This window comes from Rhizobium sp. BK661 (genome assembly GCF_024808825.1).
Classification (GTDB): Bacteria; Pseudomonadota; Alphaproteobacteria; order Rhizobiales; family Rhizobiaceae; genus Rhizobium.
In genome coordinates this window covers 56,729-113,121 of sequence record NZ_JANTYT010000014.1, presented here as the reverse complement: position 1 = coordinate 113,121, position 56,393 = coordinate 56,729, and the positions used below count along the sequence as shown (strand labels likewise).

At 58.6% G+C, this 56,393-nt stretch carries 51 protein-coding genes and 8 pseudogenes (1 of these 59 cut by a window edge); 23 read left to right on the top strand and 36 right to left on the bottom strand.

Going from position 1 to position 56,393, the window contains the following annotated elements; genetic code table 11:
• Nucleotides 1-166: 166 nt before the first annotated feature.
• The 9 genes from FHX16_RS23395 to FHX16_RS23365 all read right to left on the bottom strand — a co-directional run bounded on the left by FHX16_RS23395 (nt 167) and on the right by FHX16_RS23365 (nt 4,809).
• Nucleotides 167-460: a hypothetical protein gene (locus FHX16_RS23395; protein WP_183757609.1), complete on the bottom strand. Its 294-nt coding sequence runs from the start codon at nt 458-460 to the stop codon at nt 167-169.
• Between the two features lie 368 nt (nt 461-828).
• Nucleotides 829-1,419 carry a BA14K family protein gene (locus FHX16_RS23390; protein ID WP_183757610.1) on the bottom strand — a complete coding sequence of 197 codons (591 nt, stop codon included), beginning with the start codon at nt 1,417-1,419 and terminating at the stop codon, nt 829-831.
• A gap of 66 nt (nt 1,420-1,485) precedes the next feature.
• A complete protein-coding gene (locus FHX16_RS23385; protein WP_183757612.1) occupies nt 1,486-1,884 on the bottom strand; it encodes a DUF1236 domain-containing protein in 399 nt (132 codons plus the stop codon).
• A gap of 445 nt (nt 1,885-2,329) precedes the next feature.
• Complete coding sequence (locus FHX16_RS23380) at nt 2,330-2,623, bottom strand: PfkB family carbohydrate kinase (RefSeq protein WP_183757614.1); 294 nt, start codon at nt 2,621-2,623, stop codon at nt 2,330-2,332.
• Nucleotides 2,620-3,312, bottom strand: coding sequence for a hypothetical protein (locus FHX16_RS31480; protein ID WP_310503145.1), 693 nt, complete (start codon nt 3,310-3,312; stop codon nt 2,620-2,622). Before FHX16_RS31480 ends, FHX16_RS23380 begins: the two co-directional genes overlap by 4 nt.
• Nucleotides 3,252-3,848, bottom strand: a complete 597-nt coding sequence (locus FHX16_RS31475; RefSeq protein WP_310503144.1) for a hypothetical protein — start codon at nt 3,846-3,848, stop codon at nt 3,252-3,254. The genes FHX16_RS31480 and FHX16_RS31475 overlap by 61 nt, the downstream gene beginning before the upstream one ends.
• Before the next feature lie 9 nt (nt 3,849-3,857).
• On the bottom strand, nt 3,858-3,965 hold the full coding sequence (locus tag FHX16_RS31470; RefSeq protein WP_310503143.1) for an amidohydrolase family protein: 108 nt from the start codon (nt 3,963-3,965) through the stop codon (nt 3,858-3,860).
• An 83-nt stretch (nt 3,966-4,048) separates the two neighbouring features.
• A complete protein-coding gene (locus FHX16_RS23370; protein ID WP_259130631.1) occupies nt 4,049-4,573 on the bottom strand; it encodes a flavin reductase in 525 nt (174 codons plus the stop codon).
• Between the two features lie 5 nt (nt 4,574-4,578).
• Entirely contained in the window at nt 4,579-4,809 is a 231-nt protein-coding gene (locus FHX16_RS23365) for a hypothetical protein (RefSeq protein ID WP_183757619.1), read from the bottom strand.
• A gap of 525 nt (nt 4,810-5,334) precedes the next feature.
• Here FHX16_RS23365 and FHX16_RS23360 point away from each other — a divergent pair.
• The 3 genes from FHX16_RS23360 to FHX16_RS23350 all read left to right on the top strand — a co-directional run bounded on the left by FHX16_RS23360 (nt 5,335) and on the right by FHX16_RS23350 (nt 9,260).
• Nucleotides 5,335-6,942: a DNA/RNA non-specific endonuclease gene (locus tag FHX16_RS23360; RefSeq protein WP_405049315.1), complete on the top strand. Its 1,608-nt coding sequence runs from the start codon at nt 5,335-5,337 to the stop codon at nt 6,940-6,942.
• A 532-nt stretch (nt 6,943-7,474) separates the two neighbouring features.
• Entirely contained in the window at nt 7,475-8,320 is an 846-nt protein-coding gene (locus FHX16_RS23355) for a class I SAM-dependent methyltransferase (protein ID WP_259130628.1), read from the top strand.
• A 616-nt stretch (nt 8,321-8,936) separates the two neighbouring features.
• Nucleotides 8,937-9,260, top strand: a complete 324-nt coding sequence (locus FHX16_RS23350; protein ID WP_259130626.1) for a DUF1476 domain-containing protein — start codon at nt 8,937-8,939, stop codon at nt 9,258-9,260.
• Nucleotides 9,261-9,352: 92 nt separating this feature from the next.
• Here the strand turns inward: FHX16_RS23350 and FHX16_RS23345 are convergent, their stop codons facing one another.
• Nucleotides 9,353-9,835 (bottom strand): BA14K family protein, encoded by a 483-nt coding sequence (locus FHX16_RS23345; RefSeq protein ID WP_259130647.1) that lies wholly within the window; start codon nt 9,833-9,835, stop codon nt 9,353-9,355.
• 303 nt (nt 9,836-10,138) lie between these two features.
• Here FHX16_RS23345 and FHX16_RS23340 point away from each other — a divergent pair, with 303 nt between their 5' ends.
• Nucleotides 10,139-10,783 carry a DUF47 domain-containing protein gene (locus FHX16_RS23340; protein WP_028758002.1) on the top strand — a complete coding sequence of 215 codons (645 nt, stop codon included), beginning with the start codon at nt 10,139-10,141 and terminating at the stop codon, nt 10,781-10,783.
• Entirely contained in the window at nt 10,783-11,787 is a 1,005-nt protein-coding gene (locus tag FHX16_RS23335; RefSeq protein WP_183757622.1) for an inorganic phosphate transporter, read from the top strand. The genes FHX16_RS23340 and FHX16_RS23335 overlap by 1 nt, the downstream gene beginning before the upstream one ends.
• Before the next feature lie 67 nt (nt 11,788-11,854).
• Here the strand turns inward: FHX16_RS23335 and FHX16_RS23330 are convergent, their stop codons facing one another.
• Together FHX16_RS23330 and FHX16_RS23325 are read right to left on the bottom strand one after the other, a co-directional pair.
• Nucleotides 11,855-13,504: a glycoside hydrolase family 3 protein gene (locus FHX16_RS23330; RefSeq protein WP_259130623.1), complete on the bottom strand. Its 1,650-nt coding sequence runs from the start codon at nt 13,502-13,504 to the stop codon at nt 11,855-11,857.
• A gap of 269 nt (nt 13,505-13,773) precedes the next feature.
• Nucleotides 13,774-14,664, bottom strand: a pseudogene (locus tag FHX16_RS23325) (dihydrodipicolinate synthase family protein).
• A 502-nt stretch (nt 14,665-15,166) separates the two neighbouring features.
• Here FHX16_RS23325 and FHX16_RS23320 point away from each other — a divergent pair.
• From FHX16_RS23320 to FHX16_RS23310, 3 genes and pseudogenes are all read left to right on the top strand, one after another.
• Nucleotides 15,167-15,730, top strand: coding sequence for a sugar O-acetyltransferase (locus tag FHX16_RS23320; protein ID WP_183757626.1), 564 nt, complete (start codon nt 15,167-15,169; stop codon nt 15,728-15,730).
• A 263-nt stretch (nt 15,731-15,993) separates the two neighbouring features.
• A pseudogene (locus FHX16_RS23315) lies at nt 15,994-16,272 on the top strand (IS110 family transposase); the annotation flags it as partial.
• Between the two features lie 157 nt (nt 16,273-16,429).
• Nucleotides 16,430-17,230 carry a hypothetical protein gene (locus tag FHX16_RS23310; RefSeq protein WP_246712661.1) on the top strand — a complete coding sequence of 267 codons (801 nt, stop codon included), beginning with the start codon at nt 16,430-16,432 and terminating at the stop codon, nt 17,228-17,230.
• A gap of 199 nt (nt 17,231-17,429) precedes the next feature.
• On the opposite strand, the pseudogene FHX16_RS31640 reads toward FHX16_RS23310, so the two are convergent.
• Nucleotides 17,430-17,554 (bottom strand): annotated as a pseudogene (locus FHX16_RS31640) (LysR family transcriptional regulator); the annotation flags it as partial.
• A 17-nt stretch (nt 17,555-17,571) separates the two neighbouring features.
• Here FHX16_RS31640 and FHX16_RS23305 point away from each other — a divergent pair.
• A pseudogene (locus tag FHX16_RS23305) lies at nt 17,572-18,634 on the top strand (Mu transposase domain-containing protein); the annotation flags it as partial.
• 968 nt (nt 18,635-19,602) lie between these two features.
• Here FHX16_RS23305 and FHX16_RS23295 read toward each other — a convergent pair.
• Nucleotides 19,603-19,731, bottom strand: a pseudogene (locus tag FHX16_RS23295) (transposase); the annotation flags it as partial.
• A 957-nt stretch (nt 19,732-20,688) separates the two neighbouring features.
• The gene (locus FHX16_RS23290; RefSeq protein WP_183759166.1) at nt 20,689-21,588 is read right to left on the bottom strand and encodes a fructose bisphosphate aldolase; all 900 of its coding nucleotides are present in this window, start codon (nt 21,586-21,588) and stop codon (nt 20,689-20,691) included.
• A 392-nt stretch (nt 21,589-21,980) separates the two neighbouring features.
• Here FHX16_RS23290 and FHX16_RS23285 point away from each other — a divergent pair, with 392 nt between their 5' ends.
• Nucleotides 21,981-22,706 (top strand): ROK family protein, encoded by a 726-nt coding sequence (locus FHX16_RS23285; RefSeq protein ID WP_259130618.1) that lies wholly within the window; start codon nt 21,981-21,983, stop codon nt 22,704-22,706.
• A 451-nt stretch (nt 22,707-23,157) separates the two neighbouring features.
• Nucleotides 23,158-23,353: pseudogene (locus FHX16_RS23280) on the top strand (cold-shock protein); the annotation flags it as partial.
• Nucleotides 23,354-23,683: 330 nt separating this feature from the next.
• Here the strand turns inward: FHX16_RS23280 and FHX16_RS23275 are convergent.
• Nucleotides 23,684-24,889, bottom strand: coding sequence for an ROK family transcriptional regulator (locus tag FHX16_RS23275; RefSeq protein WP_259130616.1), 1,206 nt, complete (start codon nt 24,887-24,889; stop codon nt 23,684-23,686).
• A gap of 214 nt (nt 24,890-25,103) precedes the next feature.
• Between FHX16_RS23275 and FHX16_RS23270 the strand changes: the two genes are divergently transcribed.
• From FHX16_RS23270 to FHX16_RS23245, 6 genes are all read left to right on the top strand, one after another.
• Nucleotides 25,104-26,342 (top strand): extracellular solute-binding protein, encoded by a 1,239-nt coding sequence (locus FHX16_RS23270; protein ID WP_183864102.1) that lies wholly within the window; start codon nt 25,104-25,106, stop codon nt 26,340-26,342.
• 72 nt (nt 26,343-26,414) lie between these two features.
• Nucleotides 26,415-27,299 carry a carbohydrate ABC transporter permease gene (locus FHX16_RS23265; protein ID WP_259130614.1) on the top strand — a complete coding sequence of 295 codons (885 nt, stop codon included), beginning with the start codon at nt 26,415-26,417 and terminating at the stop codon, nt 27,297-27,299.
• Nucleotides 27,299-28,144: a carbohydrate ABC transporter permease gene (locus FHX16_RS23260; protein ID WP_183759171.1), complete on the top strand. Its 846-nt coding sequence runs from the start codon at nt 27,299-27,301 to the stop codon at nt 28,142-28,144. Before FHX16_RS23265 ends, FHX16_RS23260 begins: the two co-directional genes overlap by 1 nt.
• The gene (locus FHX16_RS23255; RefSeq protein ID WP_183759172.1) at nt 28,141-29,163 is read left to right on the top strand and encodes an SIS domain-containing protein; all 1,023 of its coding nucleotides are present in this window, start codon (nt 28,141-28,143) and stop codon (nt 29,161-29,163) included. The genes FHX16_RS23260 and FHX16_RS23255 overlap by 4 nt, the downstream gene beginning before the upstream one ends.
• Nucleotides 29,163-30,092 carry a PfkB family carbohydrate kinase gene (locus FHX16_RS23250; protein ID WP_259130611.1) on the top strand — a complete coding sequence of 310 codons (930 nt, stop codon included), beginning with the start codon at nt 29,163-29,165 and terminating at the stop codon, nt 30,090-30,092. Before FHX16_RS23255 ends, FHX16_RS23250 begins: the two co-directional genes overlap by 1 nt.
• Nucleotides 30,089-31,159, top strand: a complete 1,071-nt coding sequence (locus tag FHX16_RS23245) for an ABC transporter ATP-binding protein (RefSeq protein ID WP_183759174.1) — start codon at nt 30,089-30,091, stop codon at nt 31,157-31,159. The genes FHX16_RS23250 and FHX16_RS23245 overlap by 4 nt, the downstream gene beginning before the upstream one ends.
• On the opposite strand, the gene solA is transcribed toward FHX16_RS23245, so the two are convergent.
• The 6 genes from solA to FHX16_RS23215 all read right to left on the bottom strand — a co-directional run bounded on the left by solA (nt 31,151) and on the right by FHX16_RS23215 (nt 37,016).
• Nucleotides 31,151-32,329 (bottom strand): N-methyl-L-tryptophan oxidase, encoded by a 1,179-nt coding sequence (solA, locus tag FHX16_RS23240; protein WP_183759175.1) that lies wholly within the window; start codon nt 32,327-32,329, stop codon nt 31,151-31,153. The two genes, FHX16_RS23245 and solA, sit on opposite strands and share 9 nt — an antisense overlap.
• Nucleotides 32,330-32,338: 9 nt before the next feature.
• On the bottom strand, nt 32,339-33,832 hold the full coding sequence (hutH, locus tag FHX16_RS23235) for a histidine ammonia-lyase (RefSeq protein ID WP_183759176.1): 1,494 nt from the start codon (nt 33,830-33,832) through the stop codon (nt 32,339-32,341).
• The gene (locus FHX16_RS23230) at nt 33,829-34,605 is read right to left on the bottom strand and encodes an ABC transporter ATP-binding protein (protein WP_183759177.1); all 777 of its coding nucleotides are present in this window, start codon (nt 34,603-34,605) and stop codon (nt 33,829-33,831) included. Before FHX16_RS23230 ends, hutH begins: the two co-directional genes overlap by 4 nt.
• A gap of 29 nt (nt 34,606-34,634) precedes the next feature.
• Nucleotides 34,635-35,339 carry an ABC transporter permease gene (locus FHX16_RS23225; protein ID WP_183759178.1) on the bottom strand — a complete coding sequence of 235 codons (705 nt, stop codon included), beginning with the start codon at nt 35,337-35,339 and terminating at the stop codon, nt 34,635-34,637.
• 9 nt (nt 35,340-35,348) lie between these two features.
• On the bottom strand, nt 35,349-36,074 hold the full coding sequence (locus FHX16_RS23220; RefSeq protein WP_259130606.1) for an ABC transporter permease: 726 nt from the start codon (nt 36,072-36,074) through the stop codon (nt 35,349-35,351).
• Between the two features lie 99 nt (nt 36,075-36,173).
• The gene (locus FHX16_RS23215) at nt 36,174-37,016 is read right to left on the bottom strand and encodes a transporter substrate-binding domain-containing protein (RefSeq protein WP_183759180.1); all 843 of its coding nucleotides are present in this window, start codon (nt 37,014-37,016) and stop codon (nt 36,174-36,176) included.
• Between the two features lie 191 nt (nt 37,017-37,207).
• Here FHX16_RS23215 and hutC point away from each other — a divergent pair, with 191 nt between their 5' ends.
• On the top strand, nt 37,208-37,960 hold the full coding sequence (gene hutC / locus FHX16_RS23210; RefSeq protein WP_183759181.1) for a histidine utilization repressor: 753 nt from the start codon (nt 37,208-37,210) through the stop codon (nt 37,958-37,960).
• 531 nt (nt 37,961-38,491) lie between these two features.
• Here the strand turns inward: hutC and FHX16_RS23205 are convergent.
• The 8 genes and pseudogenes from FHX16_RS23205 to FHX16_RS23170 all read right to left on the bottom strand — a co-directional run.
• Nucleotides 38,492-38,611: pseudogene (locus FHX16_RS23205) on the bottom strand (glucose dehydrogenase); the annotation flags it as partial.
• 53 nt (nt 38,612-38,664) lie between these two features.
• Nucleotides 38,665-39,468: a phosphate/phosphite/phosphonate ABC transporter substrate-binding protein gene (locus tag FHX16_RS23200; RefSeq protein ID WP_183864108.1), complete on the bottom strand. Its 804-nt coding sequence runs from the start codon at nt 39,466-39,468 to the stop codon at nt 38,665-38,667.
• Nucleotides 39,469-39,785: 317 nt separating this feature from the next.
• Nucleotides 39,786-40,019, bottom strand: a complete 234-nt coding sequence (locus FHX16_RS23195) for a DUF6429 family protein (RefSeq protein ID WP_183759182.1) — start codon at nt 40,017-40,019, stop codon at nt 39,786-39,788.
• A gap of 141 nt (nt 40,020-40,160) precedes the next feature.
• On the bottom strand, nt 40,161-41,087 hold the full coding sequence (nadC, locus tag FHX16_RS23190; protein ID WP_405049314.1) for a carboxylating nicotinate-nucleotide diphosphorylase: 927 nt from the start codon (nt 41,085-41,087) through the stop codon (nt 40,161-40,163).
• 1 nt (nt 41,088) lies between these two features.
• Nucleotides 41,089-42,627 carry an L-aspartate oxidase gene (locus tag FHX16_RS23185; protein ID WP_259130603.1) on the bottom strand — a complete coding sequence of 513 codons (1,539 nt, stop codon included), beginning with the start codon at nt 42,625-42,627 and terminating at the stop codon, nt 41,089-41,091.
• On the bottom strand, nt 42,624-43,595 hold the full coding sequence (gene nadA, locus FHX16_RS23180) for a quinolinate synthase NadA (protein ID WP_183759184.1): 972 nt from the start codon (nt 43,593-43,595) through the stop codon (nt 42,624-42,626). The genes FHX16_RS23185 and nadA overlap by 4 nt, the downstream gene beginning before the upstream one ends.
• Nucleotides 43,596-43,665: 70 nt before the next feature.
• Entirely contained in the window at nt 43,666-44,568 is a 903-nt protein-coding gene (locus FHX16_RS23175) for an NrtR DNA-binding winged helix domain-containing protein (RefSeq protein ID WP_259130599.1), read from the bottom strand.
• A gap of 227 nt (nt 44,569-44,795) precedes the next feature.
• On the bottom strand, nt 44,796-45,119 hold the full coding sequence (locus tag FHX16_RS23170) for a hypothetical protein (RefSeq protein ID WP_183759186.1): 324 nt from the start codon (nt 45,117-45,119) through the stop codon (nt 44,796-44,798).
• A 315-nt stretch (nt 45,120-45,434) separates the two neighbouring features.
• Here FHX16_RS23170 and FHX16_RS23165 point away from each other — a divergent pair, with 315 nt between their 5' ends.
• Nucleotides 45,435-45,704: an RcnB family protein gene (locus FHX16_RS23165; RefSeq protein WP_183759187.1), complete on the top strand. Its 270-nt coding sequence runs from the start codon at nt 45,435-45,437 to the stop codon at nt 45,702-45,704.
• A 1,318-nt stretch (nt 45,705-47,022) separates the two neighbouring features.
• Here the strand turns inward: FHX16_RS23165 and FHX16_RS23160 are convergent.
• Together FHX16_RS23160 and FHX16_RS23155 are read right to left on the bottom strand one after the other, a co-directional pair.
• Nucleotides 47,023-47,172 (bottom strand): hypothetical protein, encoded by a 150-nt coding sequence (locus FHX16_RS23160; protein ID WP_183864097.1) that lies wholly within the window; start codon nt 47,170-47,172, stop codon nt 47,023-47,025.
• A gap of 131 nt (nt 47,173-47,303) precedes the next feature.
• Nucleotides 47,304-47,543, bottom strand: a pseudogene (locus FHX16_RS23155) (carboxymuconolactone decarboxylase family protein); the annotation flags it as partial.
• Nucleotides 47,544-48,401: 858 nt separating this feature from the next.
• On the opposite strand from FHX16_RS23155, the gene FHX16_RS23150 reads away from it, so the two are divergent.
• Genes FHX16_RS23150 through FHX16_RS23135 form a run of 4 tightly spaced genes read left to right on the top strand, consistent with a single transcriptional unit; the run spans nt 48,402 to nt 52,255 of the window.
• Nucleotides 48,402-49,775, top strand: coding sequence for an NAD(P)/FAD-dependent oxidoreductase (locus tag FHX16_RS23150; protein WP_183864095.1), 1,374 nt, complete (start codon nt 48,402-48,404; stop codon nt 49,773-49,775).
• Nucleotides 49,772-50,605, top strand: a complete 834-nt coding sequence (locus tag FHX16_RS23145; protein WP_183864094.1) for a DUF1365 domain-containing protein — start codon at nt 49,772-49,774, stop codon at nt 50,603-50,605. The genes FHX16_RS23150 and FHX16_RS23145 overlap by 4 nt, the downstream gene beginning before the upstream one ends.
• Nucleotides 50,592-51,854, top strand: a complete 1,263-nt coding sequence (locus tag FHX16_RS23140; RefSeq protein WP_183759191.1) for a cyclopropane-fatty-acyl-phospholipid synthase family protein — start codon at nt 50,592-50,594, stop codon at nt 51,852-51,854. Before FHX16_RS23145 ends, FHX16_RS23140 begins: the two co-directional genes overlap by 14 nt.
• Nucleotides 51,851-52,255: a DUF2177 family protein gene (locus FHX16_RS23135; protein ID WP_183759192.1), complete on the top strand. Its 405-nt coding sequence runs from the start codon at nt 51,851-51,853 to the stop codon at nt 52,253-52,255. The genes FHX16_RS23140 and FHX16_RS23135 overlap by 4 nt, the downstream gene beginning before the upstream one ends.
• An 869-nt stretch (nt 52,256-53,124) precedes the next feature.
• Here FHX16_RS23135 and FHX16_RS23130 read toward each other — a convergent pair.
• The 4 genes from FHX16_RS23130 to FHX16_RS23115 all read right to left on the bottom strand — a co-directional run.
• Complete coding sequence (locus FHX16_RS23130; RefSeq protein WP_259130596.1) at nt 53,125-53,994, bottom strand: sugar phosphate isomerase/epimerase family protein; 870 nt, start codon at nt 53,992-53,994, stop codon at nt 53,125-53,127.
• Nucleotides 53,995-54,152: 158 nt separating this feature from the next.
• A complete protein-coding gene (locus FHX16_RS23125) occupies nt 54,153-54,800 on the bottom strand; it encodes a nucleoside/nucleotide kinase family protein (RefSeq protein ID WP_183864092.1) in 648 nt (215 codons plus the stop codon).
• Between the two features lie 38 nt (nt 54,801-54,838).
• On the bottom strand, nt 54,839-55,699 hold the full coding sequence (locus FHX16_RS23120) for a sugar phosphate isomerase/epimerase (protein ID WP_183864091.1): 861 nt from the start codon (nt 55,697-55,699) through the stop codon (nt 54,839-54,841).
• Nucleotides 55,700-55,702: 3 nt separating this feature from the next.
• Nucleotides 55,703-56,393, bottom strand: the 3' portion of a protein-coding gene (locus FHX16_RS23115; RefSeq protein WP_183759091.1) for an ABC transporter permease. 305 nt of this gene lie beyond the right edge of the window; 691 of the gene's 996 nt are visible here — the last part of the coding sequence; its start codon lies beyond the right edge, outside the window; its stop codon occupies nt 55,703-55,705.

Here is a 56,393-nt window from a genome sequence, read left to right as displayed (position 1 = left end):
AAGCCATTGGCCGGGGAGTGACACCCGTCAAGGCGGAGCGTCAAAGGCAAGCTGACGGTCGCGGGGACAGCCATTCGGCAGGATTGGTGGGAGAAGCCAACGGCAATCATCGGCAGCCCGTTCGCAACCGCATCCAGCGTCGTCCCGATCTCCCAACCTCGGCTTACTAGTGAAGCGTCGGCGACATCGAACGCCGGGACATGACCTGTCGCATCACGCTGATGAGCCTTGCGGCAGATCGGATGATCTCAAGAGCGACATCGTGGTCGCCATGCGCAATATCGTTGACCATTGCTTTGACAGACGCAGCGACGTCTTCGAGGATGGCACTCAGATCGCTTTCCTCGCCCGGGAGCTGTTGCCCGAATGCTGATAGCGTCTCGGCAAAGCCGAGCAGAATCGAGCTGGTCTGCTCTGCGGTAAGGGTTGGGGATTGGCTGAGGGACAGATGCTTTGACATATCGGTTCACTTGCGTGTGTTCATAGATGTCGCGACCGGATTGTATTTCAAGTTGCGCTGCACTTCGTTCAGCATTCCCTCGCCCTAATTATGGGCTGAACCTTGCGGTCCCGTACAGCGTTATCAGCAACCACAGCTTCGGCGTCTTCACTCACTCCTGGCGACTTCAAACGCCTCGCCCGCCAAACGCTTCGCAGTATCATCAGCAACACGCCGGCCGTCATCGTCGACATCAACCCGAGATAACCAACGAATATCCACCACAGCATGTCGTTATCCTTCCTCTGTGCCTGACCCGACGTTTAGCCCTTGGGCCTCGGGCCAACCCTGGTAAACACCCCCTTTCCCGCCATAACCGTCGTTGGTGTCTATCTGGTCGAGGCCATTTCCTGGTGATCAGGCGGAACGCAGGTCCGGCGCCGGCCGCTGTATGGCTGGTAACTATTGTCAGATGCCCGGTAAGACTGATAACGGGCCGCGCACCACGCCTCGGCAGCGTATACTGCCACACCAGATCCCGCCTGAGCGGTTTCGCTCTTGGTGGCCTCCAATGCTGCGTATGGCGACATGCATGTCTTCGTCTGCCCGCTGTAGGCCCGATAGCTGTTGGAGGCAGGGTCGTATGATCGATAGCGTGATCCACACCAACTGACGTGTTCGGCGGACAACGTCGGCTTCACTGACTCGAGTTCCTTAGTCGTGGCTTCCGGCTTGTTGACGGCGATCCTGACCTTTGCCGCGTCGGTGACGTAGCTTGAATATGATGCCGGGATGCGCTCGTACCCTTGCTTGGCCACGTCGACCCGGACCGGACTGCTCGTCCAGAGATCAGGCGAGGGCGAAGTATCGAACTCATGAGCCTGCGAACCTGCCATGATTGCCGAGGCCACCGAGCTCGCGGCGATACAGGCGCCGATAGAACTTGCGATACCAAACGCCAGCGATGCGACGGTCTTCATCCTGCGACTTCCTGCTTGATTATCCGACGTGTCTGGACGCGGCGGTGGCCGCGTCCATGGAACGGATCAGTTGATGACTTGGATAACCTTGCGGGAAGACGGCTCGACGATGACGCGCTCGTCGTTCACGACCGCATACGCGTATTTCGGATTTTCCGGAACCGGCGTCACGACGACGGTTTTTGGAAGGGGCTGACCGACCACCACCTTTTCCTTGACAACGATGCGCGTCGTCGGCGCCGGAGCTTCACGGACATAGGTGACGACCTTCTGCGGCGGCGGATCGATCGCTGCGCCAACGACGGCACCGGCGACACCGCCGACGGCTGCACCGACAGGACCACCGACGATCGCACCTGTCACGGCACCACCTGCAGCTCCATTCACCGTGGACGACTGGGCGAAAGCGACGCCAGACATGAGGGCCGCCGAGACGGCTGCGCTGACGATAACCTTATGAAACATCTTTTAGCTCCTTCTCCTTGATGCGGCCCTGACGACCGCGGCGAGAGAACGGATGATCCAGGAACCTGTTCCGCTGCTAGGACCTTGGTCCGAGGGCGCCCGGACTTAAGTCCGTGCGTCGGAACAGCCGGGGCGCATTACCGTTTGTCAGAAGGCCCCGGCCACTGCCGGCCACATAAGGCACGACCGGACTGAAGTGATCGCGCTCCTCAGAGAGGATTAATGTGATCGATAGCGGACCTAGGAGGAATTGCACATGAACAACCTGATCTGGCTTGTAGGCGCCATCGTGATTATCCTTGCGGTTCTAAGCTTCTTCGGCTTCCGATAAGGCAGACGATAGAACTGGCGTAGGACCGACTTTTCTTGATCAGTCTCGCCCTTCGACGTGTTCGGAGCGGCTTTGCGAGACCTACCGCTGCCACGCGAAATCCCAATCGAACCATCAGCCGGCTGAAGGCGGACGTGGACCGAACATTCCAATTCGTCCCACCTCAAGGACCTCCCGCCTTGCGGGGATGGATGATTGCGCTCCAGCCTTCAGGCACGCCATGCTCGCCGCGGTTACCGCGCCGTTGACGGCCGCCTGAAGCGGATCGCCGAGATCCAAAGCTGCGGCGAGGTATCCGCAAAAGGTGTCGCCCGCACCGACGGTATCAACCGGCTGGATTGTCGGCGCACCAAGCTCGAAATAGTCCGAAGGCGAAGCAACCGAAACGCCCTCCGAGCCCTTTGTCACGACGAACGTCTGTTGGTGTCTGAGGCTCCATTCTGCGGCGTCGAAGCGCCGCCGGCCAGCCGAGACCATTCATGCTGATTGGCGATGACAATATCCGCTAGCCGCGAAAGATCCTCAGAGCTGCGATGAAAGGGAGATACATTCAAAATCGTCGTAACGCCACTCGAGCGAGCCATCTCAAGTGCTCCCCGCGTCGTGGCGTTGGAGATTTCCTGCTGGAGAACCAGATAGCCCCCCTCGCCCGGCAAACGGCCGCCGATGATCCAACCGCGATCATGCCCCTGGGCGGGTACATGCCGAAAAGCTTGACATGGTTTGTCGACGTCAACGCAACGAAGCGCTGAAGGGAGATCCGCCCCTTGCTGACGCCCTCCGAAAACAGGATCGGCATGCGCGCCGCTACCCCGGGAATGCCGTTCGGACCCAGCAAAGGATGTGCGTGCCCGTGAGCCGGATTTTCCAAGCGTATTCTCATGCGGAACGGGCAGTGATCCGAAGAAAAGGTCTGGAACGTGTCGTTGGCGATGCCACGCCAGATCGCCTCTTGCGAGGCGGTCGCGCGGCGGAGGCGAACAGACATATTTCGCGCCGGAATGGTCCATGTTGAGACCAGCCAGATGTTCCGCCGTCAGGACAATGTATTGCGGACAGGTCTCCGCATAGACCTTGATGCCCTCATCCTCGCCCATTCGATCTGCTCCATCGCTTCCTCGCCAGAAACATGGACGGTCATCACGGGAACTCCGATCAGTTCGGCATGGGCGATCGCGCGATGTGTCGCTTCCCTTTCCACCAGTTGCGGCCTGGATTCGGTGTGATAATAAGGCGCTGTCTTGCCGGCCTGCTCAAGCTTGTCGGTCAGGAACTTGATCTGGTCGTATCCTGCGTGGATCATGACCATTGCCCCGTACTCGCGCGCGATGCTCAGGACCTCGAGGATCTCGCGACCCCTAAGCACAAGATCGTCATAGGTCATGAAGATCTTCACGGAGGTATAGCCACCGGCTATCAGCGCCGGCAGTTCCTGGCCAAGAACGGTCGGTGTCGCATCGGTGATGATCAGGTGGAATCCGTAGTCGACGAGCGAATTTCCATCAGCCTTGCCGTGATAGTCGGCGACGGCTTCGCGCAACGACTGACCGCGGCGCTGAAGGACATAGGTTACGATGCACGTATTGCCTCCGGCCGCAGCACTTCGACTGCTGGTTTCGAATCCGTCGGCCATGACAATTCCCTAGCCCTGATATTGGTCGAGATGGACATGGCTGTCGATTCCACCCGGCAGGACCAGTCGTCCTTTCGCGTCTATCTCCGACGCACCTTTCGACAGGTTTTGGGCCACCGGCAATCCCAATGTCGCAGGAAAAGTCTGCTGCAGTCGCAATCCGGCCGCCGCGAATGACGAGATCAAACCCGGAAACCATGTCAGCCCCTCCCCACTGGATGATACGTTCGATCGAAATAGATCAGGCTGCTGACCGTCGGATGTTCCTGGATCGCCAGAACCTCGCAGATCATGAGACTGTGCGTGTTCACCTCCAGGACCGTGACGATCCCGCAATCGAAAGCGACGCAGGCATCTGCCAGGACCGGCGAACCGGTCGCCAGCGTCGACCATTCTGCACGTCTGAACCGCTCATTCATCGCGATCTTGTCGGCACCTGAAAATACCTGCGACAGGGCCTGCTGCTTCGCCGACAAGACATTGACGCAAAAAACGCTATTTTTCTTCAGAGGCGCATTCTGCAGGCTGCTTCTGTTCATGCAGACGAGCAACGAGGGGGGCGTATCGCTCACGCTGCACACGGCCGTTGCCGTGAAACCAAGTCGGCCAGAAGCACCGTTGGATGTAATGATGTTCACGCCGCTGCCGAGACGCGACATGCCATCGCGAAAAGCACCCGTCGAAACAATCGGCTCTTCGCTTGGCACGGTTTCAATCTCCACCATGGCGCTCAGTTTCCGGGTTGCCTGATGTCATAGCGCGCAGCGAACGCTTGCGCGACATTGATGTCAGTGAGTGCGGGGACGATGCTCTCAGGATGGGGAAACCCATAGTAGTAGGCGTCGGCAGCCCTCTCGTCCGCCCTCGCCGCGTCCAGCACCATTTGAGTGGCCGGTGATGGCGGTTCGAGGAAAATGCGGGTCAGGTCGCATCCCCCGCGTCCGTACTTGACGCAGGCCACTTCCTAGTACCCTCGGCGTTATAACTGTCTTTGCTGCCGGGACGACGGGATCGTATTCTTAATATCAAGCTGGGCCACGTTTTTGGAAATCCGCGCTCGTATTGCTTGGAACGTTCGTCACTTACGCTCGGCGCTTGGCCTCACGCAGGAGAACCTTGCCGCGACGCTGACGTCGATAGGACAGTTGTGAGTGATCTTGGGCGAGGAAAGCATAATGCCTCTATTGACCTGCTGGATCGTCTTGCGTCGGCACTCGCGTAGATGTCACCGCCCTTCTTGCCGCACCGGACCCGTCTCATCCAAGGCCAGCGCCTTTGAGACCCGGTCGAAAGGCAGCTAAATGATGCGTAGAAGATGAGCCAAAAGAGCGGACTAGTTCGAAGGGATGCGGATTTCACCACAACTGTCGGCTTGCCACGAACACCATACAGTTTAAAGTAGTGCGAGATGATGGCCCGATCCGGGCACCATTGCTGCAGGCATGAGTTGCATTTCGAAATGTTCCCCAAGCATATCGAGGAAGCAATGTCTGACCTAACAGATCTCGCAGGTGTCCGTCGCGACCTGGTCACAACGACCGACCGGAAACTCGCGAAAGCAATGGCAGAAATGAAAGGCGCTCCACGCCACGTCGCGGCTAGCCGGGATACTGTGCAACCTGCCGAGTCGCTGGAGAGGCTTGCCATCCGACAGGATCTCCTGGAGCCGCGACAGTCAGATCCCACCGGCTTCGAGCGTGTCATTGGAGAGAGCGATCTGACATCAATCAACTACCTGGAACGCGGAAGGCGGGCTGCTGCAGCCGTATGCCGGTTCCGCATGCCCTCTCCGGGTGGCGAGTGGTATGGGACGGGCTTCCTTATCGGGCCGCGTCTTCTCATGACGAATGCGCACGTTCTCGGCAACAGAAACGAGGCTGGCCAGGCTGAAGCTGAGTTTGCATACGAGCACGACATCGACGGTGTCCTTGGATCGCCCATCCAGTTCAACCTGATGCCGCAGGAGATATTCTTCTCCGATCCGCAGGCCGACGTCACGTTCGTCTCGGTTGCTCCAGTATCGGACAAAGGAATTCCGCTTGAGCGCTTTGGATGGCTGAGCCTCCTGCCCTTGTCAGGAAAGGCGGTCGATGGCGAATGGGTCACGATCATCCAGCATCCAGGGGGCGGCCCGAAGCAGATCAGCATTCGTGCAAACCAGATCGTCAACCTCGATCTGAAGGATCTTCACCTCGAATCGTTCATTCACTACCTGACCGACACCGAACCAGGTTCATCGGGCTCGCCGGTGTTGAATGATCAATGGCAGGTCGTTGCCCTTCATCACAAAGCCGTCGCTGCACCCTATGATCCGGCCAAGCCCAATGAGCCTGTCAAGTGGCTGGGAAACGAAGGTGTCAGGGTGAGCGCGATCTTCAAGCTCCTCGAGGAGCACCGGCTGGAAAACGATGACGCCTTGCGCACTCTTGATCGCCTAGAAGGGGCCCTCGGGTTTACACCCATGGTGCCGGAGATAGCGATCGCTGCGAACAGTGTTCTTGAAGCCGACGGGAAGCCCTACAAGCCAACACGCTGGTCGAAGCAAAACACGGTCTACGGCTACGATCCCAATTTTCTTTCCGAAGCGTTGCCACTCGATGAGATTATTGAGCCGATGAAAGACCAGGCCGCCCCTCTTCTTGGCGGCAACGGCCATGAACTCGCCTACAACAAGTTTTCGGTGGTCATGCACAAGGATCGCAAGTTTGCGATAATCACCGCCGTCAACATCAATGGATCTAAGCTCAGATATCCCTGCGATCGTCCCGGGAGCTTTCGACGCGACGCTCGAATTGCTGCGGAGTATCAACCAGACGGCGAGTTTTACGAAAAAGCCAAGGGAACCGACAAGATCCAGTTCAGCCGCGGACATCTCGTAAGGCGTTTCGATGCAGCGTGGGGCGCAAGCGATGAAGAGGCACGGGAAGGAGACGAGGATTCGTTTCACTACACCAACGCCGCTCCGCAGTTCCAAACCTACAACAACGTCGATTGGGGCAATCTCGAAGACTACGTTCTCAACCAGACGCAGTTGACCGAGCGCAAGGTGACTGTCTTACAGGGTCCGATCTATCGCCCCGACGACCCTCCTTAGTGAAAGGATCGAAAGGGTGGCCCTTGGAAGATACCTCTCTCGTTTTGGAAGATTGCGGTCGTTCAGAAAACGCCGAGCACGGTTTCCGCGGCGGCCTTCATTGTCGGCCAAACGCAGTACGTGGCCGCGCTATACGAAGCCAAAGTCTTCAAGGCACTGGCTCCGTATCGCTTCGAGGAGCTCCGGACCCGCAAGATTCAGACGACGATTGCGACAGTTGAGCAGGAGACTGGTTTGAACTTCGATCGTATCCGGCAGTTTGATTCCCACAACAGCCTGGAGTCAACGCGCCGAACTCGCTGGATAACCTCGGTGAACGACATTCTCATCTAGCGCTACTGCCGGGAACTCGGGTGCGTTGTTGGCATGCTGCGCTTGCGGCAGGCAATGTGCTGGGTATCACCGGAGTATAGGATCAACGTTCTCCCGCAAGATGCGCCGCACTGTGGCATGCCTGTTGGATTGCATCGTGAGCCAGACGGCTCATAGTGAGCAGTATGGAAGATGGAAAGTCTATCACGGAGTGACAGCCATGCCTGGAACCGTCGATGAGATCCGCCAACAGCAACGAGACACATGGGATCGTTTTTCCACCGGCTGGAAGAAGTGGGACGAGTTGGTTCTTGGCTGGCTTGCCCCGTTCGCCGACGCGATGCTCAGGGTCTCCCACCTCAGGGAAGACGCGCATGTCCTTGACGTTGCCGCCGGAACTGGCGAGCCCGGGCTCACCGCGGCAACAATGGTGCCGCATGGAAATGTAACCGTGACCGATCTCTCGGAGCGCATGCTGGCAGTAGCATCCGAGAACGCCTCTCGCCGTGGCCTGACAAATTTCAACACCAGAGTTTGCGATGCCGGCGCCTTGCCGTTTCAAGATGCGTCCTTCGACAGCGTACTCTGTCGCTTCGGCTTCATGTTCTTTCCCGAAATCTCGGTCGCCGCTCGAGAATTTGCACGTGTGGCAAAGCCGGGAGCACGGATATGCGCGGCCGTCTGGAGCGGCCCTGACAAAAACCCCTGGGCAACGACGATCATGTCGACGATCTCGCGTCACATCGAGATGCCCGCCCCGCCCCCCGGCTCGCCCGGACTTTTTCGTTGCGCGCCCGAAGGATTGATGCGTACCGCCTTCGAAGACGCTGGCCTGACAGATCTGCACGAGGAGGAAGTTTCATCTACCATGAGCCACGCGTCTCCCGAGAAATATTGGGACTTCATGACCGACATCGCGGCACCTGTCGTGGCGGGGCTCGCTAGGGCCGATACCGCGACGCAAGCCCAAATCCGCGGCGAGGTTCTGGCCCTGGCGCGAGGCTTCATTCAAGATGGCCAGGTGCAACTTCGTTCAACCGCCACAGTCATCGTTGGGACACGCTAGGTTAAGCTCGATCGAACCTACGAAGGCGATAAATTTGGCCGTTTCGCACCGGAGTTGACTTGATTTGACTGTCTCTTTTTAAAGCCTGCTCACTTCCTCGACGGCGTCCCAGAGGGCGATCGGTTTTTGCAGCACGCCGATCCTCTGCAGTCGACACGCGATCTCGATTTTCGGACCACCTCCACCCAAATGTAGATCCCGCACGACAGCCTACGACGTCTCGTCAGCAGGGAGGCGAAGTGCGTCCTCCTCTGTTGGGCAGGGCCCAAGAACGCTGGCTCCCGCTCCCCGCGAGGCAGATTCGCCAATGCGTCACCATGTTCGGGCCTTGCGGCCCACGAATTTACCCCCGCGCAGCCAGTCCCTTGCCAACCCTTGGCAGTGAAACTACAGGCAAGAACTTGATTTGGGTGCTATGCTTCCGCCATTGCGGAGAAGAGCGCGGCAACTGATTAGCAATTAGACGTTCATGCCAACAGCACGTCGTTCTTAGACAAGGCAATGGCCTGGTCTCCCTTGCTCAATTGGGCTGGCGCGAGCGGAGACCACGAACGTCTAGCACTTCGACACAGTATCTTTCGATTTCGGTGGAATTAAACGCAACGGAGGAGCTTCAATGTCTAATCTGCGCATCGACACCATGAGAATGGCCAGACGAAACAAGCTGGTCGGCATGTGGGCTGCCAATAAGCTGAACCTGGTAGAGAGCGATACGAAGACCTACTCGGACGACCTTGCAAAGGCGGCCTTCGACGTCAATCAAAATGATATTCTTGCCAAGATTCGTAGCGATTTCGACGCAGCGGGCATAGTCCAGTCCGATGAAGAAATTCTGGCGATGATGAACCAATGTTGGCTCAATGCCGGAAACCAATCCGCACAGTCGTCCGACACCAGTGATGGCGCACTGGTGCAAATCGCACGAAACCTTATGAGGTGACGAGCTTCGTTCGAAGAAACAATGACAGTTTCGGTCCGCCCCACCCCTCACAGCAGAGGTGTTCGGCTGCGAAAAGTCCTACAGGGAACCCCTCAATAAGGTCCTACACATTGACGACGGGGTCCATAGTAGGGCTGGAAGGTGTTGTCGAACGCCCTGTAAGTGCGATAGCGCGCGTAACACCAACTGACATGGCTGCCCCCTTGATAGGCGACCGAAGGCTCATACTGGCGGTACGGCCGGTAATAGCCGTAAGGACGGGAATAATAGCCGTAGGAAGAGCCGTAGAACGTGTCATCGTACGGGCCGTAGTACGGCTGTGCCAAAGCGCCGCCAATGATCGTACCGACAGCCAGGCCGCCCAGGGCCCAGCCCCATTCAGATCCGTGGTGATGGTGGTATCCACGGTAATGGCCGCCATACCAGTGGCCGCCTCCTCCATGCCGCCATTGTACGGGTTCTGTCCGCTGCTGCATCTCGACCACGGGCGGGTTGATGGCCGGAAACGCCTGGGCTGGCGTAATTCCGGAAACATTTGTGACCAGGCCCAACGCTACGACGGCTAGCTTTTTCATGACGGCCTCATCCCCAGCGAAGAGGAGGGGCATATTTCCCTCCTGCCGAACCAAAGGTGAACGCAATTTGTCGAAAATCGTTCCCTGCGACGGCGTCGACACCGGAACATGCTTTTCATCCGCCCGCACAGAAATGCCGGACCCAGTGCGCGCCCAGTGAAGAGGACCCGCTGTCCTGTGGCCGGCGTTTGCGTGCTGCTACGAATAAGTTGACCTTGCCATCGGTTTCCCATTGCCCTGAGCACCCCTCCGCATTTATTACCGATTTATGACAGTTACACCCACCCCTGGAAGTGGCCCCTGATGATGAACATTTTTCGCAAGCTGATGCCGCGGGAGGACAGATTCTTCGACATGTACTCGAAGCATTCGAAAGTCGTCCTCGATGCAGCGGAAGCTTTAAACGACCTTCTCAATGGCAAGGACCTTGATAAAAATTGCCAAAGGATTGTGGGGCTGGAGAACGAGGCCGACGACATTACACGCGAGGTACTCCTTGCGGTCAGGCGCAGCTTCATTACACCCTTCGACCGTGGCGACATAAAGGACCTTATCCAGTCGATGGACGATGCCATCGACATGATGCACAAGACTGTCAAAACCATACGATTGTTCGAGCAATCGAGCTTCGATCCGCTGATGCAGCAGATGGGTGGGGAGATCGTCAAGGCAGCAAGGCTCATTGCGGAAGCCGTTACCCTTCTCGATAAGCTTGGCCCAAATGCCCAGCGACTCTCGACAATTGCGGAAGAGGTCACGCGCGTCGAAGGGAGGTCCGATGAACTCCATGACGAGGGCCTGAAAGACCTGTTCAGACGTCACGGGGCTAGGGGCGACGCCATGGCCTACATGATCGGCAGTGAAATCTACGGCGAACTCGAAAAGGTCGTCGACCGGTTCGAAGATGTCGCCAATGAGATCAGCGGCATTGTCATCGAGAACGTCTGATGGATGTTTCGATAGCTTTGCCACTGCTCGTTGGCTTGATCATCATTGCGCTGATCTTCGATTTCCTCAACGGATTGCACGATGCGGCCAATTCCATTGCGACAATCGTGTCTACGCGTGTCCTCCGTCCGCAATACGCGGTCGTCTGGGCAGCATTCTTCAATTTTATTGCCTTTGCGTTCTTCGGCCTGCATGTGGCTCAGACAGTCGGAACGGGGATCATTGATCCAGCCATCGTCTCTCCACAGGTGATCTTCGCCGCCTTGATGGGGGCGATCATCTGGAACGTCGTCACCTGGATTTTCGGCATTCCTTCCAGTTCGTCGCATGCACTCGTTGGCGGTCTCGTCGGCGCAGGCTGGGCGAAGGTGGGTTTCGCTTCGATCGTCTGGAGCGGCTTCCTGAAAACAGTCGGAGCGATTTTCTTCTCTCCGGCCATCGGCTTTTTCCTTGCATTGCTGCTGGTGCTTCTCGTGTCCTGGCTGTTCGTGCGGCAGACGCCTTTCGCTGTCGATCGCACGTTCCGCGTGATGCAGTTCGTGTCCGCCTCTCTTTATTCACTCGGGCACGGCGGCAATGATGCGCAGAAGACCATGGGTATCATCGCCGTATTGTTGTTCAGCCAGGGTCATCTCGGTTCGGAATTCTACGTGCCGTTCTGGGTGGTCATCTCTTGCCAGACCGCGATGGCACTCGGCACCCTCTTCGGTGGCTGGCGCATCGTCCACACCATGGGGTCGAAAATCACGCGCCTCAACCCAATGCAGGGGTTCTGCGCCGAAACTGGTGGAGCATTGACCCTCTTCGGTGCCACTTGGCTCGGCATTCCGGTATCGACGACCCATACCATTACCGGCGCAATTGTCGGGGTCGGTGCAGCCCGCCGCCTTTCAGCGGTGCGGTGGGGCCTTGCCAGCAATATCCTGATTGCGTGGATCATCACGATGCCTGCCGCTGCAGCAATTTCCGCGCTCTTCTACTGGCTGGCAAGCCTTTTCGGTTAGGACCACGCCCACGTGCTTGAAGCTTAGCCAGAGGCGGCCGGCCGCTGGCACGCTTCAAGACAACGCTTCAAAACCCAGCATCTCCCAATCCGCAGAAGGGATCGACCGGGCTGTTGCGGTTCCACGGCACATTGCCGAGCAATGCGTCCACCACTGCCCGCTGCATGGTTTCGGTCGTCGAATAGGCGTTGATGTAGGTCGGCACCCGCGGCGCATCATAGAGAAGATATGGATAGCCAAAGGAGATCATCACCGTCGGGACGTCATGCCAGCCACGCCACATGGCATTGCCGAAATTGCCGGTAAGCTTGAGCCAGTCGAGAAAAATGCGCCCGCGTGTCAGAAGTGTTTCATCGCCGAGGAGGTACAGCAGGAGGTCGAAATCCTTCGTATCGACCGCCATTTGCGGCGTATGTATCGTCACCTCGAAACCATGGTCTTTCAAAAAATCCGGCAGCACAAATTGCTGTGGCCCGGGCCAGAACGGAACGACGATGTCGCCGCTGAAGACGAGGACACGTCGGTGCTTTTTCGGGTCGAGCGGAAGGGTGCTGTCGACATCCTTGACGAGCGTGGGGATCCGCCGCGACACGGCATCTGCATAGGCCTTGTTCCTTTCCGTCTCTACTGTTGTCAGCTGCTGCGGTCGGTGCAGGCCAAGCGCCGCCTTCAGACCCAGCTGGCGTATCAGCGCCTCATCGACCCTCTCTTCCCTCAGACGGCCATCGGAAAGCGCTGCCTTGAGGTAGGAGAGATCCGCATCACAATTGTCGGAAAAGAGAATGACGTCGCAGCCGGAGGAGATAAGCTCCGGCAGATGCTCTGAACGCTTCGACCATGAGCCGAGTCCCGCCATCGGGGTGGCATCGGAGACGATCAGACCATTGAAGCCAAGACGTTTGCGCAACAGTTCGACGTTCAGCAGACGGCTGATCGATGCCGGACGGAAGGCCTCGATCCCGGCCTCCGGTGTGATCAACCTCACGAAACTTGGAAGTGCGATATGGCCCGCCATCACCGACAACGCACCGGCTTCGATCGCCCGCCGGTAGAGCCGGCCAAAAGTGTTCTCCCACTCTTCCATCCCAAGCGGGTTGATCGTGGTCAGCAGATGCTGATCGCGATCGTCGAACCCCTCCCCAGGCCAGTGCTTGACGGCCGAGGCAATGCCATTTTTCTGGAAGACCTCCATCTGCGTGATTGCATGCCGCTCGATCACAGCGACATCAGAACCAAAGCCGCGCGTCGCAACGATGGGGCTGCGGAAAACTGCATTGATGTCGAGGACCGGTGTGAACGACCAGTTGATCCCGGCCGCACGCGCCTCTTGGGCCATGATACGGCTCACCTCGGCGGTCGCCTCCACATCGTCGAGTGCCGCAAGCCCGAGCGGGTTCGGCATCTCTGCCGCCCCTGAAAGCGCGAGCCGACTGCCTTCGAGATCGGCGGAAACAAGGAGCGGCGTCGGCAGGTCGATGTTCAAGGAAGCGATCAGGGCGCGCTCGCTCGCCGCGTCCGCACCGCCGAACCGCGTGATACTACCCGGTCGGAAGGCTTTCAGACGCTCAACCTCGTTGGGATCGCTCCCGAAGAGAACAAGATTGAAAAGTTGAGGCAACCTGTCCTCGCCAGACAAGGAGGCGAAACGCGCCTTGACCCATGCGATGCCGTCACCATCGAGGTTGAATGGAGGATTAGCAAGATGATCGAATATCATAGCCCTTACCTCCGGCCGATCTGCCACGACCGTAGAGTAGTTCACCGAAGCCGCCACGTGAAGCTCGCTATCCACTCGGACCCTAACCGTCTTCCGATGGACCTCTCTCGACCGGACGTTATGCCAGACGAGTCGACGGCCCGATGCTCGCCAGTAGGTGAGTGCCCCCTGAGATGAAGCCACCGCCAAACCCGTTGGAGGGGATGCTTCCCCGAACCCCATCATTTGCATCGTTGCGCGGTGACACTTCTTCGCGGATCGCCGATCTCTTAGAGTGCCGCTCTCTTGTCGGGCCGACCAAGCGTGCGAGCAGATAATCGATCTCAGCCTTTGCCATGGCCGAGAGGATCTGGGGAGCTTGCGTTGCGCATCCGTAGCGGTCATGCCCCGGCGCTTGAGCACATGTTTGCGCACTGCCAACCCAATGCCGAGTTGCTGCTCATACCGGATCAATGGCAAATGTGCATCGAACAGGTCGTGCGCCTCCTCCCGCTTTCCGGCGGCAAACAGCCCCACGAGCTCGGTGAGCATGTCGGGAAAACCGTAGCCGGACATTGCTCCGTCGGCGCCGCGCTCTGGTTCGAAATCAAGAAACATGCCGCCGTTACGGCAGCGAATGGAGAAGTGTCGCAATTCTCCCGACTTCTGCAAGGCGCGGAGCGTCGAGATCTTTTTCGAGGCCCGGCCAGTCCTCATGCTTCAACCTCAGGCGTGAGTGGTGAATGGAGACGATTTTCGCGATCGCCCCGGGCGTCATGACCATCGTCAACGTCAATGGATAGTCATGTAGCACCCATGGGACATCCTCGCCGACGGCCTCGACTGCCCCGGCAAAGTAGTTGACGATCTGGTCGTCTGTTAGCAATGCCGGCGGCGGTGCAATCATGCTCCAGCGGCGCCCATGTCCATCGAGTCGCGGGTAAGAGAGCACATGCTGACAAACCCTGGCGACGAGACGCCGACGATGACGGGAATTTTGGAGCGGGAGACAACCCGCTTTACGATCGCGCGGCTTTCTTCAGGCTCCATTTTGGACGCCTCGCCCATGATTCCGAGGATCGTGATGCCGGTGCAGCCGCTATTCTGATAGAAATAAATGAGTTTGTCTATCGAGTTGAAGTCGATCGAACGGTCCTCAAAAAAAGGGGTGTCGTTGCAATCGCATATACGCCGCTGGTTTCGGTACCGAATTGTCATTTCTTGCTGTCCTTTCACGCTTGATCGCGCTCCTCGGTTTCCGCACTCATCGGATAGAGGCCTACAATGGCACGCCACAAATTTATTCTCGCCAGCATCCATACTTTCATTCGCTCCTGGTCCGTAGCGCTGAGAGCACTCATCAAAGCAGAGTTGCGGGGATCCAAACCGCTCCATCTTCATCCACCACGACCAAGTCGTCCATGGGGTACCCTTTGAGCGTTTGCGAATGTGTTTGAGGTGCCTCGAATTCAGATGAAACCGCCCTGCCGCAAATCGCGTTTAAGGCTCAGGCGCGCATCACACGCGCCATCCTTGTGGTGAAGGGCCGGTTCATCTCGCGCAGGAAGAAGCGAGCCTATGCTTCCGTTGCGCAAGCGGGCCCGAACGGCACGATTTCGACAGTTGCGATGTCGCTTGCATTTTGCCCATCATCGATCCTGTGACAAATTGAGGGAGCGTCCCGTGAGCAACAGCGAACGACAGAAGATGGCTGCTGGAGAGTGGTATTGCTGCCTCGATCCGGAACTCGATGCGTTGCGCGTGTTCGCGCGCAAGGCGGTGCATCAGCACAACACACTTGACCCCGAAAGTCGGGGCAATATTGCACCAGCGCTGAAAGCGCTATTCGAGAAAGCGCCCGAAGATGCCTTCATTGAGGCACCATTCCACTGTGCCTACGGCATGAATATTTCACTAGGCCATCGTGTCTATCTCAATGCCGGCTGTACCATCCTCGACACTGCTAGCGTTCGAATTGGTGATGGCTCCATGCTTGGGCCTGGTGTCCACATCTATTGCGCCGACCATCACCGGGATCCAGTCCTCAGGCGCAGTGGTTTGGAAATCGGCCGGTCCGTAGCAATCGGCGCTGACGTTTGGATCGGCGGCGGCGCAATCATCCTCGGGGGCGTGACCATCGGCGATGGCGCGATCATCGGCGCCGGCTCTCTCGTCACTCGTAACGTGGCGCAAGGCGCAACGGTCGTAGGAAACCCTGCGCGAGAGATGTGCCGGGACGAGCCGTGAGATTCCTTGATCGCTTAGACAAGAACTTGGTGCCTGACTTGGAACGGGTCGCTCCTTCATCAATCAAGCCGGCTCATATGATTACCGGACCAATGAATTTGACATCGCGGTCCACCAGAGACACCCTGAAGGAACAGCGATTCGACTTGCACAGTTTCCTCTCGCGATTCAACGTACCGCGCGTTTCTCCTTATTACGTCGAGAGCTATCAGGAGGAGGTAGCATGAAAGAGGCGGCGCCCGTTGAGAGAACGGATCACTGAGATGCAGATGATTATCGAGGGACAGTCACACTTCCAGCCTTTCGGCTTACTTTATTGGGGTTTCACAGATCTCAACAAGGGAGTTGGAAGCATGACTGCCTTTTATGACCACCGGCGGCGATTATCACAGATCCTACGGCCATCTCCGGCGCAGGACAGAAGCGGCAAAACGCTGCGCTCCGGTCGGGTGAAGAACGATCGACAGTCTCATGCGGTTGTCGAGGCAACACACAGCTGGATGGTCATGTACAACTGGCTCGACGACATTTGTGATGATGTGCACGCCACATTGATTTGGAACCGGGTCCGCGAACTCCCATACGGGCCAGCGACGGATGAACGGTCGCGCGAAAGGCCAGACCGATGTCAGCACCCGACTTCGCGCCTAATGCCGCCGAAAACCATTCTTGCACCACCGGGGCGTCCACAGATGGAGAATGGTTCAGAGCCGAAGGGCAGCAAAGCAATCTGTCCAGCGAAAGCAAGAGATTGGGTCGATCGGCGCCAATGCCCGTCAGAACGAAACGGAACTCAAGGAAAAGCCGGCAGATGGCGGTGTTTTTCCCCTTGTGTTCTTTCATTGGAGAAAGACCATGATACCCTCGAGTCTCTTCTATGATCTTGTTGACTCACAGATCGCGTTTAAAATCGTACAAAGGAATTTCAACAGTCCCAACTATATCTTCAGCGTGCCGCGTGCCAGCGACGGCCAACTCCGCTTGTCGATACTCGGAAGTCAGCCCTTGATCGGGTCGGCAGATGCCATTCTTGCTCGATTGAACGCGCTGCTATGCGAGCATCCCGCACCTCAGGTCCAGCATTCCTTTAAACAGTCCATCGCCACTGGCACCGTAGTGCAGTACTCCCTCTTTCCCGAGGCGGAAAAGGGCAAGCAGCACGGATGGCCGGAACAGATTTCTGTCGAGTGCCGTATTGTTCCTTCCGACCAGCCAAGTGCCGATAGAGAAACGGTACTTGTGAATGTCAATGTGGAGACAAGACACAGCCTGCACCTCATGGAGCGGCTGGGGCGGGATAACTTCCAGGAAATCGGCCGTCTGTCCCCTCTCGCCCTCCCCAAGGATGTTCATGAGAAATTGGCTGCCAACGGATACTATGAGCAGAGCTTCATATCCTTGTATGGCGAAGAGGCTTTCGACGAGGCCAAGACAAGAGTGAAAGGCGCATGCGACCGCTGGGGTTCCGACACCGGTGACTTCCGGCAAGCACCGCACTGACAGACGGCGCATTGCGCAAACGGACGAATGATCGACCGGTTCCAACTGGCGTCTTTGCCATTTACGAAACCAGCCACCATTTTCGTCGACTGCCGGAATTCGTGTACGGTCGTCGCGATCCTGGGCCGGTTGTCGCGCTGTATGGGCTTGCGACCATGGTCGCTTCAGGTACGCAGTCCGGTGATCATTTAGATTGCGATCACCGCTTCGCCCGCGCCATCGACCGTGCGATATCGACGATGTCGTCGCGCGTGGCGGTCGGGTCCTCCGGCTCCAGGCGACGCCAATTCCGATCCTGAAGTCGATCCCCTTCAAGGCCTTCAAGCCCACCTACCGCACCCCGCCATGTTGATGGCGTGGCGATGGAAGGCGACTATGCTGGCCACACGATCCCGATCATCGATCCGTCGACTGGCGAGATCCGCGCGGCTGTGCTTAGCGCCTTGCAACTGACCTTCGCCTATGCCAGCGTCAATCAGAAGCTGCCGGATTGGATTGAGGCCAACCAGCGAGCCGTCAGCTTCTTCGGTGGCGTACCAAGACCTCGATCGACGACAACCTCAAGTCAGCGGTGGCCAGGGCTCTTTTGTTCGAGCCGACATTGAATGCGACATTTGCCGCTTTCGCCGAGCACTACGACACAACCGTTGTTCCGGCAGGCCGGCGAGATTAGTCCGTTGAAGGGACAGTTTTGATTTTGGAGAGGTGGGTCTTGGCCAGGCTTCGCAACGAGCGCTTCTTTCGCCGTGTCGATCTTACTATCCGTATCAGCGCCTTGATCGAAGATCTCAATACCCTAGCGATGCGGCTATATGGATAGTCTCGACGCGCGCTGTTCGATGAGGTCGAGCGCACCCAGCTGGAGAGGTGCCTTCAACGCCGTTCGAACACGCGGAATGGAAGACGGCGAAGGTCCATATCGAGGTCGACAAGACCTTCTATTCCGTGCCGCATGCGCTGATCGGAAGACGGGTCGATGTCATGCTGACGTATCGAGTGCTCGAGATCTTCTTCGATCACAAACGTGTCGCAAGTCACATCCGGAGCTCGCAGCGCGCAGGCCGCGTCACCGTCAATGAACACATGCCCAAGGCGCACCAACATTATGCAAACACAACACCCCACTCGTTGCCCAGTGAAGCAGCAAAGGTCGGACCAATACGGCGACGTTTATCGAGCGTCTACTCAGCGATCGCCCCACCCGGAACCGGGGTATCGATCTGCTCAAGGCGTCCTCTCCCTGGCGCGTCGTCAGCAATCGGATCGACGTGAGCTGGCTTGCGAACGGGCGCTGGTAATTAACGCCCTGAGCTATCCGGTCTCGATCAGGCCCCGGCCATGAGCGAGGCCGTGAAGCCGGCGCCGCAGCACGGCAATATCCGCGGCAAAACCTACTATCAATAAAGAGGACATCAGATGCTGACACATCCGACACTGGAGCAAATGAATGCGCTCGGTCTGACCGGCATAACAACGGCCTGTCGGGAGCTCCTCGATCAAGCTCGTGGAAACGACCTGAGCTTCGACGAACGACTGCGGCGTCCTGTCGCGCTACGGCGAGCGCACATGTTTAAGCCTCTTCTAATTTGTACGCTAGATGACGGGAACCAATCGGCAAGCTAGATTGTTTTTGGCGCAGAAGAGGGCCTACGCACACCCCTCTTTCCTTTCCTCGTCACCACCTGCCCCGCTCGCATAAGCGGGGCTTTTTTCCAACCGAGTGTGTGGCGTGTCGGACCAATTGAGAAAATGACCCCTGGAGGTGCGGACGGTAGGAACTGACCCTGCAGCTTGTAGTCGCAAGTCGCACAGCCAGCGCGCGCCAATAAGCATCGAGTCAGCATTAGAATATCAAACATCAGGTCTCAACCTGTGGAGAAGCCGAACGGCGCGGTAATCTGTCGGGAAAACAATTTCGGATTGGCCATAGCTCTGTAAAGGCTCCATCAAGCCAGCTCGTGCCCAAAGTCCACCCGTGCTACCTTCGTTGAAACGGAGGAGACCAGCTTGGAAGACGCTGAAATCGAACGACGTGCGAGGCAGCTATGGACCAAGGAGAACCCCGGACGGCCCTGGCATCCTGTAGCCCAGCGTATTGAGCTGGGGCAGGACCTATCGATTGGCGCAACCGAGGAGGACAGAAAGCGCTACATTCAGCGGGTTCGAGACGGCGAGTAGCTGAGCGGCACGCAGCAGGCGCATTCACTTCGCGCCGGCTGCATATTGCTTGTACGTTCGCGTTTAAAGAGAGCGGAGATGGCAAAAACGTTTCTTATATACGGTCTTTGTTTTGCTGCTCGCAGCAGCCAGTCTTAGGTGGATCTACAACCATTGGTGAGAGCCCTGCGCGGCGACAATCACGGTGAGATGCCAACCGAGCGTGACGTCGGTAAATTTTCTGGATCTTCAATCGTTGCGACGCAGGAGACGGCCGTGACGGCGCCAATGCCTGGAATTGTCATCAGCAGCTGCTTAGCCTGGCACTCCCGCGCCGCTGCGATTACGATGCGCGATGTTCTGCCACTGGACTTCCAGGAAAAGTTTCAAGGGATCCTCAGCATCGGCCGTCGGCAATCCTTGGCCTGTCCAGTGGCCGGATGAGAAGTCGTTGCCACCGCGAAAGACGGGCCTCTCCACCATTTCAAGATTGTTTCCGCCCCGTCGGGGCACCATCCCCCTGTGTGCGCTGACGTACCGAAAGGCGCCGAAAAGGTTATAAACCTGCGCCGGGCTTGGGGTGAACTCAAATTGAAGTGTTGCGTTTATTGCGCGAGATCACTCTTGAACGGAGAGCGTCAATGAAGCTTGTGCGATTGACATTGAATGGGCAAGCATCGATGCCTGTCTTCATAAACCCCGACCAGGTGGTGTCATTGGTTGCGCTACCTCATCGAACACAGATCGTCACAACGGCAACTAGCGCCCACGGAGCAGCTATAGTTTATGACGTAGCCGAGCTGTCCGCGGAAGTTGTTCGTCTCCTAACGAACAGTCCAGAGATCGCAGCGCCGGGGCAAGCTTGAAGAAATCTTCGCCGGGCCAGTGGTCCTATTCAATGTAAAAGTCCTGCCCGACATTTTTGGTAGGTCAACTTTAACGTGCCTTCGGACTGAACAACGTAACGTTTCGAGACGCGGCAAACAATTGACCACGGATGTACTGGAAGTTGCCATTGAGACAGATCGAAGAGGTCGGTGCCGAGGGAGGTGCCGGCCTTTTTTCCGGACGTAGAAATCTCGTGCGTCAGGAGTGGTCTGACGTGGCGGCTCTATTGGCGAAGCGGCGTTTGGCGAAGATTCAAACCCATCAAGGCGAGACAATCGCCCTGCCCCCAGCGACCGCCAGTTCTGATCGTGCACCTGCCTCGGACCGGTGACCGATATTGAACGGAGGCCGACAGGCGACGGCACATCTCCCGCTGCCCCTTTTTCGTGGCTCAAGCTTGTGACATTGGCAATTCAGATTGTGGACGCACTCGCGCTGTAAATTTCGTCGACCGTCCTTGCGAGGCTCGCGTCGAACTCCTTGTCGCTCATCGAGTCTCGAAGATCTTCTGTCAGAGCTCGTGAGAAGCTCGCAATCATGCCGTGGTTGTGGGTGAGCTTCTCGCATGCATCTGCGCGACTGTAGCCACCAGAAAGGGCCACCACCCGAACAACCGACCTGTGGTCGATAAGCGGTTTGTAGAAATCGGAAACGGTCGGAATGGTGAGCTTGATCATCACCCGCTCGCCCACTGGAAGCGCGTCGAGTCCCCGGGCGAGCTCTTCGCGCAGGATCTCCTCCGCTTCCCCCTTGGTGGGGCTTTTGATCGACACTTCCGGCTCTATGATCGGAACAAGTCCGTGACCGATGATCTGCCGAGCTACATCAAATTGCTGCTTCACTACGGCAGCGATCCCCGCCCGGTCAGCGTGAGCAATCACGGACCTCATCTTCGTTCCGAAAATTCCCTTCTTCACGGCACGGGCCAGGAGCGCGTCGAGATCGGGCATCGGCTTCATGACTTGAACGCCGTTCTCCTCGGCAGACAGTCCCTTGTCGACCTTCAGAAATGGGACGACGCCGCGATCCTCCCACAGGAACGACGGGACGGACCTTCCACCGGCATCTCCATCCATCGTCCTTTCAAACAGGATGGCCCCGATGATCTTGTCACCGGTGAAGGCGGGCGCTGTCATGATGCGCACACGCATCGCATGCATGAGTCGAAACATTTCCTCCTCGCCGCTGTAGTTGGAGTCAGCGATGCCATAGAGTCGTAACGCAGCCGGCGTGGACCCACCGCTCTGATCAAGGGCGGCGATGAAGCCCTTCTTGCTGGTCATCTGTGACATCATGCGTTCATCTGCTGTCATTTCCATCCCCTTGGGTAATGCTTGCAAGCGTCCTGGTGTCTAAGATGGTTCACCAGACCGGCTAAAGGCTTCAATTTTGGCTGAGATCGAATGGCGGAGTGTAGTTTACTCCTCGGAAAGTGCTGTTTCAGCAACCCGCGCCAGCGGTTGCCCGAGCCAATGTTTCGGCCAAGCGCGGTGCTGTCAACGATTTTTCCATATCCAGAGTGTGAGAGTGGCTCAGGCGAGTGCCATGCCTTGCCGTGTCTTCGCTCTCATCCGCATAGCGCCGACGCCCGTTCCGGGCCACCGCACTTTGACTTTTGCATGTCGTTTTTTTTGGGGATGACGGCCCCTTTATCAAACGCCGATGAGCGTTATCTAAGTAAGCCGGGTAAGTAAAAAGGGCGAGCATGACGAGCCACATCGAAACCATTGACCGTCGGATTCTTGCCGTTGATATCGGCGGCAACAACATGAAGATTCTTGCCCGTGGTGTGGAAGAGCGAAAAACCAGGTCTGGACCGGCACTCTCAGCCCGGCAGGCGGTCGATGCCATCAAGCTGATGGCGAAAGATATCGACTATGACGTGCTATCGATCGGTTACCCGGGTCCCGTTCGCAACAACCGTCCGTCGCTGGAACCCGCGAACCTCGGGCCAGGGTGGAAAGGTTTTGATTTCTCCCAGGCTTTCGGAAAGCCAGTCAAGCTCGTCAACGACGCCCTTATGCAGGCAATAGGAAGCTACAAGGGCGGGCGGCTGTTGTTTCTCGGCCTCGGAACAGGCCTGGGATCGGCCATGGTGATGGAAAGCGTGGCTCAACCGCTGGAGCTCGCACACTTGCCCTACAGAAAGCAGCTAACATTCGAGGATTATGTTGGGAAGCGAGGTCTCGTTCGACGCGGCCACAAGAAGTGGAAGGAGTCCGTTTTCGATGTTGTCGCACGGCTTCAGGCCGCTTTGCTGCCCGACTACATTGTGATCGGCGGAGGCCAGATCGATGAGCTTGACGAACTCCCCAGCGGCTGCATCAGAGGCGACAACCGTCTCGCGTTTTTCGGTGGATTTCGCATCTGGCAGGACACCTCGATCATCCTTTCACGTGGTCCGGAGGGTGACGGTCTCAAACCTTATTGAGCGTCCCTCGTCCACGGTGAGCCAGACCCACAGCCCCGCGCCAAAGACGCGTCAGACAGCGCGCTAGTAAAGTCGAAACAAACGCCTATAATGGACTGATAAGGTTGAAGAACCGCGTGCCGATATTTCTCATTGCGATATCGCTGGCGAGGGCAGGGCCGATAGCGCCTTCCCCCTCGAGCATGAGAACTCCGCCATCCTCAGTGACCTTGATAGAGGCGCCGTCCATCTCCGGCTAGCAGGCAATGGTCGTCGCGACGATGGACGCAATGTCGGCAAAGGCATTCGAACGAACTGCTGCGTTGGACGATTGAACTGCGAACATTCGTGGAAACTCTTGTTGTCATCCGTTCCTCGTCGTTCCAATGTCGTGAGGCTCCGGCACTTCCAGACCCTGCGATTTCGCTTGCGCAACCGTAAACCGAGCATTCGCTCAACTATGGGAGGATCTATGGCCAAGGGCACTGCGAAGTTTTTCAATTCCGCCAAGGGCTTCGGTTCCATCAAGCCAGATTGGCGGCGATAGAGATGTCTTTGTGCACGTAACCGCCTTCCGGCCGCAGGCCTTTATGAATTACGGTACGGGCAACAGGTTTCCTACGACCGAGCCGGATCGCAGCGGCAAGGCCCCAAAGGCGATCAACCTGCATCTGTGCTATCCGACTTCGGCAGAGGGGAGAGCAAGACCGGTCTCCCGTTCCGCCCTCGCCCGACGGGCACCCAGGATGCTGTTGTTGCAAGAGATCGTTTTTATTTTGGAACCAATGCGGAGGACGCGAGTTCTTTTGGCGCAACGCCCGTTGCATTTGACTGCGCCCCCCTCAACTGCAGTCGAAGGAAACCCGATGCCTATGGCACCGGGTTTCTTTTTTGTGTTATCGCCAAGTCTCCGGCCCAGCAACGATGAGGCAAAAAAGACCCCGAATTTGGTGAATGGCGGAGGTGCCCGGCTGTCGTACCCCTGGCGAGGCTTGATCCTAAAGCGATTCCTTCAGGATGGCCGCAAAGCTCGGATCGAACGCGCGACTGATGGGATCGGCGGCCGCACCGCGTGCGACGGCCCATGAATCCGTCATTCCGAGTTGAAACCGCGGAATGGTCCGGTCCCGCCGGTCTGCGAGGGACGGCGTAAGTGGATGCACAGCCGCGACCAGGCGCTGCGCGAGGGCTTCCGGTGCCCCTCCGCAAAGTATGACGGTCTGCGGGTCGAAGATGGTTTCGATCAGATGGATGCTCCAGCGCAGATCCATCACGGCTTCTTCGATCCAGCTCTCAATTCTCGCGTCGTCCGTTTGCGCCAGCGCGTTAATCGTCGCGTAAACGCCTGTGTCCGCCGGGTCGATCCCCAGATGCTGGTAGAGCGACGCGAGCGAAGCGCGATGCTCGAGCGGAGTCGGGCTGCCGCTCGCCGAAAGCAGGGCCATGCCGATCTCGCCGGCATTTCCGTTGGCGCCGCTATAAAGCTCCCCCCCCAGAATGAGCCCGGCTCCGATGCCGTAGCCCAGGTAGAGGCAAACGGCATGATCAAGCCCGTTCGCAGCACCGACCATGCGCTCCGCAGTTGCACATGCGGCCGCATCGTTTTGCAGGCGAACACTTAGGCCAGTGCCGGTGGAAAGCGTCTCGATCAGCGGGAATGCCTGCCATGCCGCCATCATCCACGGATCGTCGACGGCGGCATCGATGCCGAACGGCCCGGGCATGGCGGCTCCGAGGCCAACCAGACGACGTTCTGATTGTTCAAATATATCAGCAAGATCGAGGCGAACTCTCTCGATAAGCTTCAAGATGAGCGCGACACCGCCGGAGGGACCAATGGGTGGCAAGTTTGCTTCGGCTCGGGCGAGCACGCTGCCGACGAGATCGACGGCGACGGCCCGCGTCACGTGCCGATCGATCTGCAGTCCGATCGCAAACGCACCTTCCGGGACTAGTGCATAGGGTGTCGATGGCTGTCCCCTGCCTTTGCGAACCGCATCCAGCGCGCTTACCAGTCCCTCCTCCTCGAGTTCGTCGATGATATTGGAGATGGTCTGTTTCGTGAGCTTCGTCGCGCGAGAAAGGTCGGCCCGCGACAGGGCCCCGTTCATCCGCAGCGCATCCATCAGCACTCGTCTGTTATGGGCGCTGGTGCCTTCATGATTTGTCCCACTCTTTGCCCTTATGGGCCGCGCATCGTTCATCCTGATTTCCTCTTGACAGCAGTAGAATATTGAAGAACAAATAAGTCAAGAGAATTGACTTAATAAGGAACCACAGAGTTCCGGGGAACGCAGAGAGCGACATGCTCTGACGACGCTCCGCACCTGGCAGCCGCTTCGCCGGCGCCTGTTCGAATGCTGATGGCGGCGACGGCCGCCCTTGGAAAACGGTGAATGTCAAAAACTGGAGGCTGGAATGTTGAAGTCACTACATAAGACGATGCTTGGCGCTGCACTGATCGGCGCGTCCTTCGCGCCGCATGCCTTTGCCGAAACCACGATCAACGCGCTCTTCATGGCGCAGGCGGCCTATAGCGAAGCCGATGTTCGCTCCATGACCGATGCCTTTTCCAAGGCAAACCCGGACGTCAAGGTCAATCTCGAATTCGTCCCCTATGAAGGCCTGCATGACAAGACCGTGCTCGCCCAAGGGTCCGGCGGTGGCTATGATGTCGTCCTCTTCGACGTGATCTGGCCAGCTGAATATGCAACCAACAAGGTCCTCGTCGACGTCACGTCGCGCATAACCGACGACATGAAGAAAGGTGTCCTCCCCGGCGCATGGACAACGGTCCAGTATGACGGAAAATACTACGGCATGCCGTGGATCCTGGACACGAAGTACCTCTTCTATAACAAGGAAATTCTTGAGAAAGCCGGCATCAAGGCGCCGCCCAAGACCTGGGACGAACTGACCGAGCAGGCAAAGACCATCAAGGACAAGGGCCTTCTTGCAACGCCAATCGCCTGGAGCTGGTCGCAGGCGGAAGCCGCGATCTGCGACTATACTACGCTCGTCAGCGCCTACAAGGGTGATTTCCTGAAGGACGGCAAGCCGGCCTTCCAGAATGGCGGCGGTCTAGATGCGCTGAACTACATGGTCGCCAGCTACAAGTCCGGGCTGACAAATCCGAATTCCAAGGAATTTCTCGAAGAAGACGTCCGCAAGGTCTTCCAGAACGGCGATGCCGCCTTCGCGCTCAACTGGACCTACATGTACAACATGGCGAATGACCCGAAGGACAGCAAGGTCGCAGGCAAGGTCGGCGTCGTCCCAGCTCCGGGCGTGGCCGGCAAGAGCGAAGCATCGGCAGTCAACGGCTCGATGGGCCTCGGCGTAACCACAGCAAGTAAGCATCCCGATGAGGCCTGGAAGTACGTGGCCTTCATGACTTCCCAGGCAACGCAGAACCAGTTCGCAAAGCTCAGCCTGCCGATCTGGGCATCCTCCTATGATGACCCAGCTGTCACGAAAGGTCAGGAGGAACTGATCTCTGCGGCCAAGATCGGTCTCGCCGCCATGTATCCGCGCCCGACCACGCCGAAATACCAGGAGCTATCTACGGCACTCCAGCAGGCGATCCAGGAGTCTCTTCTCGGCCAGTCCTCGCCGGAAGATGCCCTGAAATCGGCTGCCGAAAACAGTGGTCTCTGACCGATAGCGACACCCAGGCGGCACATGCCGCCTGGCTTCACCTTGCCAATCCGATGAATTGAGAGACGCCCGATGTACGGCACCTGGATGACGACCCGCGCGTGGCTTTTGATGTTGCCGCTTCTTGTCGTGATGATCGCCGTCATCGGATGGCCCTTGGTCGACACCGTCGGTCTCTCCTTTACAGACGCCAAGCTTGTCGGCACGGCCGGCAATTTCGTCGGCATCGAAAATTATGTGAAGATGATGTCCGGCTCGAATTTCCAGCGGACACTGATAACGACCACCTGGTTTGCGGTCATCTCCGTTGCCGCCGAGATGGTGATCGGCGTTCTTGCGGCACTCCTACTGAACCAGGATTTCCAGGGACGGGCCGTGTTGCGCGCGTTGATGATCCTGCCCTGGGCACTGCCGACAGTCGTGAACGCAACACTCTGGCGACTGATCTATAATCCGGAATATGGCGCCCTCAACGCGGCGCTGACGCAGATCGGCCTCATCGATACCTATCGCTCGTGGCTCGGAGAACCGGGAACGGCGCTTGCCGCACTGATTGTCGCTGACTGCTGGAAGAATTTCCCCCTGGTGGCCCTGATCGCGCTTGCCGCCCTGCAGGCTGTACCCCGCGATATCACGGCTGCCTCGCTCGTCGATGGTGCCGGCGCTTTTGCGCGTTTTCGCTTCGTGATCCTGCCCTATCTCGCCGGCCCGCTGATGGTCGCCCTGGTTCTGCGGACGATCGAGGCGTTTAAGGTGTTCGACATCATCTGGGTGATGACACGCGGCGGCCCCGCCAACAGCACGAGAACGCTCTCGATCTTGGTCTACCAGGAAGCCTTCTCGTTCCAGCGGGCCGGTTCTGGTGCTTCACTCGCACTGATCGTCACACTGCTGGTGACGCTGCTTGCCCTCGCCTATGCGGCGCTGGTGCGCAAGACTGCCGGGAGTGCTGCCTGATGGAACGCAAGAGCCTATGTTTCTCAATCTTCATCCATGCCTGTGCCTTGCTGCTTGCCGCTGTCATCCTGGCGCCTGTCCTGTGGCTCTTTGTCATGAGCATTTCGCCGGCTGCCGATCTTTCCGCCAAGCCGCTACGCTGGTGGCCGCAGTCAGCTGATTTCTCGCGGTACGGCGTGCTTTTGTCGACTCTCGAAAACAGCGCCGGCGCGGCGTTCACCGCGTCGCTGAGGAACAGCATCGAGGTTGCTGGCATAGCAACGATCGCGGCGATTGCACTTGCCATTCCGGCGGGCTGGGCGGTATCGCGCACGCCCTCCGTCGGATGGTCGCTTTCAATGGTGATCGCCACCTACATGCTGCCACCCGTTGCGCTTGCCGTACCGCTCTACATGGGTCTTGCCCATCTCGGCATGCTGAACAACGTTTTTGGCCTTGCACTCGTCTATCTCACGATCCTTGCGCCGTTCACAACGTGGCTCATGAAATCCGGGTTCGATTCCATTCCCAAGGAGATCGAAGCCGCGGCGATGATCGACGGTGCAGGCCTGCTCCAGACCTGGAAGATCATCACGCTGCCGCTTGCCATGCCGGTGGTCGCAACCTCCGCACTCTTTGCCTTCCTGCTCGGCTGGGATGAATTCTTCTACGCGCTTCTCTTCACGTCCGACCAGCGCGCCAAGACACTCACGGTCGCCATCGCCGATCTGGCAGGTGGTCGTGTCTCGGATTACGGCCTGATCGCAACTGCCGGTGTGCTCGCCGCCCTGCCACCAGTTTTCGTCGGTCTCATCATGCAACGCGCCCTGATTTCCGGGCTGACAAGCGGCGGCGTCAAGGGATGACAAACACCATGGAAACGACACGACCCATCGGCCTGATTGCGATCAATCGCGAGATGGAACGCCAGCATTCCGACGCCCTCGCCTCCTTTCATGGCGCCAGGGAGGCCGCAGAGGCCATCGCCGCATCGTTGAAGAAAACCGGAAGGCTCCTCCTCCTCGGCATGGGCGGATCACATGCGGTTGGGCGCGCTGTCGAGCCGCTCTACCGGGTGATCGGCATCGATGCGATCGCCCTGCCTTTGTCTGAGCAGCTCGGGCAGCCGCTGACGCTTGACGGCAGAACCGTCATCATCACCTCTCAATCGGGCGAGAGCGCCGAGGTCGTGCGCTGGTTCTCGGAAACCGGGGGCAGCCCGGACACGTTCGGGCTGACGCTCGAGGACGGATCCTTCCTGGCCCGCACCGCAACGTCCCTTGTCGGCGCCGGTGGAACGGAACTCGCCTTTGCTGCAACGCGCAGCCTGACGGTCTCGTTTGCCCTTCATCTTGCGGTGCTGGCTGCCCTTGGCGAGGATCCCGCCGCAGCGCTCGCTGCACTTACCGCACCGGAAGCGCCAAGCATAGATCCTGCCCTTACCGCCTTGAGCCGGGTGGCTACGGTCGTTACCTCGGGCCGGCGGCTGCAGGGCCTCGCAGAGGCGCTGGCGCTCGGCCTGACCGAACTCTCCCGTCGACCCTGCTTTTCACTGGAGGGCGGGCAGTTGCGGCACGGACCGATGGAGATGCTCGACCCGGCGATCGGCGTCGTTCTCTTCAGGGGACAGGACAGCACGGCCGCTCTGGTGACAGCCATGGCCGTATCAGTCGTCGAGACCGGTGCACCCGTTGTCATCTTCGACGCTTCTGGAGACGACCCTGTTCCGGGTGCGGTCACCATCGGCTTCAAACCTGCATCCGGTCTTGCCGCAATCTTTGCGATGCTGCCTACTGCCCAGCGTCTGATGATTGCCTTCGCCGACGCCCGTGTTGACAACGCCGGCACGCCGGTGCGCTCGACCAAGATCACCCGGAGCGAATGATGCGCCCTCTTGCCGTCGTCGGAAATGTCAATGTCGACCTCATCCTTGGCCCAGCCGCACCCTGGCCGAAGGCGGGTACCGAAATCATCGTCGACCATGACGAATTGCGTGTCGGCGGTGCAGCCGGCAACAGCGCCCTTGCCTGGGACGGGCTCGGCATTCCCTTCGAAATTGCCGCAAATGTCGGCAATGACCAGTTCGGCAAATGGCTCAGCGAGACTTTCGGGAAGCGCGCCCTTAACTGGCCGGTTCGCCCGGAGCAGACGACGCTTTCGGTCGGCATCACCCATCCCGACGGCGAGCGCACCTTCTTCACGACCCGCGGTCACCTCCCACGCCTCAGCCTGTCCGATGTCCTTTCAGTTCTCGATGGCACGCGGCTCGCCGGAGGCTGCCTGCTGCTTTGCGGATCGTTCCTGACGGAGGACCTGACACGGGACTACGAGGCCTTCTTCGATTGGGCGGACGCGCATCGGATCGACGTTGCCCTCGACACAGGCTGGCCGCTCGACGGTTGGACCAGCGAAAACTGCGATGCCACGCGACGCTGGCTATCGCGCTGTGCGATCGCGCTTCTCAACGAGGTGGAGTCGACCACGCTTTCCGGCCTCGACAATCCCGCGCAGGCAGCCGCCGAACTCCGATCCCATATGCCAGATGGTGCGATCGTCGTCGTCAAGCGCGACGCGGATGGCGCCCTTGCCATCGGAGCCGACGGACAATGCATCTCGGTGGTCGCCCCGATCGTCACGGTCGTCGATACGATTGGTGCCGGTGATGTCTTCAATGCCGGCTTTCTTGCGGCATTGACGAGAGGGATGCCGCTTGCCGCCTGCCTAGACATGGGGACACAGGTTGCCTCTCGGGCCATTTCCACCCTTCCACGCAGCTACGGCAGCGAACCCGCATCCAAGGACATGGCTCAATGAGTGCGCTCGAAATCAAAAACATCCGCAAAACATACGGCGATGTCGAAACGCTAAAGGGCATCGACATTGCGCTCGAAAGCGGTGAATTTCTGGTATTGCTCGGCTCGTCAGGCTGTGGAAAGTCCACCCTGCTCAACATCCTTGCCGGATTGGCTGAGGCAACGAGCGGCGACGTTCGCATCGGCGGCCGCTCCGTCCTTGGAGTGCATCCGAAGGACCGCGACATCGCCATGGTCTTCCAGTCCTATGCCCTCTATCCCAACCTGACCGTGCACCGCAATATCGGTTTCGGTCTGGAAATGCGCAAAGTTCCGGGAGAGGAGCGCGACCGTGCGGTACGCGATGCCGCGAAGTTGCTGCAGATCGAAAGCCTGCTCGAGCGAAAGCCAAGCCAGCTGTCGGGGGGTCAGCGCCAACGCGTGGCAATCGGCCGGGCGCTGGTGCGCAAACCGGAGGTCTTCCTCTTTGACGAACCACTGTCCAATCTTGATGCGAAGCTGCGCATGGAGATGCGAACCGAACTCAAGCGCCTGCATCAGATGCTTAAGACAACGGTCGTCTACGTAACGCATGACCAGATCGAGGCGATGACGCTTGCCAGCCGCATCGCAGTGATGCGTGACGGGCGGATCGAGCAGCTCGGGTCGCCATCCGAAATCTACGACCGACCGGCAACCCTCTATGTCGCCACCTTCGTCGGCGCACCACCGATGAACCTTTTGCGTGTTACCGCACGCCGCAGCGAGCTTCAGGTCGACGGCAGCGACATGGTGCTGCCCATTCCGCGCGGACTTGAAACGAAGCCAGGCGACGGCATGAAGCTGATTGCGGGGATTCGTCCGGAAGCATTTGGACCCGGCTCGTGCGAGCATACGATCGAGGCGACATGCGAGGTCGCCGAGCTGACCGGCCCGGAACTTGTGGTGACCGCCCTTGCTGGAACGCAGCGGATCATGGCCTGCCTGCCGCCGCGCACCCTGTTGGAAAACGGCCAGCGGCTGACGCTATCCTTCGCCGCAGAGGCAATCCACCTCTTTGACGCCGAGAGCGGACTGCGCCTAAACTGACGCTGCCCCAGACCCGGCTTTGCCGGTAGCCACGAAGCGGTTAAGGGCCTTGAAGGAAAAGGCAGAAACGGGAAGACCGGTTTCCCCCTGAAGCGCCAGGTCGGCAAGAATTTCGCCGACCACACTCGTGAACTTGAAACCGTGTCCCGAGCAGGGCGAGGCGACCACCACATTCGGATTGCCCGGAGCAAGATCTAGCAGGAAATCCTCGCTGGGAAGCATGGTGTAACGGCAGGTCACCGTGTTCACGCGCTGACCGGCCGCTCCGGGCACGCGCTTGCCGACGAAGCCGTCAAGGAGCGCCGTATCTCTGTCGTTCACCGGCGGATTTTGCTGGTTGGGATCGATCGGCTCACGGAAATGGGCGTGCCGGCCGATCTTCACCCCGTCCACCCCGATTGCGGGAAATCCGAAGAAGGAGCCCTCCGCCCCTTCGTCTCGCAGGAAACACGGCATGCGCTGCGGCTGGGTCAGGAAGCCATCCTTCGGCTGATACCATGCGACCACTTGGCGGATCGGGGTCGCCAGTGTTCGCAACTCCGGAACAAGCTCGGCGATCCACGACCCGGTGGCAACCACGACCTTCCTGGCGCGATACTGACCATCTGCGGAGCGGATCGTCACGCCCACATCGTCAGGTTCGATTGCAATCACACGTTCCCCGAAATGAAGGACAGCACCATCCTGTGCCGCAAGCTTGAGGTAGCCCATTACCGCCAGTTCCGGCCGGAGATAGCCGCCTTGCGGATCGAGGACCGCGATCTCCTCGTCATCGAGCTGGAAGGCGGGAAATCGTCTGTTCATTTCCTCCTTGTCGAGGATCTGGTGCGCCAGGCCGTGCATCTGGCAGGACGCACGGGTTCCTGACACGATCTTGCTGTCGCTTGCGCCAATCTGGAGGACGCCGGTGATTGTCAGGATTTCCGCCCGAAGCCGTGCTTCAAGCACGTTCCAGTTTCGATAGGCGCGCCGCAGCAACGGAACGTAGGACGGATCCTCGAAATAGCCAAGCCGGATGAGGCGGCTGTCTCCGTGGGACGAGCTCAGCGCATGAGCCGGATAAAAGGCATCGATGCCGATCGTTTTGGCGCCCCGCTCGGCGAGAAAGGAGAGCGTGGCAGATCCCATGGCACCAAGGCCGATCACGGCTACATCGAATAGAGCTGTCATATCCGTTTCCTAAATCATGTCCGGAGGCGCTTCGGTGCGGATCAGCATTCGAAGGGCTTCCATGTCACCGGCCAGGGGACGATCGTCACCATAGTTCGAAACGACCTTGCGCGCTGTGCGATGGATTGCCTCGGTCCCCTTGGCCCGGTTTGCGGTCGGCTCAAGAAAATCGTGTGCCTGGGCAGCCGCCATCAGTTCGATTGCGACGACATACTCGGCGTTGTCGATGACCTGCAGAAGCTTGTTTGCCGCTGCAGTGGGATGAGCAAGGAAATCTTCCTGCAGACCTGACGTCAGGCCGCCGTCGGTGGAAGCGGGTGCCGCCAGCCTGCGGTTCTCGTTGCTGAGTGCGGCGGCCGTATATTGCGCGATCATGAAACCCGAATTGCTGCCGGCGTCCCTTGCCAGGAACGGCGGCAGACCGCTGACAAGCGGATTGACGAGCCGGTCCATACGGCGCTCGCTCATTGCCGATATCTGGGCGATGGCAATCGCAAGGCTATCACATGCCTGCGCAAGAGCGGGCGCGACGGCGTGCGCCTCGGACGAAACCACCGGGTCGTCAGGTGTGCCCGAGATAGCCGGATTATCGGTCACCGAGGCAAGTTCGCGATCGACGACATCTGACGCATTGGCAAAGACGTCGCGGGCGGCGCCATGCGCGTGTGGGACCGAGCGCAGGCTGAGGGCATCCTGGGTTCGCTTGCCAAGGGCAGCCGTTACCAGGCCGCTGCCAGCCAGCCGACGGCGCAACGATGCACCAACCTCGGCGATGCCGCGCGACGGACGCAGGGCCAGCACGGTTTCGTCGAAGGCAGCCATCTGGCATCCGGCGGCCTCGAGGGTCAGCGCGGCAACCGCATCTGCCCAGTCAAGCAGGTGGAGGACCCGTGAGAGGGCAACGCTTGCCAGGCCGGTCGCGCAAGCCGTGCCGTTGACGAGGCTGAGCCCCTCCTTGGCGCGAAGCACGAGCGGTGCAAGGCCAATGGCGCTAAGCGCCTCGCCACCCTTCAGGGTCTTGCCCCTCACCTTTGCGCTTCCCTCGCCAATCAGAACGAGTGCGGTGTGGGCATTGTGCGTCAGGTATCCGGCCGAGCCTTTCGAGGGCACGTCCGGAATGAGATCATGATCCAGGAAGGCAGTCAGATACCGGAGGATGTCAGTCCTGACGCCCGAATGGCCGTGAGCGAAGTTTGCAATTTGAGCCGCCAGGATCGCTCGAACCTCCCGTGGCGCCAAGAGCTCGCCGACACCACAGGCGTGACTGAGGACGATGTTGCGCGACAGGCGGCTCTGCGAGCTGCGGTCGACAACTGTATCCGACAGGGCACCGACGCCGGTATTGATGCCGTAGGCACGCACGCCGGTCTCGACGATCCGCTCGACGATCCGGCTGGCACTCTCCACACGTGCCAAGGCGGAAGGAGACAATGCAAGCGCCTCCCCGTTCGCGACGCGCGCAACGTCACGCCAGCCGATGCAGGTCTCGACGACAACAGTCATTGCCCTGTCCCGAAATGACCGATGAACTGGCGAAAAGCCGGCGTTGCGCTCCCACCGAACATCTCGTCGGGCGTACCGCTGCTTTCGACCAGCCCTTCCTTCATGAAGACGACGCGATTGGAGACGTTGCGGGCGAAGCTCATTTCGTGCGTGACGACAAGCATGGTCATGCCCTCCTCCGCCAGAGAGCGCATGACCCGCAGCACCTCGCCAACAAGCTCTGGGTCGAGAGCCGAGGTCGGCTCGTCAAACAGCATGACCTTCGGCTTCATCGCAAGCGCACGGGCAATGGCGGCACGCTGCTGCTGGCCGCCGGACAGATGCGCAGGATAGGCGTGCCGCTTGTCGGCTATTCCGACCTTCTTCAACAGGACCTCCGCCTCGGCAATGCACTCCGACCGAGGGCGTTTGAGCACATGCACCGGCCCCTCGATGACGTTCTGCAGGATCGTCATGTGTGACCACAGATTGAAGGACTGGAACACCATTCCGAGTTCCGATCGAATATGATCGACCTGTTTCTGGCTGGCAGGACGGCTCGTGCCGCCCTTGTGGATCATCCGGATCTGTTCACCGTCGACCCAGATCTCGCCATCGGTTGCCGTCTCCAGGAGGTTGATGCAACGTAGGAAGGTGGATTTGCCCGAGCCCGAGGCCCCGAGCAAGGAGATGACGTCGCCATCCTGAGCATCGAGCGAGATGCCCTTCAGGACCTCGTGCGTACCGAAGCTCTTGCGGATGTTGCGGACGGAAAGTCGGGTAACGCCTGGCATGGAAGCTCCAATCGTGTCCGTTCAGTCTCTCAGGCCTTCAGCGCCGGCGGAACCGCACGACGATGACGCGAGAGCGAATATTCGAGCAGGGACATTGCCTGCAGGATGATGAAGTTGAGAACGAGGTAGATGATGGCCGCACAGAGGAACACCTCCATCGTGCGATAGGTTTGCGAGATCAGACGCTGTGCCACGCCTGTCACCTCCCAGACCGTCACAAGGCTTGCAAGCGCTGTCGACTTCATCATCAGGACGATCTCGGTGGAATAGGCCGGGAGCGCGTGCCGGAATGCAATTGGCGCCAGGATGCGGCGAACGAGCAGAGCGCCGGACATTCCGATCGAGCGGGCGGCCTCGATCTCGCGTGGCGAGACGGCGCGAATTCCTCCGCGGAAAATCTCGGCCGAGTAGCCCGCGGTGCAAAGCGCAAGAGACAGTACGGCGCAGACAAACGGCTCTCGCAGGAACGGCCACAGGAAGGAGTAGCGGATGAACCCGAACTGGCCAAGGCCGTAGAAGACGAGAAACATCTGGATCAACAGCGGCGAGCCGCGGAAGACGAAGATGTAGCCCTTTGCAAATGCGGAGAGTACCGGGTTGCCGCCGACACGCATCCACACGATCAGCAGCGCAAGAAGACCACCGACAAAGACAGACAGAGAAAACAGCGCCAAGGTCATCGGAACGGCCTTGAGCAGGGTTGTCATTGTCTGGAGGAGAAAAGCAAAGTCCATGATGTCACCTCACGCCTTTCCCATGGCCGCTGTCGGCATGCTGCGATTGGCGCGCCGCTCGGCGCCATTGAAGATGCGGTCGGAGAGGCTCGTCAGGACGAGATAGAGGATGCCGCCGACAATGAAAAACAGGAAATACTGCCGCGTCGAACCAGCCGCGACCTGACTGGTGCGCATCAGTTCGGCGAGACCCGTCACCGATATCAGTGCCGAATCCTTGAGGCTGAGCTGCCACACGTTTCCAAGGCCTGGGACGGCAAAACGCAGCACTTGCGGGATGATAACCCGGCGAAACCGAAGGCTGCTGTTCATGCCGATGGCGTTGGCCGCTTCCAGTTCACCTTTGGAAATGGCAAGGTATGCCCCGCGAAACACCTCTGCCTGGTAGGCGCCCGATATGATGCCGACCGCGAGCGCACCGGCGAGAAACGAAGGCATGCCCAGGAAGCCCTCATAGCCCATGGCCTTGCCGATCGAGGTGACGGCGGACGAGCCCCCGAAGTAGATCAGATAGATGATCAAGAGTTCAGGCACGCCGCGAAAAACGGTCGTATAGACGTTGCCGAGGGTAACGAGAGCCGCTTTTCCAGAGAGTTTTGCGGCAGCGATGATCGCCCCCAGCGCAGCTCCGATCGCCAGCGCGCTTGCAGTCACGCACAACGTCATGAGTGCTGCAAGCAGGAGAAGCGCACCCCATCCGGTCGAGCCGAATCCAATCAGTTCCAGTGTTGCCATGTCATGTTCCCCGCGCCCGCCGCAAACCCGGCGGTGTCAGAATAGCATGCGGTCTCCGGCATCATGGCCGGAGACCGTGATGTCCGGCCTTGCCGGAAATCAGTTCTGCGGGCTGACGTCGACCTTAAACCACTTCATCGACAGCTGCTTCACAGTCCCGTCGGCAAGCGCCGACTTGATCGCTTCGTTGAACTTGTCGCGGAGATCCGTGTCGGCCTGACGTACGCCGAGGCCTTCGCCCTCGCCCCAGATCGGGCCGACGATTTCAGGGCCGGTGAAGGTCAGGCTGTCGTTTGCGGACTGGAAGGCATTGGCGAAATAGACGGCATCGTCGAAACCGAGATCAATGCGTCCGTTCTGAAGGTCGAGATCCCGGTCTGCGCCGGTCTTGTATTCGCGGATTTCTGCGATGTCGCCGAAATTGTCGTAGACGAACTTCGCATAGACCGTCGCCGCCTGAATGCCGATCGTTTTGCCCTTGAAGGCTTCCTTCAGCGCATCGACCTCCTTAACGCCGGTCTGGCCGGGCGCCATCTTGATCGTCGCGCCGGTTCCGGCTGCTTTGGCGAGCGGGCTATCCTTGGCGGTTGCGAAGGCCGCGGGCGTCGCAGCATAGGGGATCGTGAAGCCAATGACCTTCTTGCGGTCATCGGTAATCGACAGTGCATCCATGATGACGTCGAACTTGCCGGCATTGAGTGCCGGGATCATGCCGTCCCAATCGGAGGCGACGAGCGTGCATTCGATCTTGGCGCGCTCGCACAGGATCTTTGCAAGCTCAGGCTCGAAACCGCCGAGCGTGCCATCGGCATTGGTCATGTTCCAGGGCGCATAGGCACCCTCCAACGTGATCGTTGCAGCCTTCCAGTCCTTGGCGGCGACCGGACCAGCAAAAGCAGAAAGCGCGACAGCGCCAGAAAGAAGAAGCGTGCGGAATGTCATTGGTTGATTCTCCTCTGAAGTGACTGTTGACCTTGCGGTCCGATACCGTTCTTCGCCGGCTTGCCCGATGTCGACTTTGATCTGGTCGATCTTTCGAGAGGTTGTATATGGTACCATATGTGATATTTTGTGTTATGCAAGTGGAAAGTCGACGGCCTGAGCGGATTCCGCCGCTGCGAAAGGAATAGCCAATGAAGCGTCAAAGCGAGATGAAGCGGGACAACGATACCGCACCGCTCTACGCCGGCGTCAAGCAGATGATCCTCGACCGCATCCATAGCGGCGAATGGCCCCCAAAGCACCGCGTCCCTTCCGAAAACGAGCTCGTGACGGAACTCGGCGTAAGCAAGATGACAGCCAACCGCGCCCTGCGCGAGCTTGCTAGTGAAGGCGAGCTTGTCCGCATCCAGGGCGTTGGCTCATTCGTCGCTGAGCGCAAGGGTTATTCCGCCCTCTTCGAAGTTCGTAACATCGCCGAGGAAATCACCGAGCGAGGCCATACCCACGAGGCATCCGTGGTAATTTTGGCGCGGGAAACCGCCTCTCCGGAGACAGCCGACGCTCTCGAGCTCGATATCGGGGCACCCGTGTTCCACTCCCTGATCGTGCACAGCGAAAACGGCGTCCCAGTCCAGATCGAGGACCGCTTCGTAAACCCGGCAGCAGCGCCCGACTACCTGGCTCAGGACTTCAAGTCACTGACGCCCAACGCCTATCTGACCACAGCTGCACCACTCAGCGGATCCGAACACATTGTCGAGGCGGCAATGCCGCAATCCTGGGAATGCAAACTGTTGACAATCCTTAAGAACGAACCGTGCCTGGCAATTCGCCGCCGCACATGGTCCGGGCGACAGGTTGTCTCCACTGCTCGCCTTATCTACCCCGGCAACCGGTATCGACTGGAGGCACGAACAGGTAAAACCTTCGAAGAACAGCCGTAGTTGTATATGGAAGACGGTCTTTTCGTGCCGCCCGCAGACGCTCGACACCCCGCCCGAAGCAATCGAACCACATCCATTGGAGCAAACTCGGGTTTCCGAAACTGACCGGGGCTCGCGGTGATCGGGATCGTCGCTGGCTACCGCGCCTTAGATCTCTGCGTTGACGTTACACTGTGGCGGCAACAGCCGGGGCGGCCCGCAAAGGCAGCAATGATTATTGCCTGAGCGAGCACCGCGGCCACTGCATAGCCGCTCTGCACAAAACTTTTTTCCAAATGGTCAAAAAAAAGCGGCATAACGATCAGGGCTGATGCACATGGCGGCTTTCCTCCCAGTTCCGCCGCAGCAGCTGTTCACCTCTGGAGGTTTTTGACCTTCACAGATTATGGGTGGCGGTTTTTCCGTCGGCCCTTTTTTCGTTCTTTCCTCGGAGCGTGGTGCAACTTGGCTTGCTTTGAACCGGAGGCTGCTGTCAGTCGCGTAACTGATCGCAGCCAAACGAATGATACATCAGTCCCCCGGTATCCATCCTCAAATATCGAATGCGCTCGGCAGGACCACGACGTCACGGATTGTGACGTTACGGGGCCTGGCGAGCATAAAGAAGATCGCGTCCGCGACCTCGGAGGGGTCGATCAACGCGCCGGCTTTTCAAACGTTCTGTTGAAAATCGGGCTGCACGGGCCAATTCTGGTCTAGCCGGATTAAAACGGGAGGTTCCTCTCAGGGTCGACACACAATCCGAGCTGTGCAAGTACCGCCCTCATCAATGCAACAACCTCCGCCGAAGTGTGCCGGGAGGTAATGAACGGCAGTCCCTTACGCGGTTTCGTCCATCCCACGACCTGGACGTCCCGTGCCGCTGGTTCAAACCGCTTCGCCAGAAGAAGCGTCTTGCAGTCAATAGCAGCGACATCTGCGCCCCCCTCGGCGATAGCTACGATCGACTGGCGGTGACTGCCTGTCTGGACGCGCTGAGAGAAGATCTCGATGGTTTCTCCCATCGCCTCGAGGTCAGACAGCAGGGCTTGGAGGCCTGACATGGAGCTGAGATCGTTAAATGCAAGCCTGCGTCCGCGCAGCTTACTCATCGGAATTTGGGCGATACCATCCGGCGACACCAATATGTCTTGTCCATCCCGACGCATGATGATTGCGCTTGAGTAGAACGGACCGCAACCTCCCTCGATACCTTCGTAGCTCGGCTGACCAACGATCTGAACATGATCCGCAACACCGCGCTCCAGCGGTCCCCAGCATGCCTGTGCGAGGAAAAGCCCGGGATGTAACCAGAGCCCTTTCAAATCGAGATCGTCCGCGGGAAGATTTGCCGGATCGGAAGCGATGACCTTGCCGGCCTCATCCAGGATGCCTCCCGGCACCGGAGGAAGGTCGCCGTTGGTTCGGGCAAGATGGTCAGGCGCCGTCACGCCGCGCGAGCGAAGAGACTCGCGAAGTCGCTCCCATTGTGCATTGGTCTCTTCCCGGACCTCGGGCCAGTCATACATGGGTAGGGAGGCAACCAGATTTAGCTGCAATGAAGGACCTCTCTTCGCTGTCTACGCTAGAGATGCGGTGGCACCCCACGGTTTCGCAATAGGCAGTTTTGCCCGTCCGACAAATAAGTCATCGTGCAATCAGTGCATCAAGCCCCTCGGAGATATCGCGGCGCGCACTGACTTTCAAACAAGTCACATTATCGAAAACTTTTCAGATACTTATAGATCTTTGTTCGAAATATAGACGAGGACCGGAGGTATTCCAAGCATCCGATGAAGCTGCCCGCATATCTCGTGCAAGGGCCGTTGAGGAAATGGCTCCGATGCTATTCCGGATTCCGCATGAACATTAACCGAAACAATTCTCTCGAGCGCTCCAGCCCTTCCTCTGTCAGGAATACCGATTTCGACTTGTTTACGGGATCGTGGATCAATCCTTTCCTGTAGAGGCGATCGGTCACCGCCCAGTCGAAGCTCTTCCACGCGCGCCGTTCATCATGAAGGGTGAGCCACATGAGCGCCAGGACAGCATCATCGATCTTGTCTTCGTCAACGGTCATGCCCTCATCCTAGCACGGCTGACAGTCGGGATCTCCGAACGCCACCGCACGGTCCTCGCCGCCAGATCGTGCCTTTCCCAGAAGCGGCGGCAGCGTCGTCAGTGTCGCGGCCCTTCGCGGATGGGCCTGCAGTCAACTTGCCTACCGACGACAGGTAAGGGACAGGGCTGCGAATCCCCTCGCCGACGTCCCGTTTGACAGTCGCCCGCTCAGTTGTTGGGGTGGAGCATCCAGTCCGATATCAAGCGTCGGCGCGCTATGGGTACACCAACCGACCGATACAAGATCGATTCCCGAGGATGCGATCATCGCTACGGTTTCGGGCGTAACCCTCCCCGATGCTTCCGCAATGGCACGCCCATCGATGATCGAAACGGCTTCGCGGAGTTGTGACGGCGTCATGTTGTCGAGCAGGACAGCATCGACACCCTCCTCCATGGCCTCGCGCAGCTGATCCAGCGTATCAACTTCGACCTCGATCTTGACCATGTGGCCGACGCCGGCGCGGGCGCGTCGAATTGCGTTGACGACACCTCCTGCGATCGCAACGTGATTGTCCTTGATGAGGACGGCATCATGGAGGGCGAAACGGTGGTTCATTCCGCCGCCGGCACGAACTGCGTACTTCTCCAGCGCGCGCAACCCCGGCGTCGTCTTGCGGGTGCATGCTATCGACGCCTTTGTCCCGGCAACGGCGTCAACGAGGTTCGCCGTCACCGTCGCGATGCCTGACAGATGCCCCAGAAAATTGAGCGCCGTGCGCTCGCCGGTCAGGATGCCGCGCGACGGCCCGCTGATCGTCGCGATCGTATCACCGGGACTTACCCGACGACCGTCCTCCACCTCCCGCGTCACTGCAATCGTCGGATCGACGAGCTGGAACGCGAGTTCCGCAGCATCAAGACCAGCTATTGTCCCGGGCTGCCGCGCGACCATGAGGAACGACGACTGGTGGTCCGCAGGGATGACCGCAGCCGACGTAACGTCGCCGGCAAGCCCAAGATCTTCAATAAGCGCGGCGCGCACCATCGGTTCGATGACAATACGAGGCAAGGGAGCAAGGGACATGTCAGGCACTCCTGGCAAAAGACTGGATATTGGCATGCGCGGCATCAAGAATGTCCGCGAGCGTCATGAACCGGCGGGTTGCAGCCGGCAGCTTTGATGGAAAGTCTGTTCGAGCATGCGCGCCACGGCTTTCCTCGCGAAGCATCGCGAAGACGGCGATCGCCAGGGCGACAATAGCCGGATCGGCTGTTAAAGTTGTGCCTTCGGCGATCGGCAACAGCGTGGAAATCGCCGTCCGAAGGGAGGCCGCGTTGCGCAGGACGCCGAGGTTAGCCGAAACGGTACCCCTTACAGCAGACGCGTCCGGCGCCTGCGAAGGAGGCATCGATCGAACCCGTCGAATGGCCCCTTCGACGGTGCCGCTGAGATCTTGCGCGGCCCGTACGCCGAGGACGGCGGCTTCGAGCAAGGAATTGCTTGCCAGACGGTTGGCTCCGTGGAGACCCGTTGACGCGGCCTCCCCGACAACCCAAAGTCCCGAAACCGAGCTCCGGCCCCTCGCATCGGTTGCAATTCCGCCCATGTGGTAGTGAACGGCCGGGCGAACGGGGATAATGTCAGAGCCCGGGTTTATGCCTGCCTCGCGGCATAGCGCATCGATGGTCGGGAAGCGGGTGGCGAACCGATTGCCAAGTGCCCCACGAGCATCGAGGAAGACGCCTCGCCCCTTTGACAGCTCGGCACTGATGGCACGCGCGACGACGTCGCGTGGCGCAAGTTCCGCCCCAGCAATACCCGACATGAAGCGCTCTCCCCGGTCGTTGAGGAGGATTGCTCCCTCGCCCCGAACCGCCTCACTCACAAGGGCAAGCGGACGCCGCGCCGAATCGAGTCCTGTCGGATGAAACTGTACGAATTCCATATCGGCAAGCACTGCGCCGGCCCTCGCAGCCAATGCAATGCCCTGACCGAAGTTGCTGACCGGATTGGTCGTGGAGTCGTAAAGGCCTCCAATCCCGCCCGTCGCCAACACCACCCGGTTGGTCGCGATGGCCGTGAGCTGCGAAGCCCTGGACACGACCACGCCGCTGACGGTCCCATCACATGTCAGAAGGGAGCGCAGCTCGGTCCCATCAAGAACGGTGATCGAGGGCGTTGCCGCAACGGCCTCAAGAAGTGCGGCGACGACGGCCGCACCTGATCCGTCTCCGGAAGCATGCACGATGCGGCGACGGGAGTGAGCTGCTTCGAGCCCTAGCACCAGGTGCCCTAAGCTGTCCCGGTCGAACGTGACACCTGCCCGCTCCAGACTAGCAATGACCGCCGGACCCTCGGCGACAATATCAGCGGCAACTAAGGGATTGCAGAGGCCGTCACCGGCCGCGAGCGTATCAACGAGATGCAGATCGGCCCCGTCATCCCTACCTAGACTTGCAGCGATCCCGCCCTGCGCCCAGGCGCTTGATGTGTGTTCTCCGATTGCCCCACGGGTGACGAGCACGACCGGTTGCGGCGAAAGCGTAAGGGTTGTCATGAGGCCGGCAAGGCCGCTTCCGACGACGACGACCTTGCCGTTCAAATCGTCGAACCGCCCGATCATATGGCGAGCATCCGCTCAACGGCCCGCCTTGCAGCGACGGCTACTTCCGGGTCGACAGTGACCTCGTGGCGATTCTGCTCGAGGGCTGTGCGGATGTTCGCCAAGGTGATCCGCTTCATGTGCGGGCAAAGATTGCAAGGGCGAATGAATTCGACATCAGGATGATGGACGGAAACATTGTCGCTCATGGAGCATTCCGTCAGCAGCACAACGCGAGCCGGGCGCCGCTGTCCGACGAAGTCCGACATGACCGCAGTTGACCCCGCAAAATCGGCGGCCGCGACGACATCGGGCGGACATTCCGGATGTGCCAAAACCGTCACGCCCGGGTGGTTTTCACGAAGTTGCCTGACATCGTCTGCCGTAAACAGCTCGTGGACCTCACAGTGACCGTGCCAGGCGAGCACCTCGACATCCGTTTCACGCGCGACGTTGCGAGCGAGATATTCATCTGGGATCATCAGCACGCGCGGTACGCCGAGCGATTCAACCACCTGCTTCGCATTACCCGACGTGCAACAAATGTCGGACGCGGCCTTCACGGCCGCCGAGGTGTTTACGTAGGTAATGATAGGCACGCCTGGATGTGCCTTGCGCAAAAGCGCCACGTCCTCGGGCGTGATCGAGTCAGCAAGCGAACAGCCAGCTCCCATATCCGGAATGAGGACGGTCTTGCCCGGGTTGAGGAGCTTGGCTGTCTCGGCCATGAAATGCACGCCGGCCAGCACGATCACGTCGGCCTCGACGTCGATGGCCTTGCGCGCAAGAGCGAGACTATCGCCAACGATGTCGGCTACACCATGGAAAATCTCGGGTGTCTGATAGTTGTGAGCAAGGATGACCGCGTTGCGTTTTCGCTTGAGATCGAGGATCGCCTCGACGTCGTCTTCGAACGACATCCACTCTGCTTTCGGAATAACACGCTGGACGCGCTCATAAAGGGAGGACGCGGAAACGTTGCGATTCATGGCATGCTCCAATTTATACTCTCTGTGAGTATATCGTGGACGCAATAGATATTCTCCTTATGAGCATATGTCAACCGCGTGAAATGGGAAGCCTGGATCCGGACAGCTCGCGCTCTTCACGCACAGCATGGCGATAACGGAAAAGTTTCGCGGGCCGGCCGCCCGTTTCGCTCATCCTCTCGCCAGTTTCCTCGACAAGGTCCTGCTGTTCGATCAATCGCCGGAAGTTCTGCTTATGGAGCGTCAGCCCGGCGAGAGCCTCGACGCTGCGTTGCAATTGCAGCAAAGTGAAGCTCTCGGGCATGAGCTCAAAGACGACGGGGCGATACTTGATCTTTGCCCGCAACCTCGCAATCGCCGTTGCGAGGATACGCCGATGATCGGCAAACATTGTCCGACCGGCGTTGGCATCCATCTCCCTACCCGACTCCGCGACCAGACCCGCTTCATAGAGGAGCTCGTACCGCTGCAAGACAAGATCCTCATTCCACCGCGCGCCGCCGAACCCGAAGGCAAAACGTGCTCGACGCATTCGGTCCTGTTGCCGGTGCGGATCCCGCTCGGCCCATGCCGTCAGACGAGCTTCGATACGATCCGTGTCGGCTGGTCGCCCTGACCGCCGGTCCTCCCAGGGAAAATAGCTGTACCAGCCCTGCCAGCCAGGCCGACCACCACCCCGAGCGGCCTCTTCATGCACAAGGCCCAGGTAGCTTATCGAAATCGTCCTGCCGCCAAGGATCTCATTGTTCCTGTCGCGGTCAGCGAAGGTGTAGAGCTGCTCCAGATAGCCGACCGGATGGCCGGTCTGGTCCTGAACCCATTCACGCAACCCGCTTTGCAAGGTTCTATGACCCATCTCGAAGGGCCCCGATGGCAATGCCTCGCCGGCGCGAATGGTCATGACACGTGGCTCGGTGCCTGTAACGGCAACAAGGACGGCGATCAATTCGGCGTGGGCAAACCCGATCGTCACTGGCTTACGAATCCATCTCTTCAGCTGCTGCAATTTCTGACATAACCAGATTCTGTCGGAAAGCACCGGGCAGATCGACAAACCACAAATTTGCCAGTCAGCGGCCCGAGACGAGCACGGGACGTTGCCTTCGAAAGAATGGACGAGACGGATGCCCGCAGATACATTTCCTCGTCGACAATACCAAGGGCGCTCACATTCCTATACCCAGTTGTTGTAAGGACTGTTCAGTCCACGTGTTCCATGACCTTTAGATCTATCGCGACGCCGCTGTCGGCGACAATGTGCAGCGTGCGGATCATGTCGGCGGCTTGGAGGAGTGCCTCGCCAAGTTCACTCCTGCTTCGACTGGGTGCCGACCTTGCAAGCGCCCAAAGCAAGACAATGGCGTCGCTCCGCGTGCCGCTTCCTGGGATGCCGACAGATTCGCGGAGGTCCCGGATAACAACAATCGACCGATAGATCAGCCCACTGAACTCGTCAGGCTGAATCTTATCGACCTCGTTCGCGGCGCGAACGAGTTGCGAAATGACGTCTGTCGCAATGGCCAAAAATTGATCCTCTCCCGCCAAACCATTGAACACACACGTGAATCAAAGTCAACGCTCGAACACAGCCGCGTTTTGATGTCCGCGGTCCGCTCCGCGCTCATGAGGCTCTCTGTCATTTGCAAGAGATGAGGCTGGAACGCGGTCAGTTTGTTGAGGTCGTCAATGCGCCTTTGCAGCAAATCAGTCCGACATGATCCGGCGACTCGGAGACAACCGGGATGAAGGTGCTGTGACTGTAAACCATCATCCCGAAATTAAGCCTCTGTTAACCGCATGGCCTCTTAGCTGCCCTCGTCCAATGAACGAGGATATCTTATGAAGCCTGTCGCTTTCGCAATTGCCGGCATGATGCTGGCAGTCTCCCACTCACAAGCAGAACAACGGCGTGAGCCAGACGAATGGGGGTACCGGCTGGACAAAGGCCGCCCAATGCAAAATTGGCGCTGGTACAGCAGCGTGAAGGACTATCACCGTTTTGGTTTGCACGAACCGGGCATCGGACAAGAGTGGGTCAGGGTCGATAACCACTTCGTGCTGCTCAATACGGCGACCGGCGTCATACTGAGCTTGTCCGCCGCCATTTGACTACGCAACTCCGAGCGCCATGGATCCCTGGAACAAAAGGGCACGTGTATTGTTCGGCCCCAGGAAGAGCGGGGTCGCACTTCCCCGTCATTCCAGAAACTGCCGCTTGAACTGCCCGCTTTTTTGTTTCAGGCGGGGCATTTTTCCATTGAGCGCTCGATGCATTTCACTTCCCCTGCTGGGCAAACGGCGGTGACGGGAGGGTTCAGCCGTCGGGACTGTGCATTGTGAAGCCGAAGGAGGCCCGGCAATGCTCTGAGCAATAGCCAACGACCGTTGTTGGAACCGTCGAAAGGGAGGGTTTGCACGTCACCGTTGTTTCCCTTTCAGCATGGCCCGCTTGTTCTCCGGCGGGGCCTTTGCGTTTCCAGAGACGCTTGTCTTCCATACAGTCGCACCGGCGTGGAAGGCCCACTGGGTCAACCACTCTCAAACCTACCTTCAGTCCGATGATCGTCCACCGTTCCTTCAGGTGGAAACTTTTTGCGCATGCGCAGGAACAAAGGCCCGATATCGACCGTTTCCCGCACGCTTCAGAATTGAAACCCCTGGAAGCACAATTCCGACCCCGCACCCGAGACTGCGGGGTTTCTTTTCCGCAGTGTGACCTGCGTCCACTATATCAAGCGATTTTCGGGAATGCCCGATAGCAGACCGCGCCTTATGCGTTTATGCATCCTTGTTCCCAGTTGACGTTCGTCACCTTCGATCCTCGGAACGGCCGCCAGCTCCCTGCGTTCGTCTGAACGAGTTGGCGGCGTAGATAGGTTCCATGCTGCTAGGGCGGTCAAAATGCAGGAGATCATAAACCTGGCACGGCCTAGCGGGACGTCCGGATCGGATCGACCGTTGAATGCGACGGAGACGGATTCGCTGGAGACGACGTTACGCACGACATCAGAACGAGTTGAACAAAGGCTTGAAGGCTTGCAAACCGTTGGATACAGTTCGACTGCGCTCTGGCTTTTGGGCGCATTTCGATGTTCATCTCCAAACCCCGCAAGCAACGCGGGGTTCTTTTTTTGCTGGCCGTCACCGATCAGCCGCCGCAAAGCATTATCTACCATCATAATTCTATTTGGAGCAGAATGCCCCGCCTCTTTAGTGTTAGCGGCTCTCGACAGTTTTGGCTGAACGCCCAGGTTACTTTGAGTGCCCGGCCACTCCACCCCGCCGACCAGCGCAGGTCGGCTCGTAAAGCAGCGCGTGAACGAGCCGGGCGCCTGCCCGCAGAAAAATCTGTCCAAACGCCGACCTGCGTTGTTCTGGCCCGAGGGATGCGGCCCCGCGCAATTGGATGGACGGGTATGACGGAGCCTCAATTGACCGATGCGTAGCCCGGCGTCTGATACAGCGTGTGCTTCCTACCCTTGATTTCAGGGATGAAACCGTCCTGGTCCCAGCGAGCTGGAGCAACGTGTTCGATCGCCACCGACACCGATCCTTCATCGTTTCCCAAGACCGACATCACGGCTTTGCTGAGCTGTGCCGCCAGTTACTTCTTGTGGCCCTCTGTCCGGCCCTTGATCATCTCTACAACGATATGCGGCATGGCACTCCCTTTCCGCCTTTTGCGTCCGCGCAACAAGATGCGTCGGTTTACCGGCCTTGGCCCTTCAATACTTCGCCAACCACCGGAGCGGCTGAAAACGCGGCGGGCCAACCCGCATAAAAGGCAACATGGGCCACAATTTCGCCAGTCTCTGCCGCCGTCAATCCGCTGTCCATCGCCTTGCCGAGATGAAATTTGATCTGGGCGACATTTCAGGCAGCCATCAGGCTGCTGACCGTGACAAGACTTCTATCCCGGGGAGCAAGTGCTTTGGACTGATCTAAATCGCTCTCCATGCGTAAACATGGACGAGAGATGTCCCGACCATGCCCGACCATGAGTGCGTGAGATGATGTGAACTGCCGCGAAGTTACGGAACTAGCCAATTCGGTTCGGGTGAAAGTTGAGGTGAAACTCATACGTCCCTTCCACCGCCACAACGCTTCAAGAAACATCAAAGGGTGCGATAGAGCCGCTCTTACGAAAAAAATTAAGTTCCAAGATCCGAGGCGCGTCATGATAGAACATTCCTGCAGCTTGAGGTGCGACGTTGTCGTAGATCAACGTGATTGCAAGGGATCTCAAACGCTTGCGCGGCTTCTCCTTGTCGGAGCGCTGATCGAGGCCACGGCCCTGATCGCGGTTGGATGCAGCTCAATTGAAACAAAAGGCGGGGCAACCACGGTTCCGAGGCGTGGCGCCATCACAGCATCGGCGCAAGACTGTAGCAAAAAGCCGAACTACGAAGGCATGTTGCGCACGTTGTGCTATTAATTTTGATCATCCCGCTCAAGCGGCTTCTTTACTTTTCCGTTCGACAGATCGGTATGTCGCTAGCACGCATTGCTCCATTCCCTAATGCCCTCCACGCCACAGGCCGTCCGGCTGGATCTCAGATTGACGACTTGCGGGAGTACCCGTGCCCAGCGACATCCGGCCGCCAAGAGGCGAACCGTTCACCGCGCCTTGTGACTTGTTCCGTGGAAATGCAGCCACGGCGAGGCACGATTCAAGCTCGCGTTGACAAAAAACCTGACTGAAAAATTTTCTCTCCCAACCAAACTAAGCGGAAGTTGCTCTCGTACATGCGGTTGAGGAAAAGGCTGGCCAAGGGCCGGAGACGGGCCGAACCAAGAGGACTGCACATGTCGTTTCACCATCGGAGTACGGGCGAAAAACGTCTGAATATCGCCGTAATCGGCAGTGGTATTTCTGGTCTGTCGGCGGCTTGGCTCCTGTCGCAACGCCACGACATAACGGTGTTTGAAGCTGCCGATCGCATCGGCGGTCATTGCAATACCGTCGAATTCGAACGTCGCGGTATTGCGACTACAGTCGATACCGGCTTCATCGTCTATAACGAGGTTACATATCCCAATCTGACCGCACTCTTCCGTGCGCTCGACGTGCCAACCGCGGCCTCCAATATGTCATTCGCTGTCTCGCTAAACGACGGCACCTTCGAATATTCCGGTGGCAAAGGCCTCGGTCTTTTTGCCCAGAAATCCAATTTCGTCAGACCGCGTTTCTGGTCGATGATACGGGATCTCTTGCGGTTCTATCGTTGTGCGCCGCGTGATCTAGCAATGATGGGAGGCATTTCTCTCGACGATTACCTCACCCACAACGGCTATGGTCGAGCATTCCGCGATGATCACCTTTATCCGATGGCAGCGGCGATCTGGTCGACCCCCGCCATGCAGGTTGGTGCGTATCCAGCCGCCGGCTTCGTGAAGTTTTGCCACAATCACGGGCTCCTCGACCTGCACGATCGTCCTGCCTGGCGCACTGTGAAAGGCGGCAGTCGGGAATACGTGACCAGGCTGACCCGCCCGTTCGCCGATCGCATCCTGCGTTCAACAGCGGTGGGCGCAATACGTCGTCTGCCCGGATCTGTCGAGATCCGGGACGCCCGTGGCGAGATGCACGTCTTCGATCATGTCGTGATCGCAACGCATGCGGATCAGGCGCTTCGCATGCTGGCCGATGCGACTTGTGACGAGCGACGAATTCTTGGTGTCTTTCGTTATTCGCAGAACGAGGCGGTGCTGCACGGGGATGCCAGCCTGATGCCGAAGCGGCGCGCTGCCTGGTCTAGTTGGAACTATGTCTCCGAGACACGAGAGGGCCCTACGCGACCGTCGATCACCTATTGGATGAACAGGCTGCAGCCTTTGGGAGCAGCACCGCCGACTTTTGTGACGCTCAACCCACGCCGCGAGCCGTGCGATGGGACCGTCATTCGCCGCGAGACCTACGACCATCCGGTATTCGACCTTGATACCGACCGGGCGCAGCATGAGATCTGGTCGCTACAGGGCCAACGCAATACGTGGTTCTGCGGCGCGCATTTCGGCTCCGGCTTCCATGAGGATGGTATTCAAGCCGGGCTTGCCGTTGCCGAGGATCTTGGTGGCGTGCGACGCCCTTGGACGGTCCCGCAGGAAAGCGGCCGCATCGTTCGCAGGCCGTTGGCAAGGCCGGTGGAACTTTCCTCAAGTCTGGAGGTGCCGGCATGACGGCCAAGCTCCAGTCGGCACTTTTTCCCGGGAAGGTGACGCATAAGCGGCTAAAGCCAAAACAGCACCGGCTGACCTATCACATCTATTCACTTCTCATCGATCTCGACGAACTTGAGGCCCTCGACCGGGGGCTGAGGCTATTTTCCGTCGATCGCTTCAACGTCTTTTCGTTTTACCGCAAGGATCGCGGCGATCGCTCCGGTTCCGACCTCAAGAAGCAGGTGGAGCGCAGTATGTTGGCGGCAGGCGTCGAGCCGGATGGCGGTTCCATTCGCCTGCTGACCATGCCGCGGCTTTTGGGTTGGGCCTTCAATCCGTTGAGCGCGTTCTTCTGCTACGGCAAGGATGGGGCGCTGAGGGCGATCCTCTGGGAGGTGGACAATACGTTCGGGGAGCGCCACGGCTATATGATCCCTGTGGAAACACCCGACGGGGCGGAGATCGTCCAGCATTGTGACAAGGCATTCTACGTCTCGCCGTTCATGGATATGAACCTTCGTTACGAATTCCGTGTTCTGCCTCCTTCGGACAAGATTTTAATCAGTATCGGTGCATTGGACGAGGAAGGGCTGCTGCTGACGGCTCGACATCTGGCACAGCGGACCGAACTGACAGACGCCGCCCTGCTGAAGACATTCTTCGCCACTCCCTTACTGACGCTTCGGGTTATCGGCGGCATCCATTGGGAAGCGATAAAAATCTGGCTGAAGGGTGTTCGCCTGCGTGTGCGTCCGAAGCCGCCGAAACATTCCGTTTCCTTGGTCCGCAACGACCGCATCGAGGAAAGCGCACAGCATCGAAAGATCGAGTTTCATGAGTCAGTTTGACGATTTCTCTCATTTGCCACGTCCGCTGCCGGCTCATTGCGACGAACTAGGCTTCGGAGGCCGGCTTTTGGGACGTCTGATCGGGAATCTTCATTCTGGGCGCCTGAGGATCATGCTACCGTCCGGTATCGTTGTCGAAAAGTCCGGTACCAGACCCGGTCCCGATGCAACAATCGTCATGCGGAACTGGCGAATGCTTCGCCGCCTCGTCACGGCTGGCAGTATCGGCTTTGCCGAAGGGTTTATTGAGGAAGACTGGACGACGCCTGACCTGACGGCGGTCATTCGGCTCGCATCACGCAACAGGGATGCCCTAGCGAGGGCGATCGACGGCAACGTCTTAATGCGGCTTATCAACAGAACCCGCCATCTCCTGAATGCCAATACGAAAAATGGAAGTCGACGCAACATCAAGGCCCATTACGATCTCGGCAACGATTTCTACAGGGAATGGCTTGATGAGACGATGCTGTATTCCTCCGCGATCTTTGACAATGCGACGCTAAGCCTCGAAGCCGCCCAGCAGAAACACCTCGACCGGATTCAAGAGAAGCTTGCGCTCAAGGGCGGCGAAAGCGTGCTCGAACTGGGATGCGGCTGGGGCGCGCTTGCCCTTGAACTTGCAACCAGATCGAATGCCGAGGTCGTCGGCGTGACCCTTTCACCGTCGCAACTGGTTTGGGCGAAAGACGCGGTGAATAAAGGCAACAAGGCTCGCCAGATCGATCTGCAGTTGAAGGACTACCGCGATGTAGAGGGCCAGTTCGATCGCATTGTGTCAATCGAGATGTTCGAAGCTGTCGGCGAAGCCTATTGGGCAAGCTACTTCGAAGCCTTGAAACGCTGCATGAAAAATGACGGTCGTGCAGTGCTGCAAATCATCTCCATCGAGGAAGGCCGGTTCGAGGCCTATCGCCGCGGCATCGACTTCATCCAGAAATATATCTTCCCGGGCGGATTCCTGCCTTCGGACAAGGCGCTCGAAGCAGCGGTGTCCTCCGCGGGACTAAAACTCACGGAGATTGAGCATTTCGGGAAATCCTATGCTCGGACACTGTCGGAATGGCGGTCGCGCTTTCAAGCGCATTGGCCAGCCATTGCGAAGCAAGGCTTCGACGAGCGGTTCCGACGCCTTTGGAACTATTATCTCTGCTACTGCGAGGCGGGTTTCGAGGAGGAGTGCATCGATGTCGGGCTTTACACGATCGAACATGCTTCGAGTGCGCGCGGACAAAGGAGAGCAAAGTGAAGATGTACTTCGTTGCCTATCTCGCCACTTTGATCGTCTTTGTCGCGATCGACTTTCTCTGGCTGAGCAGCATGGCCAATCGACTGTATCGGCCGACCTTGGGTGACACGCTGACGCCGGACTTCCGGCTCGTTCCGGCTGTCGCATTCTATCTGATCTATGCGGCCGGACTTACAATTCTTGCCGTCAGGACAGGCTTGATGTCCGGTTCCCCGGCTACGGCCGCACTCTACGGCGCCATTGTCGGTTTCACCGCCTATGCAACCTACGACTTGACCAATCAGTCCACGCTGAAGAACTGGTCGACGACGTTGACAATTGTAGACGTGATGTGGGGCACAGTGCTGTCAGCTGCGTCCGCAGGCATAGGTTCCTGGATCACGCTGCGGATCGATGGATGACCCTTTGCAAATCGGATTGTTGGGCCCAGGCGAACGAGCATTCCTTTTAACGTCGCAAGGTCCGAACTTAGAGCATTCCTCACCTGCTTGCTTTCATTTTCCTGCGCCCGTTCGCTCGCGATTTCGGTCACGCCCCGCAGTCGAAACCGTAAACCGATGACATGCTGAAACGACGACCAGGTATTCGGGGAAAGGGATCTTCTTTACGCCTCCACGCCAATTAAAAAAAGCACTCGACTGCCGGCGATTTTTGAACTGGGTTCCATCTCCGCTCGTAGCACCATCCCGGATATACGGCAGGATGAAAACTTGAATTACGCCTCCGTTATTTGGATTGCGATCGGACTTTCGGCTGGCATGTGCGGCACGTCGACCGTTCAGAAGCACACTGGAAACAGCGGTTGGATCGATACCGTTTGGGTCGTTTTCCGTCGGGACCGGCGGGATCGCGACGACATGTTTTGCGTCCGGTGAACCAGCTCGGCTAATGGCTATCGCCGCCATACTTGCGGTTTGGTCAGAAGGCTTGCTTAGCACACAGCGGCACGCAGTCGCGGGAGCGGCGAGGATCCCAGATACCGTAACATGACAGAAGACGGGTCAACACCGTTTTCCCCGGTCCGCGCAAAGGGGAGCACGCAATTGACCGTGCGCTCCAACTGGCGATCTCCTGCTTTCAAAGCCTATCAGGGACGCGCACGGGCGGCATACCTCAGAACCGCACCAGAGCACTTCGAGCAACGCTCTTGATCACTGCATCGACCCGTTTACGGTCGCGGCGGTATCAGCGCATTTCGTGCCATGTGTCGACCGCGACCAATGTTCTTCATGCAACTGGGGCAATGAACACTGGCCGAAGTGGCCCTGGATCACCCCCCGAGCACAAACCGGGAAAATGCCAGAGAATTACGCGCATCGTCATCCATCCTGGCTTCGCCTGCGCCATCTGTCAGATCACGCCAAACACGAATGTCAGAGCCAATCGTGCCGCCGGTCTTGACGAACGGTTCCATCACGACCGCACCGGTGTAGTTGATCTCACGGAGCGCGAGGCCGATCTCGTGCCAGGGTATTCTGCCCTTCCCAGGTACACGGCGATTACTTTCCCCAGTGTGGAAATGACCTAGCAGCGGACCGGCGGTGCGGATGGCGTCGCCGAAACTGTCTTCCTCGATGTTCATGTGGAAGGTGTCAAGCATCACCTTGACGTTCGACTTGCCGACGTCCTTCACGAAGGCAACGCCTTCAGTGGCGGTGTTCAGAACGTGGTTCTCGAACCGGTTCAACACCTCGATGCAAAGGTTTATGCCGAGGTCGTTCGCAAAGTCTGCAATGCTGTGTATGCCTTCGACACCGCGGGCCCGATCGCCGACCTTGTCGACCGGTTGCGTATAATCGACCGGCCAGTACGAATGCAGTGCGCCGCCGATCGTCTTGATATCAAGCTTGGCCACATTGGCGAGCGTCTGCTTGAAAAATGCCTTGCCGGCTTCCCTGACTGCACTGTCGGACGACGACAGGTTTTTGCTCTTGGAAGGACCAATACCTGCAGTCAGGATGATGTTGTTATCTATCGCGCTCTGCCTGATGATCGCGAGGTCAGCATCACTGTATTCATTGATATGATGCGCCGCGACTTCGATAACGTCGAAACCAAGTTTCGCGACCTTTTCAATGTACGGGCCAAACTTTGCGCTCCACTCATGTTCCCAGTAAGAGTAGTAGATGCCATGTTTCATAGGAGCCTCCTTGAGGTTTCAACTTGCATTTCCTGCCGACGCTTTGTCGGACAGATACGAACGATGGTGCCTGACAGGGCGACGGAACCGACGAAGACGGTAAAGCGACCCGGTGGCGAAAGGCGGCGAAGCGAAAGGCTTCGTTCCGACTTGGAGAATTAATTGTTGTCGATGCGTCGGTCGGGCTCAGCGCTTCCCGAGATGATGGCAAGGCCATTCGGCAAATCGTTCTCTTCGACCTTGCGATCGATTTCCCTTGGATCGAGCCCGAAGGAAAGCCAGCGATCCTGGAGCCTTTTTCGCAGATTGTCCTCGCTGACGTCCACAAAGACAGTGAAGTCGAAAATCGGTTTCAACCTGTCCCAGGGGGCCTGGCGGGAGAGGAGGTAGTTCCCTTCGCAGACGATGATGTCCACCGATTGCGGGATCAGGCTTCCCCCAGCACGGGCGATTTCGATCATGCGATCGAAAACCGGGACGGCAATGACGTCATCTTCGTTTGCCTTGATCCGCTCGAGCATCCGACGGAACCCATGCGTGTCGAATGTGTCGATGGCTCCCTTGTAGGGCCGCCGGCCCATCTGCTCCAGCACGGCGTCATCATAGTGATAGCCATCCATCGGAAACAAAGCGGGCCTGACAGCGTACTCGGTCTTGAGATCGTGAACGACCTTTTCCGCGAGAGTGGATTTTCCCGACCCGGGTGCACCTGCAATGGCAATCAGGACTCTTCTGCCACCATTTTCAGATAGGCGCTGAACGGCGACTTTCGCGATCTCACGCGCGTTTGCATCAATCTTGCTCAAGGAGTTCCTCCTTTGCCATCCGCCAGACAGACCACGGCCTAGGCCCCGAAATCCCGCCACCCGTATTGAGCGGCCTTGCCACGCAGGAACGAGAGACCGCTCCCCATGACTTCCTCCACGTCGCGGGCCACCGGACGCCATGTCGATATGTCGCCGGCCATCTCCGTCGGCATGCTGACAAAGCTCTCCAGCACCAGTGCCCCTTTGAAGCCGATTGCCGAAAGGGCGACGAAGATCGAATCCCAGGGGACGTTGCCTGCGCCCGGCGTTCCACGATCGCTCTCCGACATGTGCATGTACTTGAGGTGATCACGAGCTGCGAGAATGCCGTTGGCGGCCCCCTTCTCCTCGATATTCATGTGGAACGTGTCCAGGTGGACGAAGACGTTGTCCATGCCGATCCGCTCGACCAGCGCTACGGCTTGCTCGGCGGTATTGACGAGATGGTTTTCGTATCGATTTACGGCCTCGACGCCGAGCTCAATACCCTTGGACCTGGCCCGTCTCGCAGCCGCCTCGAGGGCACGGGTAAGGTTGTCGTATTCGGCCTGGGTTGGCAGCGAGCCCGTTCGTTCATTGGTGCCGCCAAAGGTTACGCCGGTGAGCGCCTCGGCGCCCATTTCGGCGGTCTTGTCGATTGCTGTTTCCAAGTGGCGGATCGCCGCATCGGGTTGTCGTGATGCCCACGCCGCCTCGGGCAGCACGAGTGAGCATGCGGCTTTGATCCTGTTTGTCTCGAGGAGCGCACGAGTGTGCGCGGCGTCTACCGAGGATGCATCAACCAGCGGGATTTCGATAAATCCGAGCTGGTACTTCTTCGCCCCGGCAATGGCCCGCTCCGCACCTGCGCGGTCCCAATTCATTGTCCACATGCTTGCGTGAATTCCAAAACCCTGCACCGTTCAACCCTTCCTTCTACGTGCGGCCATGTAGGCCGAAGCTATGGTTCGCGCAGCCATGACGACGATCATCAAAACGCCCCATAAAGCCGTTGCGAGATGTTGGTTGGCCCCCATCAAATTGAGACCCGAGGACAGAAGCTGGAGCACGATGAGTGCGACGAAGACCGGCAAGACCCGCCCGAACCCACCAAAGGGGTTGATCCCACCCAGGAACGCCGCAAGAACGGTAATCAGCAGGTAGGATTCACCGTGACCGACGCGAACCGAATTGAACCGGGCAAGCATGATTACGCCGGCGACAGCACACATCACTCCGGACAAGGTATAGACCAGCACCAGAATGCGACGGGTATTGAGACCGGAGTAGCGCGCCGCGTCGATGTTCGAACCGATCATCAGGAGGCCAAAACCGAGCTTGAAACGTGTGAGCAGGAGCTGCCACAGACCGACGCACACGATGAAGATCAGGAGGGGAATCGGGAACCCGAATATCTGTCCGTGCCCGATCGGAGCAATGAAGGTCGGAAAGCCGGACACGTCGCCGCCACGCGTGAGGAATTCGCCCAGGCCGCGCAGGAAGATCATCATCGACAGCGTCACGAGGATTGGATGCGCACGTGTGTAGGCAATAGCAGCACCCGTCATCAGACCCGCTGCAGCGCCAGTGACAAGAGCCGCGATGACGCCAAGA

Bases quoted from the DNA above. Each gene is read 5' to 3' on its own strand.
- FHX16_RS23395 (WP_183757609.1), bottom strand. From the start codon at position 460: ATGTCAAAGCATCTGTCCCTCAGCCAATCCCCAACCCTTACCGCAGAG.
- FHX16_RS23390 (WP_183757610.1), bottom strand. From the start codon at position 1,419: ATGAAGACCGTCGCATCGCTGGCGTTTGGTATCGCAAGTTCTATCGGC.
- FHX16_RS23385 (WP_183757612.1), bottom strand. From the start codon at position 1,884: ATGTTTCATAAGGTTATCGTCAGCGCAGCCGTCTCGGCGGCCCTCATG.
- FHX16_RS31480 (WP_310503145.1), bottom strand. From the start codon at position 3,312: ATGGGCGAGGATGAGGGCATCAAGGTCTATGCGGAGACCTGTCCGCAA.
- FHX16_RS31475 (WP_310503144.1), bottom strand. From the start codon at position 3,848: ATGGCCGACGGATTCGAAACCAGCAGTCGAAGTGCTGCGGCCGGAGGC.
- FHX16_RS23370 (WP_259130631.1), bottom strand. From the start codon at position 4,573: ATGGTGGAGATTGAAACCGTGCCAAGCGAAGAGCCGATTGTTTCGACG.
- FHX16_RS23360 (WP_405049315.1), top strand. From the start codon at position 5,335: ATGTCTGACCTAACAGATCTCGCAGGTGTCCGTCGCGACCTGGTCACA.
- FHX16_RS23355 (WP_259130628.1), top strand. From the start codon at position 7,475: ATGCCTGGAACCGTCGATGAGATCCGCCAACAGCAACGAGACACATGG.
- FHX16_RS23350 (WP_259130626.1), top strand. From the start codon at position 8,937: ATGTCTAATCTGCGCATCGACACCATGAGAATGGCCAGACGAAACAAG.
- FHX16_RS23345 (WP_259130647.1), bottom strand. From the start codon at position 9,835: ATGAAAAAGCTAGCCGTCGTAGCGTTGGGCCTGGTCACAAATGTTTCC.
- FHX16_RS23340 (WP_028758002.1), top strand. From the start codon at position 10,139: ATGATGAACATTTTTCGCAAGCTGATGCCGCGGGAGGACAGATTCTTC.
- FHX16_RS23335 (WP_183757622.1), top strand. From the start codon at position 10,783: ATGGATGTTTCGATAGCTTTGCCACTGCTCGTTGGCTTGATCATCATT.
- FHX16_RS23330 (WP_259130623.1), bottom strand. From the start codon at position 13,504: ATGATATTCGATCATCTTGCTAATCCTCCATTCAACCTCGATGGTGAC.
- FHX16_RS23310 (WP_246712661.1), top strand. From the start codon at position 16,430: ATGGTTCAGAGCCGAAGGGCAGCAAAGCAATCTGTCCAGCGAAAGCAA.
- FHX16_RS23290 (WP_183759166.1), bottom strand. From the start codon at position 21,588: ATGACAGCAGATGAACGCATGATGTCACAGATGACCAGCAAGAAGGGC.
- FHX16_RS23285 (WP_259130618.1), top strand. From the start codon at position 21,981: ATGACGAGCCACATCGAAACCATTGACCGTCGGATTCTTGCCGTTGAT.
- FHX16_RS23275 (WP_259130616.1), bottom strand. From the start codon at position 24,889: ATGAACGATGCGCGGCCCATAAGGGCAAAGAGTGGGACAAATCATGAA.
- FHX16_RS23270 (WP_183864102.1), top strand. From the start codon at position 25,104: ATGTTGAAGTCACTACATAAGACGATGCTTGGCGCTGCACTGATCGGC.
- FHX16_RS23265 (WP_259130614.1), top strand. From the start codon at position 26,415: ATGTACGGCACCTGGATGACGACCCGCGCGTGGCTTTTGATGTTGCCG.
- FHX16_RS23260 (WP_183759171.1), top strand. From the start codon at position 27,299: ATGGAACGCAAGAGCCTATGTTTCTCAATCTTCATCCATGCCTGTGCC.
- FHX16_RS23255 (WP_183759172.1), top strand. From the start codon at position 28,141: ATGACAAACACCATGGAAACGACACGACCCATCGGCCTGATTGCGATC.
- FHX16_RS23250 (WP_259130611.1), top strand. From the start codon at position 29,163: ATGCGCCCTCTTGCCGTCGTCGGAAATGTCAATGTCGACCTCATCCTT.
- FHX16_RS23245 (WP_183759174.1), top strand. From the start codon at position 30,089: ATGAGTGCGCTCGAAATCAAAAACATCCGCAAAACATACGGCGATGTC.
- solA (WP_183759175.1), bottom strand. From the start codon at position 32,329: ATGACAGCTCTATTCGATGTAGCCGTGATCGGCCTTGGTGCCATGGGA.
- hutH (WP_183759176.1), bottom strand. From the start codon at position 33,832: ATGACTGTTGTCGTCGAGACCTGCATCGGCTGGCGTGACGTTGCGCGC.
- FHX16_RS23230 (WP_183759177.1), bottom strand. From the start codon at position 34,605: ATGCCAGGCGTTACCCGACTTTCCGTCCGCAACATCCGCAAGAGCTTC.
- FHX16_RS23225 (WP_183759178.1), bottom strand. From the start codon at position 35,339: ATGGACTTTGCTTTTCTCCTCCAGACAATGACAACCCTGCTCAAGGCC.
- FHX16_RS23220 (WP_259130606.1), bottom strand. From the start codon at position 36,074: ATGGCAACACTGGAACTGATTGGATTCGGCTCGACCGGATGGGGTGCG.
- FHX16_RS23215 (WP_183759180.1), bottom strand. From the start codon at position 37,016: ATGACATTCCGCACGCTTCTTCTTTCTGGCGCTGTCGCGCTTTCTGCT.
- hutC (WP_183759181.1), top strand. From the start codon at position 37,208: ATGAAGCGTCAAAGCGAGATGAAGCGGGACAACGATACCGCACCGCTC.
- FHX16_RS23200 (WP_183864108.1), bottom strand. From the start codon at position 39,468: ATGTATGACTGGCCCGAGGTCCGGGAAGAGACCAATGCACAATGGGAG.
- FHX16_RS23195 (WP_183759182.1), bottom strand. From the start codon at position 40,019: ATGACCGTTGACGAAGACAAGATCGATGATGCTGTCCTGGCGCTCATG.
- nadC (WP_405049314.1), bottom strand. From the start codon at position 41,087: ATGTCCCTTGCTCCCTTGCCTCGTATTGTCATCGAACCGATGGTGCGC.
- FHX16_RS23185 (WP_259130603.1), bottom strand. From the start codon at position 42,627: ATGATCGGGCGGTTCGACGATTTGAACGGCAAGGTCGTCGTCGTCGGA.
- nadA (WP_183759184.1), bottom strand. From the start codon at position 43,595: ATGAATCGCAACGTTTCCGCGTCCTCCCTTTATGAGCGCGTCCAGCGT.
- FHX16_RS23165 (WP_183759187.1), top strand. From the start codon at position 45,435: ATGAAGCCTGTCGCTTTCGCAATTGCCGGCATGATGCTGGCAGTCTCC.
- FHX16_RS23160 (WP_183864097.1), bottom strand. From the start codon at position 47,172: ATGTCGGTCTTGGGAAACGATGAAGGATCGGTGTCGGTGGCGATCGAA.
- FHX16_RS23150 (WP_183864095.1), top strand. From the start codon at position 48,402: ATGTCGTTTCACCATCGGAGTACGGGCGAAAAACGTCTGAATATCGCC.
- FHX16_RS23145 (WP_183864094.1), top strand. From the start codon at position 49,772: ATGACGGCCAAGCTCCAGTCGGCACTTTTTCCCGGGAAGGTGACGCAT.
- FHX16_RS23140 (WP_183759191.1), top strand. From the start codon at position 50,592: ATGAGTCAGTTTGACGATTTCTCTCATTTGCCACGTCCGCTGCCGGCT.
- FHX16_RS23130 (WP_259130596.1), bottom strand. From the start codon at position 53,994: ATGAAACATGGCATCTACTACTCTTACTGGGAACATGAGTGGAGCGCA.